This is a genomic window from Bacillus changyiensis (assembly GCF_027706145.1).
Classification (GTDB): Bacteria; Bacillota; Bacilli; order Bacillales; family Bacillaceae; genus Bacillus; species Bacillus changyiensis.
This window is the reverse complement of sequence record NZ_JAQFWW010000008.1, coordinates 1-53,764: the sequence shown is the minus strand read 5'-3', so window position 1 is coordinate 53,764 and position 53,764 is coordinate 1. Positions and strand designations below refer to the sequence as shown.

Genomic DNA, 53,764 nt, shown 5'->3' with positions numbered 1-53,764 from the left:
GTTCGCGCCCAAAAAATCAAGAATGGCCTTAAAGGGCTACAAGAAAAACATTATATCGATCGACCATAGTAGTCTTTTTTGAATGAATGATTAAAACATGAAATATCTGGGTATAATATTTTTAATTTTATTTTACTGACAGTTCTATTTATGAACTATTGAACATTAAAAAAGGAGGTGAAGGTATGTTAAAACGAATAGTTCAGGCGTTCTTTGCGATTTTGGGTGGCGTTATCGGTGTTTTTCTCGTACCGGAATTGTTTGTACTGTTGAACGTGAAGGACATACCTTTAGTAACAAATCCGTATGTATCTGCTTGTTTGGGGGCTATTATCTTTTTTCTTATTGGCATCTGGTGTGCGGATTATGTGATCAATTGGTTGAAAAGAATTGAGGACTCTTTAATAAAAGCCCCTGTTTCAGACTTGTTGTTTGGATCATTAGGACTGGTTTTCGGGCTTTTACTGGCATATCTTATTGTTAATCTTATCCCGTTGAAATATTTCCCATATCAGTTAATCGGCACTGTCATTCCCCTTGTATTAGCTGCACTTCTTGGTTATTTGGGATTCAGGGTAGGTTTTAAGAAAAAAGATGAGATTCTCACTCTTTTCACATCTCGAAAGAAAAAAGGTACTGTTGAAGAGGAGCATACTAGAGAAGATAAAAGGCTGAAAATATTAGACACAAGTGTTATTATAGACGGAAGAATCGCTGATATTTGTCAAACAGGTTTTCTTGAAGGTGTTATCGTGATTCCTCAATTCGTTCTTGGTGAACTTCAGCATATCGCTGACTCATCTGACGTTCTTAAACGGAACAGAGGTCGAAGAGGTCTTGATATTTTAAATAGAATTCAAAAAGAATTAAATATCAAGGTTGAAATTTATGAAGGCGATTTTGAAGATATTCAAGAAGTTGACAGTAAACTAGTCAAACTTGCAAAGTTAACTTCAGGTGTTGTTGTCACAAATGACTTTAATTTAAATAAAGTGTGTGAACTTCAAAAGGTGGCTGTTCTTAATATTAATGATTTGGCCAATGCTGTTAAGCCTGTCGTGCTTCCTGGTGAAGAGATGAAGGTACAGGTGATAAAAGACGGTAAAGAACATAATCAAGGTGTCGGTTATTTGGATGATGGCACAATGATCGTTGTTGAAGAAGGTCGAAACTATATTGGTAAACATATCGATGTGCTCGTGACCAGTGTACTGCAGACAGCTGCGGGAAGAATGATATTCGCGAAACCGAAACTGCTGGAGAAGGCGCTGTAAAAAGGGAGAAAGAAAGATGGATTATCAAGTCATTATTCCTGCTGCCGGACAAGGCAAACGAATGAAGGCCGGAAAAAATAAACTGTTTATTAAGGCAAAAGGAACATCTGTTATTATTCATACATTAAAGGTGTTTGAACACCACAATGCATGTAAAAGAATCATTCTTGTGATCAATGAGAACGAATACGATGAATTTAACAGTCTTTTAAATGAGTATCATTTTATCACACCTATCAAAATTGTAACTGGTGGAAGCGAACGCCAGCACAGTGTTATGCAAGGAATTCAAGCAGTCGGAAAAGAAGGAATAGTCCTTGTCCATGATGGGGCTAGACCGTTTATCAAACAGGAACATATCGAACAGCTTGTTAAAAAAGCAAATGAAACAGGTGCTGCAATTGTTGCTGTACCAGTCAAAGATACCATCAAACGCGTTCAAGACGATGAGATAACTGGAACAATTGAACGTTCAAGCTTGTGGGCCGCTCAAACCCCGCAAGCTTTTCGTCTTTCTATTTTGATGAACGCCCATCTTAAAGCTGAAGCAACAGGGTTTTTTGGAACAGATGATGCCAGTCTGGTTGAAGAAGCGGGTGGAAAGGTCGCTATCATTCAGGGAGATTATCAAAACATTAAGTTGACAACACCTGATGACCTGCTTGTTGCAGAGGCGATATTAGAAGCGGAAAGAAGGAATGAACATGTTTAGAATTGGACAAGGGTTTGACGTTCATCAGCTTGTAAAAGGAAGACCGCTTATTATTGGAGGAGTTACGATTCCATCTGAACAAGGTCTTTTAGGGCATTCTGATGCTGATGTGCTTTTGCACACCATTGCTGATGCTTGTCTTGGAGCGATTGGAGAAGGTGATATTGGCAAGCATTTTCCGGATACTGATCCAGAATTCAAAGATGCCGATTCCTTTAAACTTCTCCAGCATGTGTGGCAGTTAGTCAAGGGGAAAGGGTATACGCTTGGGAACCTTGATTGTACGATCATTGCCCAAAAACCAAAAATGGCTCCTTATATTGAAGACATGCGGGTCAGAATTGCGGAAGGGTTGGACGCTGATATTTCGCAAATTAATGTAAAGGCGACGACAACCGAAAAGCTTGGGTTTACAGGAAGAGCTGAAGGAATAGCGGCTCAGGCTGTCGTACTCATCCAAAAAAGTTGATTCACTTTGTAGGTCATTTCATTTAATGATAAAATAGAACTAAATGTGAACTATGACCTGATACGAAAGGAAGTTAGACAGATGGGAAATGAAGTTCGGGTTCGATATGCACCGAGTCCTACCGGGCATTTACATATTGGAAATGCAAGAACTGCCCTTTTTAATTATTTATTTGCTCGAAGCCAAGGTGGGAAATTCATCGTTCGGATAGAAGATACAGATCAAAAACGAAATATTGCGGGCGGAGAGCAAAGCCAGCTCAACTATTTAAAATGGCTGGGCATGGATTGGGATGAAAGTGTAGATGTCGGTGGTGAATATGGACCATACCGTCAATCTGAAAGAAATGAAATTTACAAAACATATTATGAAGAACTGCTTGAAAAAGGTCTGGCATATCATTGTTATTGCACAGAGGAAGAGCTTGAGAAAGAGCGAGAAGACCAATCAGCCCGCGGAGAAATGCCGCGTTATTCTGGAAAGTGTTGTAGCTTAACAAAAGAAGAAAAAGAAAAACTTCGCGCTGAAGGAAGGCAACCAAGCATCCGTTTTAAGGTTCCTAAGGGAGACGTCATTACTTTTCAAGACATTGTCAAAGACGAAATTTCTTTTGAAACAGATGGAATCGGTGATTTTGTCATCGTCAAAAAAGACGGAACACCAACATATAACTTTGCTGTCGCAGTCGATGATTATTTAATGAAAATGACACATGTTTTACGTGGAGAAGACCATATTTCTAATACACCGAAGCAAATCATGATCTATAATGCGTTTGGTTGGGACATTCCGGATTTTGGACATATGACGCTGATTGTCAATGAAAATCGTAAAAAACTAAGTAAACGCGATGAATCAATCATTCAATTTATTGAACAATATGAAGAACTTGGCTATTTACCAGAAGCGCTGTTTAACTTCATTGCTCTGCTTGGCTGGTCACCGGTCGGTGAAGAAGAACTGTTTACAAAAGAACAGTTTATTGAGATCTTTGATGTGAAGCGTTTATCAAAATCACCAGCTGTGTTTGATACGCATAAACTGAAATGGGTTAATAACCAATATGTGAAAAAACTTGATCTTGATCAGGTTATTCAATTGACGGTTCCACATTTGCAGAAAGCAGGGAAACTTTCACAAGAACTTTCTGAGAATGAACAAGAATGGGTTCGTAAGCTCGTCTCTCTTTATCAAGAACAGTTAAGTTATGGTGCAGAAATTGTCGAGCTAGCGGAGTTGTTCTTTAAAGACGAAATCCAGTATAATCATGAAGCAAGAACTGTTTTAGAGGAAGAACAGGTTCCGGAAGTGCTTCAAGTATTTGCTGAGAAACTCGAACAGTTGGAAGAGTTTACAGCGGAAAACATCAAAGCATCCATCAAAGCTGTTCAAAAGGAAACAGGACATAAAGGAAAAAAACTGTTTATGCCAATCCGTGTGGCAACAACAGGTCAGACTCATGGACCTGAATTGCCTCAGTCGATTGAGTTGATCGGAAAAGACACTGTTTTAAAACGGTTGAAAAGTAAATAAGCAAAAATCGTTGACAGAGAAAAGTATAAAGTAGATGGCCTTTAAAGAGAGAGTCTTCAGCGGCTGAGAGAGACTTAAGTGCCTTGCTTTAGAAATGCATCTCTTGAGACCTTTAAAGAACGTTTTTAAACTAGTATTTAAAGGCGGTGTCCACCGTTATGGATGAAAGTTGGGAAAACAGATGGGCTGTTTTCTAAACAGAGTGGAACCGCGTTTAATAAAACGTCTCTGTCATTATGGCAGAGGCGTTTTTTGTATGGTTTGGTTTAATGTCCGTTAAAAAAAGAGAAGCGGGAAAAGGGGGGAATCATGTGTTTTTGAAAATGCTTAAAGAAGATGTGGAAGTCGTATTTGATCAAGATCCGGCTGCCAGAAGTTATTTTGAAGTCATCCTAACTTATTCAGGTTTGCATGCGATATGGGCCCATCGAATTGCGCATGCTTTATATAAAAGAAAAAGATTTTTCATTGCCAGAGTCATCTCACAAATTTCTCGCTTCTTCACAGGAATCGAAATTCATCCAGGTGCGAAGATTGGCAGAAGGTTTTTTATAGATCATGGAATGGGCGTTGTTATTGGAGAGACATGTGAGATCGGCCATAATGTAACCGTTTTTCAAGGAGTGACTCTTGGAGGAACAGGAAAAGAAAAAGGCAAGCGGCATCCGACAATTGAAGATGATGCATTGATATCAACAGGGGCCAAGGTACTTGGTTCTATCACGATAGGGAGAGGTTCAAAAATCGGAGCGGGCTCTGTTGTCCTACATGATGTTCCAGAGTGCTCAACTGTCGTCGGAATCCCAGGACGTGTTGTTGTCCAAAATGGAAAGAAAATTAAACGGGATCTTAATCATCAAGATTTACCAGATCCAGTCGCTGACCGTTTCCGAGAATTAGAGCATGAAATCCAACGTCTTAAACAAGAACTAAAGGGAAAAGAAGGGAAGATGAGTCATGACGATTGTACTTTATAATACACTGACAAGAAAAAAAGAACAGTTTATCCCTCTTGAAGAGGGCAAAGTGAAAATGTATGTTTGCGGACCGACTGTTTATAACTACATTCACATTGGAAATGCAAGACCGGCTATCGTCTACGATACCGTTAGAAAATACTTGGAGTACAGAGGGTATGATGTTCACTATATCTCTAACTTTACAGATGTTGATGACAAATTGATTAAAGCAGCAGAGGAGCTCGGTGAAGAGGTGCCCGTGATCGCCGAACGGTTTATCAAGGCGTACTTCGAAGATGTTGGTTCACTTGGCTGCTCAAAAGCCGATTGCCATCCACGCGTGACTGAAAATATGGACGATATTATTGATTTTATTAAGACTTTGATTGAAAAGGGATACGCTTATGAAGCTGATGGAGATGTTTATTATAAAACAAGATCATTTGCTGGCTATGGAAAGCTTTCTCACCAATCGATTGATGAGTTAAGATCAGGTGCACGAATTCAGATCGGTGAGAAAAAAGAGGATGCTCTTGACTTTGCTTTATGGAAAGCGGCTAAAGAAAATGAAATCTCTTGGGATAGTCCATGGGGAAAAGGGCGACCAGGCTGGCATATTGAGTGCTCGGCAATGGCTAGAAAATACTTAGGAGATTCGATCGATATTCATGCAGGGGGACAGGATTTGACATTTCCTCACCATGAAAACGAAATTGCCCAATCTGAAGCTTTGACAGGAAAGACTTTTGCGAAATATTGGCTTCATAACGGTTATATTAATATTGATAATGAAAAAATGTCCAAATCTCTAGGGAATTTTGTTCTTGTTCACGAGATTATTAAAGAATATGATCCGAAAGTACTGAGATTTTTTATGTTGTCTGTTCATTACAGGCATCCAATTAACTATTCAGTTGATTTGTTGGAGAATACAAAAAATGCTTTTGATCGGTTAAAAACCGCTTATGGCAATTTGCAATATCGGCTAAAAAGCAGTACAAATTTAACAGAAGAGGATTCCAAGTGGCTTGAAAAAATTGCTGAGCAGCGAACCGCTTTTGAAACTGCAATGGATGATGACTTCAATACAGCGAATGCGATTTCTGTCCTGTTCGATCTAGCTAAGCATGCAAACTACTATTTACAAGAAAAAACCACTGCTGAACATGTCATTAAGGCCTTCCTTCATTTGTTTGATGAGATTTGTTCGGTTCTGGGGTTTTCACTTCAGGAACAAGAGCTTTTGAATCAAGACATTGAAGAGTTAATTGAAAAGAGAAACGAAGCCCGCAGAAATCGAGATTTTGCAACATCTGATAACATCCGTGATCAATTAAAAAGCATGAACATCATTTTAGAGGATACTCCTCAAGGGACACGCTGGAAAAGAGGAGAATCATAAACATGAAGTTAGAAACCATTAAACATGCTAAACAAATGAATGGGCTAGCACTTGCTTACATGGGTGATGCCGTTTTAGACATTTATGTCAGGCATCACCTGTTAAAGCAAGGAGTGTCAAAACCTCATGACTTACACAAACGGTCAAGTCGTTATGTTTCTGCAAAATCACAGGCATGCATGCTATTTGAACTGGAAAAGCAAGGTTTTTTCACTGATGAAGAACAAGCTGTGCTCAGAAGAGGACGAAATGCAAAGTCAGGAACGGTACCTAAAAATACTGATGTTCAAACGTATCGCTACAGTACAGCTTTTGAAGCGGTTATAGGGTATCTTTTTTTGGAAAACAGGGAAGAAAGGCTTGATGAATTGATTCAAAAAGCATTGGAAAAACGGGATGGAAGGGAGGAAATAAAATGACACAGCAACACGATTATGTTATTGGGAAAAACGCGGTAATTGAAACTTTAAAATCAGACCGAGAACTGTATAAATTGTGGATGGCGGAAAACACGGTAAAGGGACAAGCTCAGCAAGTCGTTGAACTCGCAGCTAAAAGAGGGATTACAATTCAGTATGTTCCGAGAAAAAAACTTGATCAGATGGTTTCTGGACAGCATCAGGGCGTGGTCGCCCAAGTTGCAGCATATGAGTATGCACAATTAGACGACCTTTTTCAAAAGGCAGAAGCGAAAAATGAACAGCTGTTTATCCTTGTATTAGATGAAATCGAAGATCCGCATAATTTAGGCTCAATCATGAGGACAGCTGATGCAGCTGGTGCCCACGGTATTATTATTCCAAAACGGCGTGCGGTCGGCCTTACCACTACTGTTGCAAAGGCTTCAACAGGTGCAATTGAACATATTCCGGTCGTTAGAGTAACCAATCTTTCACGAACATTAGAAGAACTGAAAGAACAGGGCGTCTGGGTTGTCGGTACCGATGCATCAGCGAATCAAGATTACAGGTCAATGGATGGAAACATGCCGCTGGCATTGGTGATCGGGAGTGAAGGAAAAGGAATGGGGAGACTTGTCAAAGAAAAATGCGATTTTCTCTATTCTCTGCCGATGGTAGGAAAAGTCACTTCTTTAAATGCGTCTGTTGCAGCCGGCTTGCTTATGTATGAAGTTCTTCGGAAGCGAAGCCCTTTAGGAGATTAAAGAGGGAATGGACATCCTTTTAGTAGACGGCTATAACATGATTGGATCCTGGCCTATGTTAAAGGATCTAAAAAAGAACAGCTTTGAAGAAGCAAGGGACCTGTTGATTCAAAAAATGGCGGAATATCAATCTTACACAGGTTTTCGTGTGATTGTTGTGTTTGATGCACACCTCGTCAAAGGAATTGAAAAGAAAAAAATTAATCATCGTGTAGAGGTGATTTTCACAAGAGAAAATGAAACAGCTGATGAACGAATTGAGAAACTAGCTTCAGATTTAAATGATATTCAAACGCAAATTCATGTTGCTACATCAGACTATACTGAGCAGTGGGCGATCTTTGGGCAGGGAGCGTTACGCAAGTCTGCCCGAGAATTGCTACGGGAAGTTGAAGCGATTGAGAGAAAAATTGAAAAAAGGGTAAAAAAAATTACTTCAGAACGCCCAATCAGCAAGATACCAATCTCAGAAGAAGTCCTAAAAAAATTTGAAAAATGGCGGCGGGGCGATTTGGAGTAGGTTGACGCATTTTTAGCTATTACTGTATAATATTTCTATCTACGTGCGGTCGGGGGGATCGGAGTGAACTTAAAAAACAACCAGGGAAAATTCAGCAAGGAGCAGTTCAACAAAGAACGGTTTTGCCAGTTGGAAGATGAGCAGGTTATTGAAATGGTTCATGTCGGAGACAGTGATGCGTTAGATTATTTAATTACAAAGTACCGTAACTTTGTGAGGGCAAAAGCAAGATCCTATTTTTTAATTGGAGCTGATCGAGAGGATATTGTTCAGGAAGGGATGATTGGTCTCTATAAATCTATCCGTGATTTTAAAGAGGACAAGCTGACTTCTTTTAAAGCTTTTGCAGAATTATGCATTACCCGCCAAATTATTACCGCGATTAAGACAGCAACTCGCCAAAAACATATTCCGTTAAATTCTTATGTGTCGCTGGACAAGCCGATTTATGATGAAGATTCAGACCGAACGCTTCTGGATGTTATTTCGGGAGCTAAAGTAATGAATCCTGAAGAGTTGATAATCAATCAGGAAGAGTTTGATGATATTGAACTTAAGATGGGAGAATTACTTAGCGATTTAGAAAGAAAAGTACTTGCACTTTATCTTGATGGAAGATCCTATCAGGAGATTTCTGAAGAGTTGAATCGTCATGTCAAATCAATCGATAACGCGCTTCAACGTGTCAAACGCAAATTGGAGAAATATTTGGAACTTCGTGAAATCAGTTTGTAACTGATGCTTCCGGCATATTGACAGTGATTTTAGTACTGTGGTATTTTACTAAAAGAAATGATTGTCCAGAAAAAAGGTGTAAACAAACATGAAGAAAAAAATAACATTAGCTTGTAAAAATTGTGGGAATCGCAATTATACGACAATGAAAAGCTCCGCAGCATTAGCTGAGCGGCTTGAAGTAAAGAAATACTGCAATAACTGCAACTCACATACAGTACATCTTGAAACAAAATAGTTTTTTGTTTTTAGATTGTGGAGGCGTAATATGAAATTTTTAAAAAATGTCGCAAAAGAAATGAAGAAAGTCAGTTGGCCAAAAGGCAAAGAATTAACGCGCTATACGATTACTGTTATTATTACTGTTGTTTTTTTCGCGGTCTTTTTTGCCTTAGTCGATTCGGGTTTTACACAATTAATTCGTTTAATAGTTGAATAATGATCAGAAAAACGTGTTATAATAGATCTAAATATGACTCGCAAAAAAACCCGTTCAACGGGTTTTTTCATTGTTTTAAAATATGAGGCTCGTATAAAAGAAGTGTCGGTTTCTCATTACGGCCTAAAATATTATGGTGTGGGGAGGGAAGGACTAGAGAGGTCCTGAATGAGAATGGAAAAGAAATGGTATGTTGTACACACGTACTCCGGCTATGAAAATAAGGTCAAAGCAAACTTAGAAAAACGGGTTGAATCGATGGGGATGCAGGATAAAATTTTCCGTGTCGTTGTACCTGAAGAAGAAGAAACGGATATCAAAAATGGGAAGAAAAAAGTAGTTAAGAAGAAAGTATTCCCTGGTTATGTTTTAGTTGAACTTGTGATGACAGATGACTCTTGGTATGTTGTCAGAAATACGCCTGGTGTGACAGGCTTTGTCGGTTCTGCTGGTTCAGGTTCTAAACCGACCGCTTTACTACCAGGTGAAGCAGAAAGAATTTTGAAACGGATGGGCCTTGAAGAACGAAAAACAGAAATTGATTTTGAACTGAAGGAAACTGTTAAAGTGATCGATGGTCCGTTTGCCGATTTTACAGGGACAATTGAAGAGATCGACCATGACAAAAACAAGGTGAAAGTGTTTGTTAATATGTTTGGAAGAGAAACCCCTGTTGAACTTGAATTTACTCAAGTTGACAAATTGTAATAGAATAAGCGCTTGAAATCACTATATAAAAGTGGTAATATACAAAGGTGCGTCTTGGCAGAAATGGCAAGGCAGCTAGCTTGATATTTTCATCATTCATATAAAGAATGAGACCTTGAGTGGGAGGGTTCACCCTATTACCACATCACGGACTTAAGGAGGTGTGTCTCGTGGCTAAAAAAGTAGTAAAAGTAGTAAAATTGCAAATTCCTGCTGGGAAAGCGAATCCAGCTCCACCAGTTGGTCCTGCGTTAGGTCAAGCCGGTGTTAACATCATGGGATTCTGTAAGGAGTTTAACGCTCGTACATCTGACCAAGCTGGTCTTATCATTCCTGTAGAAATTTCGGTTTACGAAGACCGTTCATTTACATTTATTACAAAAACTCCGCCAGCTGCTGTGTTACTTAAAAAAGCGGCTGGAATTGAGTCAGGTTCTGGTGAACCTAACCGTAATAAAGTAGCAACCGTCAAGCGCGATAAAGTACGTGAAATCGCTGAAACGAAAATGCCTGACTTGAATGCAGCAAGTGTTGAAGCGGCTATGCGCATGGTTGAAGGAACTGCCCGCAGTATGGGTATTGTGATTGAAGACTAATTTTTTGTTTCTTTGTTGGGTTGCGAGTTTGGATTAGACAAGTTCGCAACCCTTATTCGTGGGAGGTTATTCCGCTAAAACCACTAAGGAGGAAATTTTTAAATGGCAAAAAAAGGAAAGAAGTACGTAGAAGCGGCGAAGCTTGTTGAACGTACAAAAGCTTATGATGTAAATGAAGCAATTGAGCTTGTGAAAAAAACAAACACTGCTAAATTTGATGCTACTGTTGAAGCTGCATTTCGTTTAGGTGTTGACCCTCGTAAAAATGATCAGCAGATCCGCGGTGCGGTTGTTCTTCCAAATGGAACAGGTAAAACACAACGCGTCCTTGTTTTCGCTAAAGGAGAAAAAGCGAAAGAAGCAGAAGCTGCTGGTGCAGATTATGTAGGGGATACTGATTACATCAACAAAATTCAGCAAGGTTGGTTTGAGTTTGATGTGATCGTGGCGACTCCTGATATGATGGGTGAAGTCGGTAAAATCGGACGCGTGCTTGGACCAAAAGGTCTTATGCCAAACCCTAAAACAGGTACAGTTACGTTCGAAGTTGAAAAAGCAGTAAACGAAATCAAAGCTGGTAAAGTTGAATATCGTGTCGATAAAGCTGGAAACATTCATGTGCCAATCGGTAAAGTTTCTTTTGATGATGTGAAGCTTGCTGAAAACTTTGCAACAATTTACGACACAATTATGAAAGCGAAACCTGCAGCTGCTAAAGGTGTCTATGTGAAGAATGTATCTGTCACATCTACAATGGGACCTGGGATTAAAGTAGATCCTTCAACTTTTAACGTAAAATAGTATTGACTCATATCATTCGTTTTGATATAATTCAAAACGTTGTAAAATAAAATATGTCCATTTATACCGTAGACAGTAGGTGCCTGTGGCTTAATTCCCTACCGAGGTGTATATATATCACAGCTTTACGCAACGTATGCTTGTATATACAGCCTCCATGTCAAATGGAGGCTTTTTATATGGAATTCGTCGTTAAAGAACGTGACACCGAGCGGTATAAGTGTTACACGATTAAATCTATAGGAGGTGTAACCATGAGCAGTGTAATTGAAACAAAAAAAGCTGTTGTTCAAGAAATTACTTCTAAACTGAAAGAAAGTAAATCAACAATTATTGTTGATTATCGCGGTCTTAATGTTTCTGAAGTTACTGAACTTCGTAAGCAACTGCGCGAAGCGAACATTGAGTTCAAAGTTTACAAAAACACAATGACTCGTCGTGCGGTTGAACAAGCTGAACTTGATGGTTTGAATGATGTCTTAACGGGACCGAATGCGATTGCATTCAGTACTGAAGATGTTGTCGCTCCAGCAAAAGTAATTAACGAGTTTGCTAAAAAACACGAAGCTCTTGAAATCAAAGCTGGTGTTATCGAAGGTAAAGTTTCTACTGTTGAAGAAGTGAAAGCTCTTGCTGAACTTCCATCTCGCGAAGGCTTACTTTCTATGTTGCTTAGTGTACTTCAAGCTCCAGTTCGCAACCTTGCTCTTGCTACAAAAGCTGTGGCAGAACAAAAGGAAGAACAAGGCGCTTAATGTAGTCGGTTTATAAAAAATGAAAACAAATGGAGGAATTACAAATGGCTTTAAACATTGAAGAAATCATTGCTTCCGTTAAAGAAGCAACTGTGCTTGAATTAAACGAGTTAGTAAAAGCAATTGAAGAAGAATTTGGTGTAACTGCAGCTGCTCCTGTAGCTGTAGCTGGTGGAGCTGCTGCTGGCGGAGCTGCTGAAGAGCAAACTGAATTTGATCTTATTCTTGCTGGTGCAGGAGATCAAAAGATCAAAGTTATCAAAGTTGTGCGTGAAATCACTGGTCTTGGCTTGAAAGATGCTAAAGAACTTGTTGACAACACTCCAAAACCTCTTAAAGAAGGTATTGCCAAAGAAGAAGCTGAAGAGCTTAAAGCTAAACTTGAAGAAGTTGGCGCTTCTGTAGAAGTTAAGTAATCTTCGCCTAATCTTTAGGGGAAAGCTCGCTTTTAAAAGCGAGCTTTTTCTTTGCTGATTAACTATTTTTCTTCCGTATAATAAAAGCCATCTTGCTTCAAGATAGTGAAAAGGGTTCACAACTTTAGGAGGTTCTATCATGACTGACCATTATTATTCTGAAAAACCTTCAGTGAAGAGCAACAAAATAAAGTGGACATTTCTATTAAGGAACCGGACATTTACATTTGTAAGTGACAGTGGCGTATTTTCAAAAAAAGAGGTCGACTTTGGTTCTAGACTGTTGATTGAGGCTTTCCAAGAACCTGAGGTAGAAGGTGATTTTTTAGATGTAGGCTGTGGATACGGTCCTATCGGTCTTTCTCTTGCTGCAGATTTCAAAAATCGACTCGTTCACATGGTTGATGTCAATGAAAGGGCAGTTGAACTTTCAAAAGAAAATGCGTTACATAATCAGATCGAAAACATTGATATATACCAGAGTGATCTGTTTTCCAATGTCGATCCTGCTCAAACATTTGCTTCTATTATCACGAATCCCCCTATACGAGCTGGGAAAAAAATAGTGCATGCTATCTTTGAAAAAAGTGCTGAATATTTACGGTCTTCAGGTGACTTATGGGTCGTCATTCAAAAAAAACAAGGCGGGCCTTCTGCTATTGATAAATTAAAAGAGCTTTTTGCGGATGTTGAAATCGTCCAAAAAAAGAAAGGATACTATATTATCAGAGCAAAAAAAGTTTGACTCGGATTTTCAGCTATGTTAGTATTATAAAATGCCAATGTATATATTTTGCTTACCGTTTTTTTTTCTGAAACATATTGGTTTGTATAAAATATATATTTATGGGAAAACTAATAAAATCGGTATTTTGTTTTTGGATGTGGTTTTCTAATTAGAAACCCTTTTTTCTTTTGTCTTGTAAAGGTATTTCTTACATATATGAGAAAGAAATGCTTGTTACACATATATTACGCATGATTTGAGGGGTGAATCAGTTGACAGGTCAACTAGTTCAGTATGGACGACACCGCCAGCGCAGAAGCTATGCACGCATTAGCGAAGTGTTAGAATTACCAAATCTCATTGAAATTCAGACCTCTTCTTATCAGTGGTTTCTTGATGAGGGTCTTAGAGAGATGTTTCAAGACATATCACCAATTGAGGATTTCACTGGTAACCTCTCTCTGGAATTTATTGATTACAGCTTAGGTGATCCAAAGTATCCAGTAGAAGAATCAAAAGAACGTGATGTAACCTATTCAGCTCCGTTGCGGGTCAAAGTTCGCTTAATCAACAAAGAAACTGGCGAGGTAAAAGACCAGGATGTTTTCATGGGGGATTTCCCGATCATGACAGACACCGGAACCTTTATTATTAACGGTGCGGAACGCGTCATTGTATCTCAGCTTGTTCGTTCTCCAAGTGTATATTTCAGTGGTAAAGTTGACAAAAACGGTAAAAAAGGTTTTACCGCAACTGTCATTCCAAACCGTGGCGCATGGTTAGAATACGAGACAGATGCGAAAGATGTTGTTTATGTCCGCATTGATCGCACACGTAAGTTGCCGGTTACGGTTCTTTTGCGTGCTCTTGGCTTTGGATCTGATCAGGAGATTACTGATCTTGTCGGTGAAAACGAGTATTTGCGCAATACTCTTGATAAAGATAATACAGAAAACACTGATAAGGCACTTCTTGAAATTTACGAACGCCTCCGTCCTGGAGAGCCGCCAACAGTAGAAAATGCAAAGAGTTTGCTTGACTCAAGGTTCTTTGATCCAAAAAGATATGACCTTGCAAGTGTAGGACGTTATAAAATTAATAAAAAGCTTCACATTAAAAATCGTCTTTTCAATCAACGACTTGCGGAAACGCTTATCGATCCTGAAACAGGAGAGATTCTTGCGGAAAAAGGTACGATTTTGGACAGAAGAACACTTGATAAAGTACTGCCGTACTTGGAAAATGGGATTGGCTTTAAAAAGCTATATCCAAATGGCGGTGTAGTTGAAGATGAAGTGATCCTTCAATCTATTAAAATCTACGCTCCAACTGACCAAGAAGGGGAGCAAACGATCAATGTGATCGGAAATGCTTTTATTGAGGAAGGTGTTAAAAATATTACACCAGCCGATATTATCTCTTCAATCAGCTATTTCTTCAACTTGCTTCATGGAGTTGGAGACACTGATGATATTGACCATTTAGGAAACCGCAGACTCCGTTCTGTAGGTGAACTGTTACAAAACCAGTTCCGGATTGGTCTAAGCAGGATGGAACGTGTTGTTCGGGAAAGAATGTCCATTCAGGACACAAATACAATTACGCCTCAGCAACTGATTAATATACGTCCTGTTATTGCTTCAATTAAAGAATTTTTCGGAAGTTCACAGCTTTCTCAGTTCATGGATCAAACAAATCCTCTTGCTGAGTTAACGCATAAACGGCGCCTATCAGCGCTCGGACCTGGTGGTTTGACACGTGAACGCGCCGGAATGGAAGTGCGTGACGTTCACTATTCACACTATGGTCGGATGTGTCCGATTGAAACACCTGAGGGTCCGAACATCGGATTGATTAACTCTCTTTCTTCGTTTGCTAAAGTTAATCGTTTTGGCTTTATTGAAACACCGTATCGCAGGGTTGATCCTGAGACAGGAAAAGTCACGCCAAGGATCGATTATTTAACGGCTGATGAAGAAGATAACTATGTTGTGGCACAGGCAAACGCTCGACTTGCTGAAGACGGATCATTTATTGACGACCAAATTATTGCCCGCTTTAGAGGTGAGAACACAGTTGTTCCAAAAGACCGTGTTGATTACATGGACGTTTCACCAAAACAAGTTGTCTCTGCAGCCACTGCGTGTATTCCTTTCTTAGAAAACGATGACTCAAACCGTGCTTTGATGGGTGCGAACATGCAACGTCAAGCAGTTCCGCTTATGCAGCCTGAATCACCAGTTGTCGGAACGGGAATGGAGTATGTATCAGCGAAAGACTCTGGTGCTGCTGTCATCTGTCGCTATCCGGGAATCGTTGAACGGGTAGAAGCTAAAAATGTTTGGGTTCGCAGATATGAAGAAGTAGATGGTCAAAAGGTAAAAGGAAATCTTGATAAATACAGTATGCTGAAATTTGTTCGTTCCAACCAGGGAACTTGCTATAATCAGCGTCCAATTGTAAGCGTCGGAGATGAGGTTGTAAAAGGTGAAATTTTAGCTGATGGTCCGTCTATGGAAAAGGGTGAACTTGCCCTTGGACGCAATGTGATGGTCGGCTTCATGACATGGGACGGCTATAACTATGAGGATGCCATCATCATGAGTGAACGCCTTGTGAAAGACGACGTATATACATCGATTCATATTGAAGAATATGAATCAGAAGCAAGAGATACAAAACTTGGACCTGAAGAAATCACACGTGATATTCCAAACGTTGGAGAAGATGCTCTTCGTAACTTGGATGAGCGCGGCATTATTCGTGTCGGTGCTGAAGTAAAAGACGGAGATCTTCTTGTTGGAAAAGTAACGCCAAAAGGGGTTACTGAGCTTACTGCAGAAGAGCGCTTGCTTCATGCTATTTTCGGAGAAAAAGCACGTGAAGTTCGCGATACATCTCTCCGTGTTCCGCACGGCGGAGGCGGGATTATCCTTGATGTCAAAGTTTTCAATCGTGAAGATGGCGATGAACTGCCTCCTGGCGTCAATCAGCTTGTCCGTGTGTACATTGTTCAGAAACGTAAAATTTCTGAAGGAGACAAAATGGCAGGCCGACATGGTAATAAAGGGGTTATCTCGAAGATTTTGCCTGAAGAAGATATGCCTTATCTACCTGATGGAACACCAATTGATATTATGTTAAACCCACTCGGTGTTCCATCACGGATGAACATCGGGCAAGTATTGGAGCTCCACCTCGGTATGGCTGCACGCCGTCTTGGTCTTCATTTCGCATCACCGGTATTTGACGGTGCTCGTGAAGAAGATGTATGGGAAACGCTTGAAGAAGCTGGGATGTCAAGAGATGCAAAAACCGTACTATACGATGGTCGTACGGGAGAACCGTTTGATAACCGGGTTTCTGTTGGAATCATGTATATGATCAAACTTGCCCACATGGTTGATGACAAACTCCATGCTCGGTCAACAGGACCTTATTCACTCGTTACTCAACAACCTCTCGGAGGTAAAGCGCAGTTCGGTGGACAGCGTTTTGGTGAGATGGAGGTGTGGGCACTTGAAGCATATGGTGCTGCATACACACTTCAAGAAATTCTGACCGTTAAATCCGATGATGTCGTTGGTCGTGTGAAAACTTATGAAGCGATTGTAAAAGGTGACAACGTTCCAGAACCAGGTGTTCCAGAATCGTTCAAAGTATTAATTAAAGAACTTCAAAGTTTAGGTATGGACGTTAAAATTCTCTCAAGTGATGAAGAAGAAATTGAAATGAGAGATTTGGAAGATGATGAGGATGCAAAACAAAATGAAGGTCTTACTTTATCAAATGATGAAGATGAAGAAACAGCATCCCCTGATATAGAACATGATACCGTCACAAAGGAATAAACGAATTTTTTGTGCAAGTGACAGGGTATAACCCGAAGAAAAAAGGGAGGTAGGCCCCTTGCTAGATGTGAACAATTTTGAGTACATGAACATCGGTCTCGCTTCACCTGATAAAATCCGTTCATGGTCTTATGGAGAAGTGAAAAAGCCTGAAACAATCAACTATCGTACTTTGAAACCTGAAAAAGATGGTCTGTTCTGTGAGCGCATTTTCGGTCCTCAAAAGGACTGGGAATGCCATTGCGGAAAGTACAAGCGAGTTCGTTATAAAGGCGTAGTTTGTGACCGTTGTGGAGTTGAAGTAACGCGGGCTAAAGTCCGACGAGAAAGAATGGGACATATTGAGTTGGCGGCTCCAGTTTCTCATATTTGGTATTTTAAAGGAATACCAAGCCGTATGGGTCTTGTGCTAGATATGTCTCCTCGTGCTTTAGAAGAAGTGATCTATTTTGCTTCCTATGTGGTAACAGACCCGGCAAACACGCCGCTTGAAAAGAAGCAGCTGTTGTCTGAAAAGGAATACCGGGCATATCTTGATAAATACGGAAGCAAGTTTCAAGCTTCTATGGGTGCAGAAGCGATTCATAAACTTCTTCAAGATATCGATCTTGTAAAAGAAGTAGATGCACTTAAAGAAGAGCTTAAAACGTCTCAAGGACAGCGACGGACACGGGCGATCAAACGACTTGAAGTGTTGGAGGCTTTCCGTAATTCCGGAAACAAACCATCTTGGATGATCCTTGATGTTCTTCCGGTTATTCCTCCTGAACTGAGACCGATGGTACAGCTTGACGGTGGTCGTTTTGCAACATCTGATTTAAACGATCTTTACCGCCGTGTCATTAACCGTAACAATCGCTTAAAACGTCTTCTTGATCTTGGAGCTCCAAGTATCATTGTGCAAAACGAAAAACGTATGCTTCAAGAAGCAGTCGATGCATTAATTGATAATGGGCGCAGAGGTCGTCCTGTTACGGGACCAGGTAATAGACCGTTGAAATCACTTTCACATATGTTGAAAGGTAAACAAGGTCGTTTCCGTCAAAATCTACTCGGGAAACGTGTTGACTACTCAGGTCGTTCTGTTATCGTTGTTGGTCCGAACCTGAAAATGTACCAGTGTGGACTACCGAAAGAGATGGCTTTGGAACTTTTCAAGCCTTTCGTCATGAAAGAGTTGGTTGAAAAAGGTCTTGCCCATAACATAAAGAGCGCGAAGCGTAAAATCGAACGTGTTCAACCAGAGGTTTGGGATGTTCTTGAATCGGTTATTAAAGAGCATCCGGTACTTCTAAACCGTGCCCCTACGCTTCACAGATTGGGAATTCAGGCATTTGAGCCAACACTTGTTGAAGGCCGTGCCATCCGTCTTCACCCGCTTGTTTGTACAGCATACAATGCAGACTTTGACGGTGACCAAATGGCGGTACACGTTCCTTTATCAGCCGAAGCACAAGCGGAAGCGCGTATTCTTATGCTTGCTGCACAAAATATTCTCAATCCTAAAGATGGAAAACCGGTTGTTACGCCATCACAGGATATGGTACTTGGAAATTATTACTTAACATTAGAGCGCCCTGGTGCAGTCGGGGAAGGTATGATTTTCAAAGATACAGATGAAGCGTTGTTGGCCTATCAAAACGGGTATGTGCATTTGCATACGAGAGTCGCTGTTGCAGTTAATTCTTTGAAGAATGAAACATTCACTGAAGAACAGCGTTCTAAGTTGCTCATTACAACTGTAGGAAAGTTGATCTTCAATGAAATTCTTCCGCCATCATTCCCGTATATGAATGAGCCGACAAAGAGTAATATTGAGGAAAAAACACCTGATCGTTTCTTCGTAGACTATGGTGTAGATGTGAGAGCTGCAATTCAAGCACAAGAAGTTAATGCCCCATTTAAAAAAGGCATTTTAGGTAAAATTATTGCGGAGATATTCAAAAGATTCCACATCACTGAAACATCAAAAATGCTTGACCGCATGAAGAATCTTGGTTTTAAATTCTCTACAAAAGCTGGAATTACCGTCGGCGTTTCTGACATCGTGGTTCTGGATGATAAACAGAGAATTCTTGAAGAAGCCCAAGGGAAAGTTGATAACGTTCTGAAACAATTCAGACGTGGTCTGATTACAGAAGAAGAACGTTATGAACGTGTCATTTCCATTTGGAGTGCGGCGAAAGATACGATCCAAGGTAAGTTGATGAAATCGTTGGATGAAGTGAACCCGATCTACATGATGAGTGACTCTGGAGCACGGGGTAATGCATCAAACTTTACACAACTTGCAGGTATGCGTGGTCTAATGGCCAACCCGGCAGGTCGGATTATCGAACTTCCAATTAAATCGAGTTTCCGAGAAGGTTTAACAGTGCTAGAATACTTTATTTCAACGCACGGAGCTCGTAAAGGTCTTGCCGATACAGCGTTGAAGACTGCTGACTCAGGTTACTTGACTCGCCGTCTTGTTGACGTAGCTCAAGATGTTATTATCCGTGAGACAGATTGTGGTACGGATAGAGGTATTTTGGCAAAGGCTATTACAGAAGGCACAGAAGTGATCGAACGCCTTGAAGAGCGACTGATTGGTCGTTTTGCAAGAAAACCTATTAAACATCCTGAAACAGGGGAAATTCTTGTTAAAGAGAATGAACTGATTGATGAAGACAAAGCGCTGGAAATTGTTGAGGCAGGCATAGAAGAGGTCTGGATTCGCTCCGCATTTACATGTAATACATCACATGGTGTATGTAAACGATGCTATGGCCGCAATCTAGCGACTGGTACAGATGTTGAAGTTGGTGAAGCAGTCGGAATCATTGCAGCCCAATCAATTGGTGAACCTGGTACACAGTTAACGATGCGGACCTTCCATACAGGCGGGGTTGCTGGAGACGATATTACCCAAGGTTTACCGCGTATTCAGGAACTATTTGAAGCCCGTAATCCGAAAGGTCAGGCGACAATTTCTGAAATTGACGGTGTTATAGCTGAAATTAACGAAGTCCGTGACAAACAGCAGGAAGTCGTCGTTCAAGGGGAAGTAGAAAGTCGTTCATATACGGCTCCTTACAATTCCCGTCTTAAAGTATCTGAAGGTGACAAAATTTCCCGCGGACAGGTGCTAACTGAAGGTTCAGTTGATCCGAAAGAACTTTTGAAAGTAACGGATATCACCACAGTTCAAGAATATCTGCTACATGAAGTGCAAAAGGTTTACCGGATGCAAGGTGTTGAAATTGGTGATAAACACGTCGAGGTAATGGTTCGTCAGATGCTCCGCAAAGTACGGGTTATCGATGCCGGTGACACAGACGTGTTACCTGGAACACTCCTGGACATTCACCAGTTTACACAAGCAAACAAAAAAGTGTTGCTTGAAGGAAAAAGACCTGCGACAGGCCGTCCTGTAATACTTGGTATTACAAAAGCATCGCTTGAAACAGACTCCTTCTTGTCTGCTGCTTCATTCCAAGAGACAACGCGTGTCTTGACAGATGCAGCGATTAAAGGAAAACGCGATGAACTACTCGGTCTGAAAGAGAATGTTATTATCGGGAAACTTGTTCCAGCGGGAACGGGTATGCTGAATTACCGCAAAGTAAAGCCGATCAAACAAGCAAACCCTTCCGAGGAAATGGTTCCTACAGAATAAAAATTAAAATCTCCTAAAGAAGGATGTCTAAAAATGGTCACACTGTGTTGACATCCTTCTTTTAGGATGATAATATAATCAAGGTGCTCAAGTTAACCTGTTACTTTGGAGGATATCTGATGTCTTATGATAAAGTATCACAGGCACAATCTGTTATTATCGGTACGAAGCAGACAGTTAAAGCGCTCAAACGCGATTCAGTAAAGGAAGTTGTCGTAGCAAAAGATGCGGACCCTAGTCTGACAACTCAGGTCATTACTCTGGCAAATGAACATGGTGTTCCGGTTGCAATGGCAGAGTCTATGAAAAAGCTCGGCAAGGCCTGCGGAATTGAGGTAGGAGCAGCAACTGTTGCCATTATTCAATAACGTACTTGTTGTTTTTGCTTGTTTGCAAAGACATTGTTTTTTGCATTAAAATGAACCACCTGGGTATGTGGATTATAAAACGTAATGAAAGGAGGAGATTCAACATGCCTACAATTAATCAGTTAATACGCAAGGGACGCGTGAACAAAGTGGAAACTTCTAAGTCTCCTGCACTTAACAAAGGATACAACAGTTTCAAGAAAGAGCACACTAATGTATCTTCACCACAAAAACGCGGGGTATGTACACGTGTTGGTACAATGACACCTAAGAAGCCAAACTCAGCGCTTCGTAAATATGCCCGTGTGCGCCTAACAAATGGAATTGAGGTTACTGCCTACATTCCGGGTATCGGACACAACCTGCAAGAGCACAGTGTTGTACTAATCCGTGGCGGACGTGTTAAAGACTTACCAGGTGTACGCTACCACATTGTACGTGGTGCACTTGATACTGCCGGTGTTGAAAACCGTGCACAAGGTCGTTCTAAGTATGGTACAAAACGTCCTAAGAAAAAATAATGATTAAGCTTAAATAAAACCAAAAAGGGTTTTTAAAGCAAGAAATTCTGGCAAAGCTGTTTAAAGGCATCGGACTTCCGCGTCTTGCGGTTGTTCACCCTTTTGGCGGTTATAAGAGCGAGAAACTCATCTGCTTAAAGCCCGTATACAAAAGAAGGGAGGATAATCAGATGCCTCGTAAAGGTCCTGTAGCAAAAAGAGACGTTTTACCTGATCCACTTTATAATTCTAAGCTTGTAACTCGTTTGATCAACAAAATGATGATCGACGGTAAAAAAGGTAAAGCTCAAACAATCCTATACAAGTCATTCGATATCATTAAAGAACGTACCGGCAACGATGCAATGGAGGTTTTCGAACAAGCATTGAAAAACATCATGCCAGTACTTGAAGTTAAAGCACGTCGTGTAGGTGGTGCGAACTACCAAGTGCCTGTAGAAGTACGTCCTGATCGTCGTACGACTCTTGGACTTCGCTGGTTAGTGAATTACGCTCGTCTTCGTGGAGAAAAGACAATGGAAGAGCGTCTAGCTAACGAAATTCTTGATGCAGCTAACAATACTGGTGCTGCTGTTAAGAAACGTGAAGATACGCATAAGATGGCAGAAGCTAACAAAGCATTCGCTCACTATCGTTGGTAATCTTACGCGAAAAAAAATTATTCCCTAAGAAGGAAGGAGAAAAGACCCAATGGCAAGAGAGTTCTCCTTAGAAAAAACACGTAATATCGGAATCATGGCTCATATCGATGCCGGTAAAACGACTACAACCGAACGTATCTTGTTCTATACTGGCCGTATCCACAAAATTGGTGAAACTCATGAAGGGGCTTCCCAAATGGACTGGATGGAACAGGAGCAAGAACGTGGTATCACGATTACATCTGCTGCGACAACTGCACAATGGAAAGGATACCGAGTAAACATTATCGACACACCAGGACACGTAGACTTCACTGTTGAAGTTGAACGTTCACTTCGTGTGCTTGACGGTGCTGTTGCTGTCCTTGACGCACAGTCCGGTGTTGAACCGCAAACGGAAACCGTTTGGCGTCAGGCAACAACTTATGGAGTACCTCGTATCGTATTTGTCAACAAAATGGACAAAATCGGTGCTGATTTCCTTTACTCTGTAAGTACTTTAAGAGATCGCCTTCAAGCGAATGCACATGCAATCCAATTGCCGATTGGTGCTGAAGACCATTTTGAAGGGGTTATTGACCTTGTAGAAAATGTCGCTTATTTCTATGAAGATGATCTTGGTACTCGTTCAGAAGCGAAAGAAATTCCTGATGAGTATAAAGAAAAAGCTGAAGAGCTACGTAGCAGCTTAATTGAAGCCGTTGCTGAGCTTGATGAAGAGCTGATGGAAAAATATCTTGAAGGTGAAGAAATCACTGTTGATGAGCTGAAAGCTGGTATTCGTAAAGGTACATTGAATGTAGAGTTCTATCCAGTTCTTGCTGGTTCTGCATTCAAAAACAAAGGTGTTCAGCTGGTACTTGACGCAGTTCTTGATTACTTACCTGCGCCAACTGATGTACCTGCAATCAAAGGTATTGTTCCTGACTCTGATGAAGAACTCGTACGCGAATCTTCTGATGATGAGCCATTCTCAGCACTTGCATTTAAAGTAATGACAGACCCTTACGTTGGTAAGTTGACGTTCTTCCGTGTGTATTCTGGGACACTTGAGTCAGGTTCATATGTGAAAAACTCTTCTAAAGGCAAACGTGAGCGTGTCGGTCGTATTCTACAAATGCATGCCAACAGCCGACAAGAAATCTCTACAGTTTACGCTGGGGATATCGCGGCAGCTGTTGGTCTGAAGGATACATCTACTGGGGATACTCTTTGTGACGAAAAGAATCTTGTGATTCTTGAATCAATGGAATTCCCTGAACCGGTTATCGACGTTGCAATCGAACCAAAATCAAAAGCTGACCAAGATAAGATGGGTGTTGCTTTAGCTAAACTTGCTGAAGAAGATCCAACTTTCCGTGCCCAAACTGATCCAGAAACGGGTCAGACGATCATTTCTGGTATGGGTGAACTTCACCTTGATATCATTGTTGACCGGATGAAGCGCGAATTTAAGGTTGAAGCAAATGTTGGTGCACCTCAAGTTGCGTACCGTGAAACATTCCGTTCCGGTGCAAAAGTTGAAGGTAAATTTGTACGTCAATCAGGTGGACGCGGTCAGTTCGGACACGTTTGGATCGAATTTGAACCAAATGAAGAAGGCGCTGGCTTTGAATTTGAAAATGCGATTGTCGGAGGGGTTGTTCCACGCGAATACATTCCGGCTGTTCAAGCGGGTCTTGAAGACTCACTTCAAAACGGTGTTTTAGCTGGATTCCCGCTGATCGATATTAAAGCGAAACTTTTTGATGGATCTTACCATGATGTTGACTCTAACGAAATGGCGTTTAAAGTCGCTGCTTCTATGGCATTGAAAAATGCAGTCAGCAAATGTAATCCTGTTCTTCTTGAACCAATCATGAAAGTTGAAGTGGTTATTCCAGAAGAATATATGGGAGATATCATGGGTGACATCACATCTCGACGCGGCCGTGTCGAAGGTATGGAAGCTCGCGGTAATGCCCAAGTCGTTCGCGCGATGGTTCCTCTTTCTGAAATGTTTGGTTACGCTACTGCTCTTCGTTCTAACACACAAGGACGCGGTACGTTCACAATGCACATGGATCATTATGAAGAAGTGCCGAAGAGTATTTCAGAAGAAATCATCAAAAAAAATAAAGGCGAATAATTGATTTTGCCGCTGCATTAAAGTATAACTACTATTGTAAGATCAGAAAGTGGAATTACGATTTCACTTTCTATCACTCTATATTATAAAATAACCTTTTTAAGGAGGATTTTCAGAATGGCTAAAGAAAAATTTGACCGTTCCAAATCACATGCCAATATTGGTACAATTGGACACGTTGACCATGGTAAAACTACATTAACAGCTGCTATTACAACTGTTCTTTCTAAAACAGGTAAAGCAGAAGCTCGTGCATATGATCAAATCGATGGTGCACCAGAAGAACGTGAGCGCGGAATCACAATCTCAACTGCACACGTTGAATATGAAACTGACACTCGTCACTATGCACACGTTGACTGCCCAGGACACGCTGACTATGTTAAAAACATGATCACAGGTGCTGCGCAAATGGACGGAGCTATTCTTGTAGTTTCTGCTGCTGATGGCCCAATGCCACAAACTCGTGAGCACATTCTTCTTTCTCGTAACGTAGGTGTACCTTACATCGTTGTATTCTTAAACAAATGCGACATGGTAGACGATGAAGAGCTTCTTGAATTAGTAGAAATGGAAGTTCGCGATCTTCTTTCTGAGTATGAGTTCCCTGGTGATGATGTACCAGTTATCAAAGGTTCTGCTCTTAAAGCTCTTGAAGGTGACGCTCAATACGAAGAGAAAATTCTTGAATTGATGGCTGCAGTTGACGATTACATCCCAACTCCAGAACGCGAAACTGACAAACCATTCATGATGCCAGTTGAGGACGTATTCTCAATCACTGGTCGTGGAACAGTTGCTACAGGACGTGTAGAACGTGGCCAAGTTAAAGTCGGTGATGAAGTAGAAATCATCGGTCTTCAAGAAGAAAACAAGAAAACAACTGTTACAGGTGTTGAAATGTTCCGTAAGCTTCTTGATTATGCTGAAGCTGGAGACAACATCGGTGCACTTCTTCGCGGTGTAGCTCGTGAAGATATCCAACGTGGTCAAGTACTTGCTCAACCTGGTACAATCACTCCACACCAAAAATTCAAAGCTGAAGTTTATGTTCTTTCAAAAGAAGAAGGTGGACGTCATACTCCATTCTTCTCAAACTACCGTCCTCAGTTCTACTTCCGTACAACTGATGTAACTGGTATCATTCAGCTTCCTGAAGGTGTAGAAATGGTTATGCCTGGAGACAATATCGAAATGACTGTTGAATTGATCTCTACAATCGCGATCGAAGATGGTACTCGCTTCTCTATCCGTGAAGGCGGACGTACTGTTGGATCAGGCGTTGTTACGACTATCACTGAATAATACTTAATAAAAAACGAGATCCACTGGGTCTCGTTTTTTTAGTGATTTTTGTTTTTTTTGATATGGGTAGATTAATCCTTGATTAACTTCGTTTGAATCTGTATAATAAAAAAAGTGTGCAAATGACGTAATCTTTTATATTACCTTGCAACATGCCTAGAATTTTTGTATAATAGTGCATGTTGGTCTTTGACTGCGATGAAGTGAGAGGTTGCTGACACACCCGGCCGCTTTGCCATGGCAAGGTGATTCAGGTTTTTCTCACGGAGAATTGTCTAATGTAAGTAGGCGAAAAGGAGGGAAAATAATGGCAAAACAAAAAATTCGTATTCGTTTAAAAGCTTATGATCATAGAATCCTTGATCAATCTGCTGAGAAGATTGTTGAAACTGCAAAGCGTTCAGGTGCCAGTGTATCTGGTCCGATTCCATTGCCGACTGAAAAGTCTGTATACACGATTCTTCGTGCAGTTCATAAATACAAAGATTCTCGTGAGCAATTTGAAATGCGTACACATAAACGTTTAATCGACATTGTAAACCCAACACCGCAAACTGTCGATGCATTAATGCGTTTAGACTTACCATCTGGTGTCGATATCGAAATTAAACTTTAATGAAAAAAATATAGAGTGATCTTAATAGGAGGTGTGACGAATGACCAAAGGAATCTTAGGAAGAAAAATTGGTATGACGCAAGTTTTTGCAGAAAACGGTGATCTTATTCCGGTAACTGTTATTGAAGCTGCAGCTAACGTTGTACTTCAAAAGAAATCAGCTGAAAACGAAGGTTATGAAGCAATTCAGATCGGTTTTGACGACAAGCGTGAGAAGCTTGCCAATAAACCGGAAAAAGGCCACGTTGCTAAAGCGGAAACTGCACCTAAGCGCTTCGTTAAAGAAATACGCGGAGTGGATATGGCTGCGTATGAAGTTGGTCAGGAAGTCAAAGTTGATATTTTCTCAAATGGAGAAATTGTTGATGTAACAGGAACATCGAAAGGTAAAGGTTTCCAAGGTGCGATTAAACGCCACGGACAATCACGCGGACCTATGTCCCACGGTTCTCGCTACCATCGTCGTCCTGGTTCAATGGGTCCGGTAGATCCTAACCGTGTATTTAAAGGTAAACTACTTCCTGGACGTATGGGCGGAGAGCAAATCACTGTTCAAAACCTTGAAATTGTAAAAGTAGATGCTGAACGCAATCTTCTTTTAATTAAAGGAAACGTTCCTGGTGCAAGAAAATCACTAGTCACTATTAAAAGTGCTGTTAAATCTAAATAACTCTCTTAGGAAAGGAGGAAATGGATTATGCCAAAAGTAGCATTATATAACCAAAACGGTTCTACTACTGGTGACATCGAATTAAACGACTCTGTATTTGGAATTGAGCCAAATGAGAGTGTTGTATTCGACGCTATTCTAATGCAAAGAGCTTCCTTGCGACAAGGAACTCACAAGGTTAAAAATCGTTCTGAAGTTCGTGGCGGAGGTCGCAAACCTTGGCGTCAGAAGGGTACTGGACGTGCTCGTCAAGGATCAATCCGTTCACCGCAATGGCGCGGAGGTGGTATCGTATTCGGTCCTACACCACGCAGCTATTCTTATAAATTACCGAAAAAAGTTCGCCGCTTGGCAATCAAATCTGCATTGTCTTCTAAAGTAACTGAAAACAACTTGATCGTTCTAGAGGATTTAACTTTTGATGCAGTTAAAACAAAAGAAATGGTAGCTATCCTTAAAGGACTGTCTATCGAGAAAAAAGCTTTAATCGTAACTGCAGATGAAAATGAAACAGTTGCATTGTCAGCTCGTAACATTCCTGGAGTGACAGTTGTTGAAGCTAACGGAGTCAATGTGCTTGATGTTGTCGCTCACGATAAACTTGTGATGACAAAAGCAGCGGTTGAAAAAGTAGAGGAGGTGCTTGCATAATGAAAGATCCTCGTGATGTTCTTAAGCGCCCCGTCATTACTGAACGTTCTGCTGAGTTAATGACTGAAAAAAAGTATACGTTTGATGTAGACGTAAGAGCTAATAAAACAGAAGTGAAAGATGCAGTTGAACAGATCTTTGGAGTGAAGGTTGAAAAAGTCAACATTATGAACTACAAAGGAAAATTCAAACGTGTCGGCCGCTACTCTGGTATGACAAACAAACGCAGAAAAGCGATTGTTAAACTTACTGCAGACAGCAAAGAAATCGAAATTTTTGAAGCTTAATGATTTGTAACAAAAAGGAGGGAAATTACAATGGCGATTAAAAAGTACAAACCGACCTCTAACGGACGTCGAGGCATGACATCTTCTGATTTCGCTGAAATCACGACAGATCAGCCGGAAAAGTCACTGCTTGCCCCGCTTCATAAAAAAGGCGGACGCAACAACCAAGGTAAATTGACTGTACGTCATCAAGGCGGCGGACATAAACGCCAATACCGTATTATCGACTTCAAACGCGATAAAGATGGTATACCTGGACGCGTTGCTACAGTTGAGTACGATCCAAACCGTTCAGCTAACATTGCTTTAATTAACTATGTAGATGGAGAAAAACGCTACATCTTAGCTCCAAAAGAGCTTCAAGTAGGCACTGAAATTATGTCAGGACCAGAAGCTGACATTAAAGTAGGTAACGCACTTCCACTTATCAACATTCCAGTTGGTACAGTTGTGCACAACATTGAGTTGAAACCTGGAAAAGGTGGCCAGCTTGTACGTTCAGCTGGAACATCTGCGCAAGTTCTTGGTAAGGAAGGTAAATACGTTCTTGTGCGTCTTAACTCTGGTGAAGTTCGGATGATTCTTTCTGCTTGTCGCGCTACAATCGGTCAAGTAGGTAATGAACAACATGAACTGATCAATATTGGTAAAGCAGGACGCTCTCGCTGGAAAGGTATTCGCCCTACAGTTCGCGGTTCTGTTATGAACCCTAATGATCACCCTCACGGTGGTGGTGAAGGTCGCGCTCCAATCGGACGTAAATCACCGATGTCTCCATGGGGTAAACCAACTCTTGGATTCAAAACGCGTAAGAAAAACAACAAATCTGATAAATTCATTGTACGTCGTCGTAAAAATAAATAACGAGGTTGTCTACGGTTCAAATAGGACCGTAGTGCAATCGCGAAGGGAGGTTCCAAAATGGCTCGCAGCTTAAAAAAAGGACCATTTGTCGATGATCACTTGATGGTAAAAATCGAGAAATTAAATGAAACGGACAAAAAACAAGTTGTGAAAACTTGGTCACGCCGTTCTACTATTTTCCCACAATTTGTTGGACACACAATTGCGGTTTATGATGGACGCAAACATGTGCCGGTTTACATTTCTGAAGATATGGTAGGTCATAAGTTGGGTGAGTTTGCACCAACTCGTACTTACAAAGGTCATGCTAGTGATGACAAAAAAACAAGACGCTAATGAGAGGAGGCTTTTAAATGCAACAAGCTAAAGCTGTCGCAAGAACAGTCCGGATTGCTCCTCGTAAGGCACGTCTAGTAATGGACCTGATTCGAGGCAAGCAAGTAGGTGAAGCAGTTTCAATCTTAAACCACACGCCAAAAGCTGCTTCCCCGATTATTGAAAAAGTTTTAAAATCTGCTATCGCTAACGCTGAGCATAACTATGAAATGGATGCTAACAGCCTAGTGGTTACTCAAGCTTATGTGAACGAAGGCCCTACGTTAAAAAGATTCCGTCCGCGTGCTATGGGGCGTGCAAGCCAAATCAACAAACGTACGAGCCACATTACAATCGTTGTATCAGAAAAGAAGGAGGGATAACTCTTGGGTCAAAAGGTAAATCCAGTCGGTCTTCGTATTGGGATTATACGTGATTGGGAATCTAAGTGGTATGCTGGCAAAGACTACGCTAAATTCCTTCACGAAGATCTAAAAATTCGTGAATTCATTAATCAACGCCTGTCAGACGCTTCTGTTTCTAAAGTGGAAATTGAACGTGCGGCAAACCGTGTAAATATTACGGTCCATACAGCTAAGCCTGGTATGGTTATCGGAAAAGGCGGTTCTGAAGTAGAAGCGCTTCGTAAAGCTCTTAACAGCCTAACTGGCAAGCGTGTACACATTAACATTCTTGAAATTAAAAAAGCTGATCTTGACGCTCAGCTAGTTGCAGATAATATCGCTCGTCAATTGGAAAACCGTATTTCATTCCGTCGTGCGCAAAAACAACAAATTCAACGCACAATGCGCGCTGGAGCACAAGGTGTGAAAACAATGGTATCCGGTCGTCTTGGTGGAGCTGATATTGCTCGTTCTGAATACTACAGTGAAGGAACTGTTCCATTGCACACATTGCGTGCTGACATCGATTACGCTACATCTGAAGCTGATACGACTTACGGTAAGCTTGGCGTAAAAGTTTGGATCTATCGTGGAGAGGTTCTTCCTGCTAAGAAGAAAACTGAGGAAGGAGGAAAATAATATGTTATTGCCAAAACGCGTTAAATATCGCAGAGAGCATCGTGGTAAGATGCGTGGTCGTGCAAAGGGCGGCACTGAAGTACATTTTGGTGAATACGGTATCCAAGCACTAGAAGCTTCTTGGATTACAAACCGCCAAATTGAAGCAGCTCGTATTGCGATGACTCGTTACATGAAACGTGGCGGTAAAGTTTGGATTAAAATTTTCCCTTCTAAGCCATACACAGCTAAACCTTTGGAGGTACGGATGGGATCCGGTAAAGGTGCTCCAGAAGGATGGGTAGCTGTTGTCAAACCGGGCAAAGTTTTATTTGAAATTTCTGGTGTGTCTGAGGAAGTTGCTCGTGAAGCTCTTCGTCTTGCATCTCACAAATTACCAATTAAAACAAAGTTCGTAAAACGTGAAGAAATTGGTGGTGAATCAAATGAAAGCTAATGAAATTCGTGACCTTACCACTGCTGAAATTGAACAAAAAGTAAAGTCTCTTAAAGAAGAACTTTTCAATCTTCGCTTTCAATTAGCGACAGGACAACTTGAAAATACTGCTCGCATTCGTGAAGTGCGCAAGTCTATCGCGCGCATGAAAACTGTGATTCGGGAAAGAGAAATTGCTGCCAACAAATAATTCTGGAGGGAGGTTCTAGAAGAATATGAGCGAACGCAATCAGCGCAAAGTTTACCAAGGGCGTGTTGTTTCTGATAAAATGGATAAAACCATCACTGTTGTTGTTGAAACTTACAAAAAACACTCTCTTTACGGTAAACGCGTAAAGTATTCCAAAAAATTTAAAGCACATGATGAAAATAATCAAGCTAAAATCGGAGACATCGTAAAGATCATGGAGACTCGTCCATTATCTGCGACTAAACGTTTTCGTCTAGTTGAAGTTGTCGAAGAAGCTGTTATTATCTAATAAAGTTCGGAAACTTCTTTTCCGAAGGGAGGTAACAAATAATGATTCAACAAGAGACTCGTTTAAAAGTAGCTGACAACTCTGGAGCACGTGAAGTATTAACAATCAAAGTGCTTGGTGGTTCCGGACGTAAAACAGCTAACATTGGTGATGTCATTGTTTGCACGGTTAAACAAGCAACACCAGGAGGCGTTGTCAAAAAAGGTGAGGTCGTGAAGGCTGTCATCGTTCGTACAAAAAGCGGAGCGCGCAGAAGTGACGGATCTTATATCAGCTTCGATGAGAATGCATGTGTGATCATCCGTGATGATAAAAGTCCACGTGGAACTCGTATCTTCGGACCTGTAGCTCGTGAACTTCGCGATAACAACTTTATGAAAATTGTTTCTCTAGCTCCAGAAGTACTTTAATGATATCAATGCCGGACTTAAGGAGGTGCGATCAGGATGCATGTAAAAAAAGGCGATAAAGTAATGGTTATCTCTGGTAAAGATAAAGGGAAACAAGGAGTTATCCTTGCTGCTTTCCCTAAAAAAGACCGTGTCCTTGTTGAGGGTGTCAACATGGTTAAAAAACATGCTAAGCCAACACAAACGAATCCACAAGGTGGAATCTTAAACCAAGAGGCGCCAATTCATGTGTCAAACGTAATGCCGCTCGATCCTAAAACAGGTGAAGTGACTCGCGTAGGATACAAAGTAGAAAATGGAAAGAAAGTTCGTATTGCAAAAAAATCTGGGCAAGTTCTAGATAAATAGTATTAAAGGAAGGGAGGTCTATATCTCATGAACCGCCTTAAAGATAAGTACAATAAAGAAATTACACCTGCATTAATGTCTAAGTTTAACTACAAATCTGTAATGCAAGTGCCTAAAATTGAAAAAATCGTAATCAACATGGGTGTTGGTGACGCTGTTCAAAATGCTAAAGCGATTGATAGCGCTGTTGAAGAATTAACGTTTATCGCAGGTCAGAAACCTGTCGTTACTCGTGCGAAGAAGTCTATTGCTGGATTCCGTCTTCGTGAAGGAATGCCGATCGGTGCGAAAGTAACACTTCGTGGAGAACGCATGTATGATTTCCTTGATAAACTGATCTCTGTTTCTTTACCGCGTGTCCGTGACTTCCGCGGAATTTCTAAGAAGTCTTTTGATGGACGTGGAAACTACACACTAGGTATTAAAGAACAGCTCATCTTCCCTGAAATTGACTATGATAAAGTAAGTAAAGTTCGCGGTATGGATATCGTTATTGTTACGACTGCCAATACGGATGAAGAAGCTCGTGAACTACTGACTCAATTAGGTATGCCATTCCAGAAATAATCAATGAAAGGGAGGCGAAATCGTGGCTAAAAAGTCTATGATTGCGAAACAAAAACGCACACCGAAGTTTAAAGTACAAGAGTACACTCGTTGCGAACGCTGTGGACGTCCGCACTCTGTTATTCGTAAGTTTAAACTTTGCCGTATTTGTTTCCGTGAACTTGCATATAAAGGACAAATTCCTGGCGTTAAAAAAGCCAGCTGGTAATCCCCGTTAATGGGAAGGAGGTTAATAAATAATGGTTATGACAGATCCGATTGCAGATATGCTGACTCGTATTCGTAATGCAAATATGGTACGTCATGAGAAGCTTGAAATCCCTGCTTCTAAATTGAAAAGAGAAATTGCTGAAATCTTGAAACGTGAAGGTTTCATCCGTGACGTAGAATTCGTTGAAGATAACAAACAAGGCATCATCCGTGTTTTCTTGAAATACGGTCAAAACAACGAGCGTGTCATCACTGGCCTTAAAAGAATCAGCAAGCCTGGTCTGCGCGTTTATGCTAAGTCAAATGAAGTACCTCGCGTACTAAATGGACTTGGAATTGCAATTCTTTCTACATCACAAGGTGTGTTAACTGATAAAGAAGCTCGCGCTAAACAAGCTGGCGGAGAAGTATTAGCATACGTTTGGTAAGAAGTTTAACATGAATGGAGGTGTTTGGTATGTCTCGTGTAGGTAAGAAGCTACTTGAGATTCCTTCAGGTGTTACAGTCACATTGAATGACAGTACTGTAACCGTGAAAGGACCAAAAGGAGAATTAACTCGTACGTTTCATCCTGATATGAACATTAAAATTGAGGACAATGTACTAACTGTAGAACGTCCTTCTGATAATAAAGAACATCGTGCTCTACATGGCACAACTCGCAGTATCATCGGAAACATGGTTGAAGGTGTATCTAAAGGTTTTGAAAGAGGTTTGGAATTAGTTGGTGTCGGTTACCGTGCTTCTAAATCCGGAAACAAACTCGTTCTAAACGTTGGATACTCACATCCAGTAGAAATCGTTCCTGAACAAGGAATCGAAATCGAAGTTCCATCTCAAACAAAAGTGGTTGTGAAAGGTACAGATAAAGAACGTGTTGGAGCTACTGCTGCAAACATTCGCGCTGTACGTTCTCCAGAGCCTTATAAAGGTAAAGGAATCCGCTATGAAGGAGAAATGGTTCGTCGTAAAGAAGGTAAATCTGCTAAGTAAAACCGCTTAAAGTGAGAAAGGAGTGACCCAGATGATTACGAAAACAAGCAAGAATGCCGCTCGTCTTAAAAGACACGCTCGTGTTCGTGCGAAGCTTTCAGGAACCGCTGAAAGACCTCGTCTAAATGTTTTTCGTTCAAACAAACATATTTACGCACAAGTAATCGATGACGCAAACGGTGTTACACTTGTGAGTGCATCTACTCTTGATAAAGACTTTAACGCCGAGAACAGTGGCGATACGTCTGCGGCTGCAAAAGTTGGAGAACTTGTTGCAAAACGCGCTTCTGAAAAAGGTATTACAAATGTTGTTTTTGACCGCGGAGGATACCTTTACCATGGACGTGTAAAAGCATTAGCTGATGCAGCACGTGAGGCAGGATTAGAATTTTAATAAAAAAAGGAGGGACATATGAATATGCGTCGTATTGACCCAAGCAAATTAGAGTTAGAAGAACGCTTAGTTACCGTTAACCGCGTAGCGAAAGTTGTTAAAGGTGGTCGTCGTTTCCGTTTCGCAGCTCTTGTTGTTGTCGGTGACAAAAACGGTCACGTCGGATTTGGGACTGGTAAAGCTCAAGAAGTACCAGAAGCGATCCGTAAAGCTGTTGAAGATGCGAAAAAGAATTTGATTGAAGTACCAATGGTTGGAACTACAATTCCACATGAAATTATCGGACGTTTCGGTGCAGGTAACATCTTGTTAAAACCGGCTTCTGAAGGTACGGGAGTTATCGCCGGAGGCCCTGTACGTGCGGTACTTGAGCTTGCAGGTGTTTCTGATATCCTTTCTAAATCTTTAGGTTCTAACACACCGATCAACATGATCCGTGCAACAATTCAAGGATTAACCGAGCTTAAACGCGCTGAGGATGTTGCGAAGCTTCGTGGAAAATCTGTAGAAGAACTGTTAGGATAAGGAGGGAACATAATGGCTAAATTAGAAATTACCCTCAAGCGCAGTGTAATCGGTCGTCCGGAAGATCAGCGTATCACAGTGAGAACACTTGGTTTAAAGAAAACAAACCAAACTGTTGTCCATGAAGATAATGCTGCAATCCGTGGTATGATTAACAAAGTATCTCATTTAGTTTCTGTTAAAGAACAATAAAATAAACGATAGGCTAAGGAGGTGTCCTAATGAAACTTCATGAATTAAAGCCTGCAGAAGGTTCACGTAAAACGCGCAACCGCGTAGGTCGTGGTATTGGTTCTGGTAACGGCAAAACAGCTGGAAGAGGTCATAAAGGTCAAAACGCTCGTTCTGGTGGCGGCGTACGTCCTGGATTCGAGGGTGGACAAATGCCTTTATTCCAACGTCTTCCTAAACGCGGTTTTACAAACATTAACCGTAAGGATTTTGCTGTAGTCAACGTAGATAAACTCAACAGCTTTGCAGAGGGAACAGAAGTTACTCCTGAACTTCTATTAGAAACAGGTGTAATTAGCAAGTTGAAATCTGGAGTAAAAATTCTTGGCGATGGAAAGTTAGAAACAAAGTTAACTGTTAAAGCCAACAAATTCTCCGCTTCTGCTAAACAAGCAATTGAGGCTGCTGGCGGTACAGCTGAGGTGATCTAATTTTGTTTAAGACAATCTCCAATTTTATGCGTGTGAAGGATATTCGGAATAAGATTATCTTCACACTTCTAATGCTTATCGTCTTTCGTCTCGGTTCATTCATTCCTGTGCCCGGTGTAAATACAGATGTTTTAAAGGCACAGGATCAAATGAGTGTGTTTGGAGTTCTTAATACGTTTGGCGGCGGAGCATTATTTAACTTCTCAATTCTCGCAATGGGAATTATGCCTTACATTACGGCTTCAATCATTATCCAACTTTTACAGATGGATGTTGTGCCGAAGTTTACGGAATGGTCAAAGCAAGGGGAAGTTGGTCGTCGAAAACTGGCTCAGTTTACAAGGTACTTCACAATTGTACTTGGATTTATCCAAGCGTTAGCAATGTCATACGGTTTTAACAACATGGCTGGTGGCTCGTTAATCGAAGACACGGGGCTAGGGACTTACTTGACAATTGCAATTGTATTAACTGCTGGAACTGCTTTTCTAATGTGGCTTGGCGAACAAATTACCTCTCATGGAGTTGGCAACGGAATCTCCATCATCATTTTTGCTGGGATTGTTGCCGGCATTCCACAGACGGTTAACCAAATGTACGCGCAGCAGTTTGAAAATGTTGGAGACCAGCTGTTCCTACAAATCGTAAAAGTTATCATCATATTGGTTGTGATTTTGGCAATTGTCGTTGGAGTTATTTTTATCCAAGAAGCAGTAAGAAAAATTGCAATTCAATATGCAAAAGGCAATGCCCGTTCACCTGTTCCTGGTGCTCAATCAACACATTTACCACTCAAAGTTAATCCAGCGGGTGTTATTCCAGTTATCTTTGCTGTTGCATTTATTATGACCCCTCGGACAGTTGCAACGTTCTTTGGTCAAAATGATGTAACAAACTGGATTCAAAAAACGTTTGATTATACGCATCCAATCGGAATGTGCGTTTATGCGGCATTAATTATTGCCTTTACCTACTTCTATGCATTTGTCCAGGTAAACCCTGAACAAATGGCCGATAATCTTAAAAAACAAGGTGGCTATATTCCGGGAGTTCGTCCAGGGAAAATGACTCAAGAAAAAATTACGAGCATTTTGTATCGACTTACGTTTGTCGGCTCCATTTTCTTGGCTGTAATCGCCATTCTTCCTGTATTGTTCGTTAATTTTGCCGGACTGCCTGCTTCTGCAAAAATTGGAGGAACAAGTTTGCTAATCGTTGTCGGTGTTGCACTTGAAACGATGAAGCAGCTTGAAAGCCAGCTGGTGAAACGAAACTATCGTGGATTTATGAAGCATTAGGGGAACTGGGATGTGCCCATTCCCTCTAAAATAGAGAGGACGGGGAATCCGAAATGAACTTAGTCTTAATGGGACTGCCTGGAGCCGGTAAAGGAACACAGGCTGAACGGATTGTTGATGATTTTGAGATACCTCATATTTCAACAGGCGATATGTTCCGCACTGCGATGAAAGAAGAAACGGATTTGGGGCTTGAAGCGAAGTCATACATTGATAAAGGTGAGCTCGTTCCTGATAAAGTAACGATTGGTATTGTCAGGGAGAGACTTGGCAAGAATGATTGTGAACGAGGTTTTCTTCTGGACGGATTTCCGAGAACAGTTGCTCAAGCAGAAGCACTTGAGGAAATTCTGAAAGACCTAGGAAAGTCGATTGATCATGTTATTCACATTCAAGTCGATAAAGATGCATTGATGGAACGTTTGACTGGACGCAGAATTTGTAAAAATTGCGGTGCAACTTATCATTTGGTCTTCAATCCGCCTACAAAAGACAATGTATGCGATAAATGTGGAGGAGAACTTTATCAGCGTGAAGATGATAATGAGGCTACTGTATCCACAAGACTTGAGGTCAACATGAAGCAAACCCAACCTTTACTCGATTTTTACACTGATAAAGGCTATCTTGTAAATATTGATGGGCAAAAGCATATCAATGATGTTTACAGTGATATTAAGGAGCTTCTTGGAGGCCTGAACAAATGATTATTTGTAAAACTCCCAGAGAAATCGAAATTATGCGGGAAGCAGGTCGTATTGTTGCTTTAACTCATCGAGAGCTTAAAAAACATATTAAACCTGGTATCTCAACAAAAGAATTGGATCAAATTGCCGAACGCTTTATTAAAAAGCAAGGTGCAATCCCATCTTTTAAAGGATATAATGGTTTTCGTGGGAGCATTTGTGTCTCAGTCAATGAAGAGCTGGTTCATGGTATTCCAGGGAGCCGAAAGCTACTTGACGGAGACATCATCAGCATTGATATTGGTGCGAAGCTAAACGGTTATCATGGCGACTCTGCATGGACTTATCCGGTAGGGAAGATCAGTGATGATGATCAAAAACTGCTGGAAGTGACAGAAGAGTCTTTATATAGAGGCTTGCAGGAAGCAAAACCAGGAGAGCGTTTGTCGAATATTTCTCACGCTGTGCAAACGTATGTTGAAAGCCAGCATTTTTCAATTGTAAGGGAATATGTTGGTCATGGAGTCGGGCAAGATCTGCATGAAGATCCACAGATTCCTCATTATGGGCCCCCAAACAAAGGTCCCCGGTTAAAGCCTGGTATGGTTTTGGCCATTGAACCAATGGTTAACGCTGGTAGCCGCTATGTGAAAACATTGGCTGATAACTGGACGGTTGTCACAGTGGACGGGAAAAAGTGTGCTCATTTTGAACATACAATTGCGATAACGGAGACAGGTTTTGATATACTGACAAAAATCTAGGTGAATCAGATGAATCGAGACACTCCTCAAATTGGTCAGTTTGTACGTATCTTAAAAGGTCGTGAAATGGCTCAATATGCAGTTGTCATTGGAATATTCGATCATCATCATGTGCTGCTAGCAGACGGAGAAAAGCGAAAATTTCATTCTCCTAAGAAAAAGAATATCAATCATTTAACCTTTTATGATTGCGTTTCTCCGGAAGTTCAGAACAGTATAAACGAAACAGGGCGTGTGACAAACGGAAAATTGAGATTTTCTCTTTTGAAATTTGTCAGAGAGCAAGTTACTGATTTGAAGAAGGGAGAACACTTGAATGGCGAAAGACGATGTAATTGAAGTGGAAGGTACTGTAGTCGAAACACTGCCAAACGCAATGTTCAAAGTAGAACTTGAAAATGGTCATACCGTTTTGGCTCATGTATCTGGTAAAATCCGCATGCACTTCATTCGCATTTTACCTGGAGACAAGGTTACGGTAGAATTATCTCCATATGACTTAACTCGTGGTAGAATTACGTACCGTTACAAATAAAGCACTCCGGAATTGAAGGAGGTTGGAAACACATGAAAGTGAGACCATCAGTTAAACCGATCTGTGAAAAATGTAAAGTTATTCGCAGAAAAGGAAAAGTAATGGTGATCTGTGAAAATCCAAAGCATAAACAAAAACAAGGATAACATTTTAAGGAGGTGCGAGAAAGAATGGCTCGTATTGCTGGTGTAGATATTCCACGTGATAAGCGTGTTGTTATTTCATTAACATACATCTTTGGAATCGGTCGTCCAACGGCTCAGGAAATTTTAAAAGAAGCTGGTGTTTCTGAAGATACTCGCGTTCGTGATTTGACTGAAGAAGAACTCGGTAAAATCCGTGACGTAATCGACAAACTTAAAGTAGAAGGTGACCTTCGTCGTGAAGTGTCTCTTAACATTAAACGTTTGATCGAAATCGGAAGCTACCGCGGAATTCGTCATCGTCGCGGATTACCTGTTCGCGGTCAAAATACAAAAAATAATGCGCGTACTCGTAAAGGTCCGCGTCGTACTGTAGCTAACAAGAAAAAATAAAGTAAGGGAGGTTATTAAACAATGGCTGCTGTTCGTAAATCAAATACGCGTAAACGTCGCGTAAAAAAGAACATTGAATCTGGGATTGCCCATATTCGTTCGACTTTCAACAATACAATTGTAACGATTACTGATGTACACGGTAATGCGATTTCTTGGTCAAGTGCGGGAGCTTTAGGTTTTAGAGGATCTCGTAAATCTACTCCGTTCGCTGCCCAAATGGCTGCTGAAACTGCTGCTAAAGGTTCAATTGAACATGGATTGAAAACTTTAGAAGTAACTGTTAAAGGACCAGGTTCTGGTCGTGAAGCTGCAATTCGTGCACTTCAAGCTGCCGGACTTGAAGTGACTGCGATCAGAGACGTAACTCCAGTACCTCATAACGGATGCCGTCCACCAAAACGTCGCCGCGTGTAATTTGTTTGTATAGATTTTGTGTCCCTGTCAATAATGGGTTATGATACAGTTAATTTATAAAACGAATGCACACTCGTTGCCTGAGCACATACGGGACTAAACAATGGGGAATTTCGGATAGAATACGAGAAATTCTTTCCGGGGTTTCGACGTTTTGAAGGAGGGTTTTATGAAATGATTGAGATTGAAAAACCAAAAATCGAAACGGTTGAAATCAACGACGATACCAAGTATGGTAAATTTGTCGTAGAGCCACTTGAGCGTGGATATGGTACAACTTTGGGTAACTCCTTACGTCGTATCCTTTTATCCTCACTCCCTGGTGCCGCTGTAACATCGATCCAAATAGATGGTGTACTGCATGAGTTCTCTACAATTGAAGGTGTAGTTGAAGATGTTACAACGATTATCTTAAACATTAAAAAACTTGCACTGAAAATCTACTCTGAAGAAGAGAAGACGCTTGAGATTGATGTACAGCGTGAAGGAGTTGTAACAGCTGCTGATATTACCCATGATAGTGATGTAGAGATTTTAAACCATGATCTCCACATTGCAACTCTTGGTCAAAACGCGAGTTTCAAAGTTCGCTTAACTGCTCAAAGAGGTCGAGGGTATACACCAGCTGATGCGAATAAAAGAGACGATCAGCCGATTGGCGTCATCCCGATTGATTCCATCTTTACACCTGTTTCTCGTGTATCTTATCAAGTTGAAAACACTCGTGTGGGTCAGATTACAAACTATGACAAACTGACGCTTGATGTATGGACAGATGGAAGCACTGGACCAAAAGAAGCGATTGCTCTTGGTTCAAAGATTTTAACTGAACACCTTAATATTTTTGTCGGCTTGACTGACGAAGCCCAACATGCTGAAATTATGGTTGAAAAAGAAGAAGATCAGAAAGAAAAAGTTCTTGAAATGACAATTGAAGAGCTTGATCTCTCCGTTCGTTCTTACAACTGCTTAAAGCGTGCGGGTATCAATACAGTTCAAGAGCTTGCGAACAAGACAGAAGAAGATATGATGAAGGTTCGCAACCTAGGTCGCAAATCACTTGAAGAAGTAAAAGCGAAACTTGAAGAACTTGGACTGGGCCTTCGCAAAGACGATTGACTAGTTTCAATGTAAACTAGCCTTTTCGTTTGTTTTTTATTTCAGATAGAGTATTTCCATAAAGGAGGGGACATCACATGTCATACAGAAAACTAGGACGTACAAGTGCACAGCGTAAAGCAATGCTGCGTGACCTTACAACAGATTTGATCATCAACGAAAGAATCGAAACAACAGAAGCTCGCGCTAAAGAACTTCGTTCTGTAGTTGAAAAAATGATCACTCTTGGCAAACGTGGAGACTTACATGCACGCCGCCAAGCAGCTGCATACATTCGCAATGAGGTAGCGGATGCAGAGAACAACCAAGATGCACTTCAAAAACTTTTCTCTGATGTAGCACCTCGTTATGAAGAGCGCCAAGGCGGATACACACGTATTATGAAACTTGGTCCTCGCCGTGGTGACGGAGCACCAATGGCTATTATCGAATTGGTTTAATCACATATATTGTGTGTCTAAAGAAGGGCGGGACAGTTTTTAACTGGATCTATGCCCTTTTTTTAGATATGCGGTGTTTTAGTTCAGCAGAGTTTTAGAGGAGAGGAGGGCGGACGGGCAAAATGAGTCTTGAACGCTTAATCACAGTAGAGGATATGACGTTCTCATATCAAAAAGATGCAGACAGACCTACGCTTGACAACGTCTCTTTTCATGTCACAAAAGGTGAATGGTTGGCGATAGTCGGCCATAACGGTTCTGGGAAATCGACATTGGCCCGCACTTTAAATGGCTTGATCATACCTGATAAAGGGTCAATTAAAGTGGGCGGGATCACGTTGACGGAAGAGACAGCCTGGGATATTAGAACAAAAGTAGGCATGGTCTTTCAAAATCCCGATAATCAGTTTGTTGGGACAACCGTTCGCGATGATGTGGCTTTTGGTTTAGAAAACAATGGAGTTCCAAGAGAAGATATGGTGGAAAAGGTAGATTGGGCGATTAAACAGGTGAACATGCAGGATTTTCTCGATCAAGAGCCGCACCATCTCTCCGGAGGACAAAAGCAGCGGGTTGCGATTGCGGGAGTTCTAGCCGTTCAGCCCGATATCATCATTCTTGATGAAGCAACATCAATGCTTGACCCAATCGGAAGAGAAGAAGTGCTCGAGACGGTCAGAAGGTTAAAAAATCAAGGGATGGTGACAGTCATCTCGATAACACATGATTTAGATGAAGCAGCCAAGGCCGATCGGATCATTGTTATGAATGGTGGAAAAAAATATGCTGAAGGTTCACCTGAAGAAGTTTTTCATCTAGGACAAGATCTGGTTGATATCGGACTTGATTTACCTTTTTCCTTTCAGCTTAGTCAAATCTTAAAAGAAAGCGGTTTGGCCCTCAAAGGTAATCATCTGTCACAAAAAGGATTGGTGAATGAGCTATGGACATTACGATCAAAGATATAGAACACCGATACCAGATGAAAACACCTTTTGAACGTTTGGCGATTTATGATGTTAATGCTGTGATTAAGGAAGAAAGTTATGTAGCCATTATTGGACATACTGGCTCAGGAAAGTCGACGCTCCTTCAGCATCTGAACGGTCTTTTAAAGCCAACGAAAGGACAAATTCATTTAGGTGAAAATGTTCTTGAAGCAGGTAAAAAGACTAAAAATTTAAAAGCTTTACGAAAAAAAGTTGGAATTGTTTTTCAATTCCCAGAGCATCAACTGTTTGAGGAAACTGTACGAAGAGACATTGCTTTTGGTCCGATTAATTTTGGAGTCAGCCGGGTGAAAGCAGAAGCAAAAGCTCAGGAAATGTTGAAACTAGTTGGCTTGCCATTAGAATTGGCAGATCGGTCTCCATTTGAACTAAGTGGGGGGCAGATGCGCCGTGTTGCCATTGCAGGTGTTCTTGCAATGGAGCCTGAGGTCCTCGTTCTTGATGAACCGACCGCTGGACTTGATCCGAGAGGCCGGAAAGAGATTATGGATATGTTTTATCACCTTCACCAACATCGGAAACTGACAACAATTTTAGTTACCCACAGTATGGAGGATGCGGCAGTCTATGCAGATGAACTGATTGTCATGCACAAAGGTACGATTAAGGCTAAGGGGACACCGCGTGAACTATTTGCAAACAGAAGCGATATCACCGCTTTGGGACTTGATTTACCAGAAACAATAAAGTTTCAAAAACAACTTGAAGAAACACTCGGCATCACTTTTAAAGCTCCGTTCTTAACGATAAAAGAAGCAGCCTCTGAAATTAGAGCACTCTTTCAGGAGGAAAATGCTTTATGATAGATAGTATTATAATCGGAAAGTATGTGCCCGGCTCCTCGATCATTCACCGCCTTGATCCGCGCACAAAACTGTTAACTATATTTCTGTTTATCTTTATCGTCTTTTTTGCCAATAATACCGTAACATATGCTTTACTGGGCCTGTTTACGGTTCTTGCGGTCGGTCTATCAAGCGTACCTATTCGTTTCTTGTTAAAGGGTATGAAGCCGATCATCTGGATTGTGCTGTTTACTTTTCTGCTTCATATTTTGATGACTCGGGAAGGTCCTGTCCTCGTTGATCTTCGCTTATTTAGCATCTATGAGCAAGGGCTTGTTCAAGGAATTTTTATTTCTCTGCGGTTTATTTATTTAATCTTGATCACAACGCTTTTAACTTTAACGACAACCCCAATCGAAGTCACTGATGGGCTGGAGCGGTTACTTGGACCATTTAAAAAGCTGAAGCTGCCTGTTCATGAACTCGCTTTAATGATGTCCATCTCACTAAGATTTATACCCACTCTCTTGGAGGAGACGGATAAAATTATGAAGGCGCAAATGGCAAGAGGTGTTGACTTTACAAGCGGTCCAATCAAAGAGCGTGTGAAGGCAATCGTCCCCCTGCTAGTCCCCCTGTTTGTCAGTGCCTTTAAGAGAGCAGAAGAGCTAGCAACGGCAATGGAAGCACGTGGTTACCGCGGCGGAGAAGGTCGCACAAAATATCGACAATTGATATGGAAAGGGAAAGATACTTCCGTTCTCCTGATATTAATAGGATTAGCCAGTCTATTAATCCTGTTACGAAATTAGGTGAGATGTCATGAGAATAAAATGTACGATTTCATATGATGGCCATCTTTTTTTCGGCTACCAAGTTCAGCCTGGAAAAAGAACGGTTCAGGATGAACTAGAAAAGGCATTAAAAACCCTTCACAAAACACAGGAACGTATTCCTGTCGTGGCCTCTGGCAGAACTGACAGCGGTGTTCATGCTATCGGACAGACGATTCATTTTGATAGCCCGCTGCTTATTCCAGAGGAAAAGTGGCCCTATGCATTAAATGCCCTGCTCCCTGATGATATAGTAGTAAACAAAGCGGAAGTCGTCGATGAACAATTCCATGCCCGGTTTTCTGTGAAGAAAAAAGAATATCGTTATCTGATTGATAGAAGCAGACATCCGGATGTATTTAAACGATTTTATGCATACCATGTTCCATATCAACTCGATTTTGAAAAGATGAAAGAAGCTTCTCAGTATTTGGTTGGTACTTATGATTTTACAAGCTTTTGCACAGCCAAAACAGAGGTGCAAGATAAAGTCAGAACGGTTCATGAATTGGACTGGTCTGAAACAGCTGACGGTCTGCAAATGAGGATTGTCGGCGGCGGATTTTTGTATAATATGGTCAGAATTATCACCGGTACGATCCTTGAAGTTGGAACAGGAGCAATCTCTCCTGAGGCTATCGAGAAGATTATACAGGCAAAAAATCGGGATGCGGCAGGGCGTACTGCACCTGCTCATGGACTATATTTATGGAACGTCATCTATGACAACTAAACCTGGTGTAACATTTTCTTGACAGTAAGTACAGAAAGTTATATTATGTTATATGGTATGTATTTCAACCCCACGATAAGCCCCGGAACTTATTGTGTTTTGAAATAGAACGTAATCTAAGTTTATTGTAAAATGACAGATCATTTAGGAGGGAAATTCAATGCGTACAACACCTATGGCTAACGAAAGTACAATTGAACGCAAGTGGTTGGTTGTTGATGCTGCTGGCAAGACTCTAGGACGTCTTTCAACAGAAGTTGCATCTATCCTTCGTGGAAAACACAAACCAACTTACACACCACACGTTGACACTGGAGATCATGTGATCATCATCAACGCCGAAAAAATCGAGTTAACAGGTAAGAAGTTAACTGATAAAATTTACTACCGTCACACTCAACATCCAGGCGGTTTAAAATCAAGAACTGCTCTTGAAATGCGCACAAACTACCCTGAGAAAATGCTTGAGCTTGCGATTAAAGGCATGCTTCCAAAAGGTTCTCTAGGTCGTCAAATGTTCAAAAAATTGAACGTATACCGTGGTTCTGAGCATCCACATGCAGCACAAAAACCTGAAGTTTACGAACTTCGCGGATAATTAAAGGGAGGTTACTAATTTGGCACAGGTTCAATATTACGGTACTGGACGTCGTAAAAGCTCTGTAGCTCGCGTACGCCTAGTTCCTGGAGAAGGCCGTATCATCGTGAATAAACGTGATATCAACGAATACATTCCATCTGAAGCGTTAATCGAAGATATTAAACAACCATTAACTTTAACTGAAACAACTGGAAGCTACGATGTTTTAGTCAATGTTCATGGAGGCGGATATGCTGGACAATCAGGCGCAATCCGTCACGGTATCGCTCGCGCTCTACTTGAAGCGGACCCAGAATACCGTTCAACACTAAAACGTGCTGGACTTCTAACTCGTGACGCTCGCATGAAAGAACGTAAGAAATACGGTCTTAAAGGCGCTCGTCGTGCACCTCAGTTCTCAAAACGTTAATTATCAACGTTTCAAAGGCTCTTTTCACTTCGGTGGAAAGGGTCTTTTTTATATTGGATAACTATGAACACCCACAAAACACCCACAAATTTTTATGAATCGATATAGGATTGAAAAAGGTCCGCTGTCTTTTCTTTAACAGTGGAGGTAACGTGGGTGTAGATATTCATTGTAGTTTTAATATCCCGATGTCCCAAACGAGCTTGCACTTCTTTAACTGTTGCGCCAGCTTCAAATAAAATTGAAGCATGGGTGTGCCTTAATCCATGAATGGTTATGGAATGGAATTTATTATTTTTAATAAAGCTTTTTAGTTTGTCATTAGGATAAGCAAGTCGTAGAGGACGATTGTCAGTCCTTGTGAGTACATTTATAATTGGACAGTCATTATCTTTTAAAACCAAATTATGTTGTTGTATATGCCACTTTTCTAAGATTTCCATCGTTTTTGGATCAATATAGATAGTCCTGGCTTGGTAAGTCTTCACTTTTTGAATAATCTCCTGATTGTCTTTGAAAAATAAGGTTTTAGATATGATTATAGTTCCATCATCGAAATTTATATCGTCCCACTCTAGGGATAAAAGTTCTCCTTTCCTCATCCCTGTATAGATAAGTAAATGAAACATTATATAATCTTGATGATCCAAAGACTCCTTTGCTATCCTAAAGAATTTTTTTACCTCTTGTTTAGTCCAAAAATTTCTCGTCTCTTCCTCTGCCAAAAAATCAGTTTCTTTTTTTGGTATAATTGCATGTTCCATAGGGTTTTTTGTGAGATAATCCATACGTACTGCATATCTAAATACACGGTTTGCTTGAATTTTTACGTCATTAACTGAATTAATTTGTTCTGCAATCTCATCAATCATTTTTTGACAATATTCTTTAGAAATGTCCCTGATCTTTAAATGTCCAAAACGTGGAATTATGTGGTTATTAAATTTTGATTCAATGGAGTATCGTGTACTTGGTTTTAACGTTTTGGAGTGAGAAGCCCACCAACGGTTATAAATAGCTTTAAATGTGATAGCATTATTCGGTTTAAATGTGGAACTATCTATTTCTTGTTCAACCTTAGCTGCTTCAAGTTGAGCAACTTTTTTGGTGGGAAATCCGCGTTTCGATGTCTCTTTGAATTTTTTTGAAATAGGATCTTTATACCTTATGCGGTATTCCCAACCGTTAGAGTGCTTTCTAAAACTAGCCATGTTTTCACCTCTTATAAAACGTATGTTTGGTTTTTGTTTTAAAAATTTTTCAACATATTAAATAAAACTAGCTTCTCAGACACCACCTCCTTTAATTAAAGAACGTATGTTTGGTTTTTGGGTTAAAAAGTTTTGTCGAACCACTCTATTACACCAAGTGGTTCAAAACAAATGGTGTGTCCTTCATATTTAACCGTATCACCGTATTTTTCTTTATAGTGTTTAATGGCGTTATTTAAAAATTCTTCTGTTATTTCAAGATATCGAGCCAATTCATATCTATTTCTTATAGCTTCTTTGTGGGCTTGAATGATCTTAGACAATGGAACTAACCTTTCATAAGCCCATGATCTAGCTACTTTTTCTTGTTTTTGGTTTTGGATTGTATTTTGATTAATAATATCTCCACTTGATGTATGATAATGACCAAGCTCTTCAGCAAGTATGCATGCTTTATCATAAGAGGTTTCCATATTTTTGTTAATCCAAATAATATCATTAGCGTATAATCCCTTAATTCGATGAGGCATTTGTTTTTCGTAGGTGTCTATACCAAGATGAGTTGCCTCCATAAGTAACGTTTCGTACATCCACAACTACTCCTGTTGTTTTCTTTTTAAGCGAACAAATTCTTTAAATCGTTCGATTTCCTCCAATTCTTCTTTTGTCCAATCTTCGCCATCATGATGAGCCGCTATGGTGTCTATATCTTGTTCAGGCAATTTTTTTTCATCAGTACGACCAAGAAGATAATCGACAGAAACTTGGAAATAATCAGCAACTTTTTGCAATTTATCAACTGCAGGTTTTTGGGTTTTCCATTTATATAATGAATTTACTCCCATGTCTACCCGTTTAGCTAATTCAGTTAATGATATTTTCCGATCATCAGCGAGTTTTTTTACCCTATCGAACGTTGTCAAAATAATCACCCTTAATAAAGCTCAAGGATTTTTATCCATTTAGATAAAAATATGTTGACATTTATCTGTTTGGATAATATACTATATCCATAAGCTACTTATTCAGCTTTTATAGCACTACAAAACAAAGCCGCAGATCACGTCTCCAAACGTAAAGGCTATTTGTTGTAGGCTTGTTCAGCTATGGTTTTATTTTATCCGTTTGGATAAAAAAAGTCAACAAAAAGCTAAATAATTAGCAAAAAAGATAAAGGAGGTTATTTCTATGGAATTAGATTTCGGCAAAAAGGTTAAGACTTGGCTCATTCTAAACGACATGCAACAAAAAGACTTAGCCGAAATGCTAAACATTTCAGGACCTTATCTTTCCGACATTTTACTCGGTAAAAGACAAGGCAAGAAAGTCAGAGAAAAAATTATTAAAATCCTTGAGATGAAGGAGGTTTCATAATAGGTATGCTAACAGTTCAGATTGATAAAAACGAGGTTAGGCAGATCTATTTAAATAAAATTGAGGAACAATTAAAAGCTGTTGAAAGTGAAAAGGTTTTTTGGAACACGAAAACACTTCAAGAAAAAACGGATATGAGTTGGACAGAGATTTTAGATAAATTCTTTTACGATCCACGTTGTCCAAAATATAAGGTTGGTTCTCGTTGGCGATTCCCAGCAGCTGAGATGAAAAAATTTCTACTGACTTGGTTGTCCGAACAACCAAAATATTAAGAAGTTTTTTAGGAGGTAAGTTGAATGACAAAAGAATTAGTTTTTATTAAAAAAAACAATGCTGTCACAGACAGTCTGACCATTGCGGAGATGTTTGGAAAGAATCACGATGATGTACTGAAAGATGTACGCAAGCAAGTGGAGTATGCGGGTAAAGAATTCTCACTCGGGAATTTTTCCGAGTCAAAATATACAAATAGTAGAGGTCGCACTTACCCAAAATACGACCTAACCGAAGAAGCCTTCACATTAGTTGTGTTCGGATACAACACAAAGGAAGCTGTTCAAACCAAAATCAAATTTATTAAAGAGTTCAAACGAATGAAAGAGTACATCCAGAATCAGCAACAACCAAAAACACAGCTTGAAGCCTTGCAATGTACAGTTAATCAAATGGTAGAACAAGAGCGCCGGTTAACTGTTATAGAAAATAGATTGGTAGAAACCGAGAAAAACCAGGATAGAATAACGGAAATTCTCAGTCTTAATCCCACAGAATGGAGAAAGAAAGTAAACAATCTTATTAACAAAATCGCTCAAGCTCGTGGAGGATTCCAAGCTTATCAAGACGTTCGCAATGAAAGCTATGAAGCCCTTGAAGATCGTGCGAATGCAAAGCTATCAGTCAGACTTACTAACAAAAAAGGCAAGATGGCACTTGAAGGTGTTGCAAAGTCGAGAATAGACAAAGTCAATAAGATGGATGTTATTGCAGATGATACAAGGTTAACTGAAATCTATCTTGCTGTGGTGAAAGAAATGGCAATTAAATATGGTGTGAAATTAAACAACTCTAGCAAGGAAATTTCATAAAACTCTGTTATTAAGATTGATCAATTCAAAGGAGGTGGGAAAAGTGAAGATCAAAACAAAAGAATGGCTTGCTCTAAGCGAAGCAGAACGTTTTATAAAGATTTATCAAGCTTTTGTGAAGCAGCATATAGGCTAGAAAAAAGTGAGGTGATTATGTGGACAGCAGCAAGTTTCATTTAATTGGGATTATCGTCAGTGGCGTTTGCGTCATTCTGTCTGTTGTTGCGTTGATTATGTCTCTTGAATAAAAAAGGAAAAGGGGAGAAGAAAATGAGCCATCGTGCTAGTCGAATAGACATGGATATTGCTTTGAAAAATTGTCGGGAGTTTTTGGTCTGGTCATTTGAACAAGGATGGAGCGAAGAACAAATCTACTATGTTGCTAGACTTATTCTTTCACTCCAGAAAGTTGATTAAAAGCTGAAATCATCAGATTTATAGTACTGATCAAGTGCTTTTTGTTCTAACTTATCAGCTTTCTCTTTTATAGCAGTTGCTTGAAGTATTGCCTTTTCGTATAACTCTAATTTCTTCTGAACGATGGATTCTGGGGAGTCTCCTTCTACAGAGGTTGAGTTTACAACAGCAATAGCAAAATCATGAATCTTTTTTTCATCTAGTTTCATAGTTTCACCCCCTATCAGGAACATTATACCAAAGAGGAGGATAAGCATGAATTTAAATAGATTTCTAAAGTCTGATCGTGAAAGGGCGGAAAGACTGATCAAATCAATGGATTTTCTAATCACTGAACTGTTACCAGATGCTATTGAGGACGGAGATTATGAAGGGTGTATTGAAATAGCAGGGTCGATGATTGCCCATTGTAAGGATCTTAAACGGATGGAACATCCAGAACAAGTTGTTCAGCTGCATGAAATAGCGTCAAAGCTGTTAAGTAAAGGGATAGACGTTTCAACCATAAGGAGGGCGTATCAATGAATATAGAACATCCAATCATTACAGAAATCAACCGTTACGGTTATCCGTTGGAGTATTTGAAGTATGAAAAAGAGAAAGACAACGAAGAGGAAGACAAATAAAAAAAGTTCACTTGGCAGAGTGAACTTTAGGAAAGTGATTTTTAAGAAAGAATATTAAAAGCATATCGAATATTTTTTAAAAAATCAAGGGAGAGGAACAAACCAATGAATGGATTATCTCATATTGATTATTCACAGTACATGCCGGAAAGCCAGCAGACCACAAGCGTCACTACAGAAGCAATAGTAAGCCGTCAAGCACAGGAAGTTCAAGCGGCTATGGTTATTGCAAAAAAGTTTCCTCGTGATGTTTATGCAGCTTTTGAACGCATTAAGAAAGCTTGTGAAAGAAGATTGTTAGCAGAAAATGCAGTTTATGAATATCCGCGAGGGGGTTCAAAAGTATCTGGTCCTTCTATTCGACTGGCTGAGGCTTTGGCACAGAACTGGGGAAACATTGATTATGGCATCATGGAATTAGAACAAAAGGCCGGGGAATCCTCTGTAATGGCTTACGCTTGGGACCTTGAAACAAACACTCGACAAACAAAGATTTTCACTGTTAAACACGAACGGAAAGCACGGGGGAAAATTACAAAACTTGATGATCCACGGGATATTTATGAAATGGTAGCAAACCAAGGAGCGCGCCGTGTTCGCGCCTGCATCCTTGGTGTTATCCCAGGGGATATAGTGGACGCTGCGGTCGATATGTGTCAAAAAACCTTAATTAGTGGACATAAAGAACCTTTGGAAGACCGGTTGCGAAATGCTATGACGCTCTTTAAAAAAGAGTTTGGTGTGACAAAAGAAATGATTCAACAGTATATCGGTAGCAACTTAGATGCATTTACAGAACAAGACTTTTTGAAAATAGGCCGCATCTACACCGCCCTACGTGATGGTATGGCTAAAAAAGAAGATTACTTTAACACCAAAGCAACAGGTGCAACCAAATCTAAGGCAGAGGAAGAATTCAAAAAGCAGAAAGAGAAAACAGGACACGATCATAAGGCGGGTGATCCTGCTAATGCGGACGGTTCCGATGCTGACCAAGGAGAATTATTACTCTGATGAGATTGATAAATATTACATGTCAAATTCACAATATAAAAACTTTCTAAAGTGCGAGGCTGCAACTATGGCTGAGATTAACGGAGAATGGAACCCTCCAACTTCGGAGGCCCTTCTCTTCGGCCAGTACGTTCATGCTTGGTTGGAAGGAGAACAGGCTTTTGATGAATTCAAGAAAAACACGCCTTCTTTATTCACTCAAAAAGGCCAACTATACAAGCAGTATCAATTGGCGGATTTAATGATTGAATCTATGCACAATGACGACCTTTGTATGTTCGTTCTTTCAGGAGAAAAAGAAGTGATGATTACAGCAGAGTTGTTCGGTGTTCCTTGGAAAGGCAAGATTGACGTTTATAATCCTGATGGCGGACATTTCGCGGACTTAAAAACGGCCCGATCCTTACGTGAAAAAGTATGGGATTCAGAAATAGGTTATTGCTCTTTTGTAGAGGCAAACGGCTATATTACGCAAATGGCATTATATGCCGAAATCGAAAAACGGATGACAGACCGTTCAGAATGGCTTGAACCGTTGATCGTTGGAGTTTCAAAAGAAGATCCACCTGATAAAGCTGTAATCAATATAGATGAAGCTCGAATGGAAATTGAACTTGAGGACGTTGAAAAGCATATGGATCGCATTATCAAGGTGAAATACGGTGGAGAAAAGCCAAGACGTTGCGGGAAATGTAAGTATTGTCGAACAACAAACTGTTTAAACAGCATCATTCATTTTTCAGAATTGGTCATATAGCAAGTGAAAGGGGGCCAGGGCTTTGAAAGGTTGGGTTTCGCTTCATAGGAAAATCAAAGAAAATCCTATCTTTACAAATTCAGATATGTTCAAGCTGTGGGTTCTCTGTTTGATAAAAGCAACCCACAAAGAACATGATCAATTGGTAGGTAATAAGATGGTTCACCTGATTCCAGGCGAATTTATAACAGGCCGTTTTGAACTGGCCTCCGAGTTTAATGAAGGTGTCAAACCATCAAAAAAAGTTTCAGATGCAACACTTTGGCGGTACATGAAGAACTTCGAAAAGTGGCAAATGTTGAACATCAAATCAAGGAGTAAATATAGCGTCATATCAATAACCAACTGGTCAGAGTACCAACAAAGTGAACAGCAAGTGAACAGCAATTGCACAGCAAATGAACAGCAAGTGAACACAAACAATAATGGTAATAATGATAATAATGAAAATAAGAATAATAAACGTTTGGTTTTTGATGAAAAACAAATGCAGCTGGCTGAATTACTTTGGAAACATGTCCATATAAACGCCCCTGATATGAAACAACCAAACCTTGATCAATGGGCTAATACAATTCGACTGATGATGGAACGTGATGAACGCACAGGAAAAGATATTCAAGAAGTGATCTTGTGGTCTACTAAACACGAATTTTGGTACAAGAATATTTTAAGTGCTGATAAATTGCGAAAACAATATGCCAGATTAGTAGTTCAGAAGAATGAAGAAGAAAGAAGGGGAACGAGAAATGGCAACCAACAACCGTACGGACAAAGCTATGGAGAAAATACTGAAGAAGCTTCAGGAAAAGTCAGCCCAATCTTTGGCGGAAGAGTCGGACGCCTCAGAAAAAAAGGGTGAATATGACTGTCCTACTTGTAAGGATGAACTGGGTTATCTAGAAAACAGGGACGGCATTGAGGTGTGGGTACGCTGTAAATGTGTTGAGTGGCGCCGAATTAGGAAATTAATGAATTCAAGCGACATAACTGTAGAGTTTGAGAAATTACAATTTAAGAATTTTGTTACTGAAGGGAAACACGATCTGATCGTTGATGCTTACGAGTGCGCTGTTGATTATTATAACAATTTCGACAGTATCAAGGATAAACGTAAAAACAGCATCGCCCTTTTGGGACAGCCAGGATCAGGAAAGACACATTTACTTACAGCCATATCAAATAAATTAATCAAATCGAAAAACGTGCCAGTGCAATACTTCCCGTATGTCGAAGGCTTCAATGATCTGAAAGATGATTTTGAAAAATTGGAAGAGAAGCTACGGCGAATGAAAGAGGTTGATGTCCTTTTTATAGACGATCTATTTAAGCCTTTAAAGGGTAAACCTAGGGCAACTGATTGGCAGGTGGAACAGACATATTCAGTCATCAATTATCGTTATCTCAATCATAAGCCGATTCTCATTTCAAGTGAATTGGATATTGAGCAGCTTGTACAAATAGACGAAGCACTCGGCACACGGATTTATGAAATGTGTGAGAACTATATAGTCATCATCAAGGGTGACCGGATGAAATTAAATCATAGATTAGGAGCTTGGAAATGAAAAACTATCACATCATTCCATTGATGCCAGGAGTATACGAATTGTCGCCAAGGAAGTCAGGGAAAGGCAAAGACCTGACACCAGTTATTAAAATGCTAGAAGCGAAAATGCGCGAAATGGAAAAAACAATAAAGGAGAGCGCCTAATGGGTGTTTATATCATGCTTGATCACTGTAATTTTGATTGGCAGCCCGAGGAAGTGAAAGAAGTTGAATCGTGTTGGCAGGGCGGTTTACCCATTGAAAGAATCGCAAAGATCGTTAAACGACCAGTGAAAGAAGTCTTTCTCTTACTCTATGATCGTGCGGAATTGGGGCATATCAGGGAAAGAGAAGGCGGGATATTCGGTGCTTGAGCAAATAAAAGCTGCATTTGAGATCTTATTTCTG

General features: G+C 40.4%; 78 protein-coding genes and 2 other annotated features (1 of these 80 cut by a window edge). Of the genes, 74 read left to right on the top strand and 4 right to left on the bottom strand.

Annotation, left to right across the window (positions count from 1 at the left end; translation table 11 throughout):
- From disA to rpsI, 63 genes are all read left to right on the top strand, one after another.
- A protein-coding gene (gene disA / locus PDT38_RS17895) for a DNA integrity scanning diadenylate cyclase DisA (RefSeq protein ID WP_270803437.1) crosses the window boundary here: on the top strand, positions 1-69 show its 3' portion. Its footprint begins 1,005 nt before the window's first position; 69 of the gene's 1,074 nt are visible here — the last part of the coding sequence; its start codon lies beyond the left edge, outside the window; the stop codon is at positions 67-69.
- Positions 70-185: 116 nt separating this feature from the next.
- Complete coding sequence (locus PDT38_RS17890) at positions 186-1,274, top strand: PIN/TRAM domain-containing protein (protein ID WP_270803436.1); 1,089 nt, start codon at positions 186-188, stop codon at positions 1,272-1,274.
- A gap of 16 nt (positions 1,275-1,290) precedes the next feature.
- Positions 1,291-1,986, top strand: a complete 696-nt coding sequence (gene ispD, locus PDT38_RS17885; protein WP_270803435.1) for a 2-C-methyl-D-erythritol 4-phosphate cytidylyltransferase — start codon at positions 1,291-1,293, stop codon at positions 1,984-1,986.
- Entirely contained in the window at positions 1,979-2,455 is a 477-nt protein-coding gene (gene ispF, locus PDT38_RS17880) for a 2-C-methyl-D-erythritol 2,4-cyclodiphosphate synthase (protein WP_270803434.1), read from the top strand. The genes ispD and ispF overlap by 8 nt, the downstream gene beginning before the upstream one ends.
- Before the next feature lie 81 nt (positions 2,456-2,536).
- On the top strand, positions 2,537-3,988 hold the full coding sequence (gltX, locus tag PDT38_RS17875) for a glutamate--tRNA ligase (RefSeq protein ID WP_270803433.1): 1,452 nt from the start codon (positions 2,537-2,539) through the stop codon (positions 3,986-3,988).
- A 1-nt stretch (position 3,989) separates the two neighbouring features.
- Positions 3,990-4,221: a binding site (T-box leader), on the top strand.
- A gap of 78 nt (positions 4,222-4,299) precedes the next feature.
- A complete protein-coding gene (cysE, locus tag PDT38_RS17870; protein ID WP_270803432.1) occupies positions 4,300-4,965 on the top strand; it encodes a serine O-acetyltransferase in 666 nt (221 codons plus the stop codon).
- Positions 4,946-6,349 carry a cysteine--tRNA ligase gene (cysS, locus tag PDT38_RS17865; protein ID WP_270803431.1) on the top strand — a complete coding sequence of 468 codons (1,404 nt, stop codon included), beginning with the start codon at positions 4,946-4,948 and terminating at the stop codon, positions 6,347-6,349. Before cysE ends, cysS begins: the two co-directional genes overlap by 20 nt.
- A gap of 2 nt (positions 6,350-6,351) precedes the next feature.
- A complete protein-coding gene (locus PDT38_RS17860) occupies positions 6,352-6,768 on the top strand; it encodes a Mini-ribonuclease 3 (protein ID WP_270803430.1) in 417 nt (138 codons plus the stop codon).
- Complete coding sequence (rlmB, locus tag PDT38_RS17855) at positions 6,765-7,514, top strand: 23S rRNA (guanosine(2251)-2'-O)-methyltransferase RlmB (protein WP_270803429.1); 750 nt, start codon at positions 6,765-6,767, stop codon at positions 7,512-7,514. Before PDT38_RS17860 ends, rlmB begins: the two co-directional genes overlap by 4 nt.
- 7 nt (positions 7,515-7,521) lie before the next feature.
- Positions 7,522-8,034: a ribosome-dependent mRNA decay endonuclease Rae1/YacP gene (gene rae1, locus PDT38_RS17850; RefSeq protein ID WP_270803428.1), complete on the top strand. Its 513-nt coding sequence runs from the start codon at positions 7,522-7,524 to the stop codon at positions 8,032-8,034.
- A 63-nt stretch (positions 8,035-8,097) separates the two neighbouring features.
- Positions 8,098-8,769 carry an RNA polymerase sporulation sigma factor SigH gene (sigH, locus tag PDT38_RS17845; protein WP_270803427.1) on the top strand — a complete coding sequence of 224 codons (672 nt, stop codon included), beginning with the start codon at positions 8,098-8,100 and terminating at the stop codon, positions 8,767-8,769.
- A gap of 88 nt (positions 8,770-8,857) precedes the next feature.
- The gene (rpmG, locus tag PDT38_RS17840; RefSeq protein WP_006640304.1) at positions 8,858-9,007 is read left to right on the top strand and encodes a 50S ribosomal protein L33; all 150 of its coding nucleotides are present in this window, start codon (positions 8,858-8,860) and stop codon (positions 9,005-9,007) included.
- Positions 9,008-9,037: 30 nt separating this feature from the next.
- Positions 9,038-9,208, top strand: coding sequence for a preprotein translocase subunit SecE (secE, locus tag PDT38_RS17835; RefSeq protein WP_270803426.1), 171 nt, complete (start codon positions 9,038-9,040; stop codon positions 9,206-9,208).
- A 174-nt stretch (positions 9,209-9,382) separates the two neighbouring features.
- Positions 9,383-9,916 carry a transcription termination/antitermination protein NusG gene (gene nusG, locus PDT38_RS17830; RefSeq protein WP_148959271.1) on the top strand — a complete coding sequence of 178 codons (534 nt, stop codon included), beginning with the start codon at positions 9,383-9,385 and terminating at the stop codon, positions 9,914-9,916.
- Positions 9,917-10,086: 170 nt separating this feature from the next.
- Positions 10,087-10,512: a 50S ribosomal protein L11 gene (gene rplK / locus PDT38_RS17825; protein WP_172292056.1), complete on the top strand. Its 426-nt coding sequence runs from the start codon at positions 10,087-10,089 to the stop codon at positions 10,510-10,512.
- A 102-nt stretch (positions 10,513-10,614) separates the two neighbouring features.
- The gene (gene rplA, locus PDT38_RS17820) at positions 10,615-11,313 is read left to right on the top strand and encodes a 50S ribosomal protein L1 (protein ID WP_270803425.1); all 699 of its coding nucleotides are present in this window, start codon (positions 10,615-10,617) and stop codon (positions 11,311-11,313) included.
- A 48-nt stretch (positions 11,314-11,361) separates the two neighbouring features.
- Positions 11,362-11,500, top strand: a sequence feature (ribosomal protein L10 leader region).
- A gap of 67 nt (positions 11,501-11,567) precedes the next feature.
- Positions 11,568-12,068: a 50S ribosomal protein L10 gene (gene rplJ / locus PDT38_RS17815; RefSeq protein ID WP_270803446.1), complete on the top strand. Its 501-nt coding sequence runs from the start codon at positions 11,568-11,570 to the stop codon at positions 12,066-12,068.
- 44 nt (positions 12,069-12,112) lie between these two features.
- The gene (rplL, locus tag PDT38_RS17810) at positions 12,113-12,484 is read left to right on the top strand and encodes a 50S ribosomal protein L7/L12 (RefSeq protein WP_270803424.1); all 372 of its coding nucleotides are present in this window, start codon (positions 12,113-12,115) and stop codon (positions 12,482-12,484) included.
- A gap of 139 nt (positions 12,485-12,623) precedes the next feature.
- Entirely contained in the window at positions 12,624-13,229 is a 606-nt protein-coding gene (locus PDT38_RS17805) for a class I SAM-dependent methyltransferase (protein ID WP_270803423.1), read from the top strand.
- Positions 13,230-13,483: 254 nt separating this feature from the next.
- Positions 13,484-17,062: a DNA-directed RNA polymerase subunit beta gene (gene rpoB / locus PDT38_RS17800; protein WP_270803422.1), complete on the top strand. Its 3,579-nt coding sequence runs from the start codon at positions 13,484-13,486 to the stop codon at positions 17,060-17,062.
- A gap of 58 nt (positions 17,063-17,120) precedes the next feature.
- On the top strand, positions 17,121-20,720 hold the full coding sequence (gene rpoC, locus PDT38_RS17795) for a DNA-directed RNA polymerase subunit beta' (RefSeq protein ID WP_270803421.1): 3,600 nt from the start codon (positions 17,121-17,123) through the stop codon (positions 20,718-20,720).
- A 119-nt stretch (positions 20,721-20,839) separates the two neighbouring features.
- A complete protein-coding gene (locus tag PDT38_RS17790; protein ID WP_270803420.1) occupies positions 20,840-21,088 on the top strand; it encodes a 50S ribosomal protein L7ae-like protein in 249 nt (82 codons plus the stop codon).
- Between the two features lie 104 nt (positions 21,089-21,192).
- Positions 21,193-21,609, top strand: a complete 417-nt coding sequence (gene rpsL / locus PDT38_RS17785) for a 30S ribosomal protein S12 (RefSeq protein ID WP_270803419.1) — start codon at positions 21,193-21,195, stop codon at positions 21,607-21,609.
- Between the two features lie 170 nt (positions 21,610-21,779).
- Complete coding sequence (gene rpsG / locus PDT38_RS17780) at positions 21,780-22,250, top strand: 30S ribosomal protein S7 (RefSeq protein WP_172292321.1); 471 nt, start codon at positions 21,780-21,782, stop codon at positions 22,248-22,250.
- Positions 22,251-22,299: 49 nt separating this feature from the next.
- Positions 22,300-24,378: an elongation factor G gene (gene fusA / locus PDT38_RS17775; RefSeq protein WP_270803418.1), complete on the top strand. Its 2,079-nt coding sequence runs from the start codon at positions 22,300-22,302 to the stop codon at positions 24,376-24,378.
- A 117-nt stretch (positions 24,379-24,495) separates the two neighbouring features.
- The gene (tuf, locus tag PDT38_RS17770) at positions 24,496-25,683 is read left to right on the top strand and encodes an elongation factor Tu (RefSeq protein ID WP_172292325.1); all 1,188 of its coding nucleotides are present in this window, start codon (positions 24,496-24,498) and stop codon (positions 25,681-25,683) included.
- 307 nt (positions 25,684-25,990) lie between these two features.
- The gene (gene rpsJ / locus PDT38_RS17765) at positions 25,991-26,299 is read left to right on the top strand and encodes a 30S ribosomal protein S10 (RefSeq protein WP_003156464.1); all 309 of its coding nucleotides are present in this window, start codon (positions 25,991-25,993) and stop codon (positions 26,297-26,299) included.
- 40 nt (positions 26,300-26,339) lie between these two features.
- Positions 26,340-26,969, top strand: coding sequence for a 50S ribosomal protein L3 (gene rplC, locus PDT38_RS17760; protein WP_270803417.1), 630 nt, complete (start codon positions 26,340-26,342; stop codon positions 26,967-26,969).
- A gap of 27 nt (positions 26,970-26,996) precedes the next feature.
- On the top strand, positions 26,997-27,620 hold the full coding sequence (gene rplD / locus PDT38_RS17755) for a 50S ribosomal protein L4 (RefSeq protein WP_270803416.1): 624 nt from the start codon (positions 26,997-26,999) through the stop codon (positions 27,618-27,620).
- Positions 27,620-27,907 (top strand): 50S ribosomal protein L23, encoded by a 288-nt coding sequence (gene rplW / locus PDT38_RS17750; protein ID WP_172292331.1) that lies wholly within the window; start codon positions 27,620-27,622, stop codon positions 27,905-27,907. The genes rplD and rplW overlap by 1 nt, the downstream gene beginning before the upstream one ends.
- Positions 27,908-27,937: 30 nt before the next feature.
- On the top strand, positions 27,938-28,771 hold the full coding sequence (gene rplB, locus PDT38_RS17745) for a 50S ribosomal protein L2 (protein WP_270803415.1): 834 nt from the start codon (positions 27,938-27,940) through the stop codon (positions 28,769-28,771).
- Positions 28,772-28,828: 57 nt separating this feature from the next.
- Positions 28,829-29,107 (top strand): 30S ribosomal protein S19, encoded by a 279-nt coding sequence (gene rpsS, locus PDT38_RS17740; protein WP_270803414.1) that lies wholly within the window; start codon positions 28,829-28,831, stop codon positions 29,105-29,107.
- 17 nt (positions 29,108-29,124) lie between these two features.
- A complete protein-coding gene (gene rplV / locus PDT38_RS17735) occupies positions 29,125-29,469 on the top strand; it encodes a 50S ribosomal protein L22 (RefSeq protein ID WP_026586064.1) in 345 nt (114 codons plus the stop codon).
- 3 nt (positions 29,470-29,472) lie between these two features.
- Positions 29,473-30,129 (top strand): 30S ribosomal protein S3, encoded by a 657-nt coding sequence (gene rpsC, locus PDT38_RS17730; protein ID WP_270803413.1) that lies wholly within the window; start codon positions 29,473-29,475, stop codon positions 30,127-30,129.
- Position 30,130: 1 nt separating this feature from the next.
- Positions 30,131-30,565, top strand: coding sequence for a 50S ribosomal protein L16 (gene rplP, locus PDT38_RS17725; protein ID WP_003156478.1), 435 nt, complete (start codon positions 30,131-30,133; stop codon positions 30,563-30,565).
- Positions 30,555-30,755, top strand: a complete 201-nt coding sequence (rpmC, locus tag PDT38_RS17720; RefSeq protein ID WP_003178343.1) for a 50S ribosomal protein L29 — start codon at positions 30,555-30,557, stop codon at positions 30,753-30,755. Before rplP ends, rpmC begins: the two co-directional genes overlap by 11 nt.
- A gap of 25 nt (positions 30,756-30,780) precedes the next feature.
- Positions 30,781-31,044, top strand: coding sequence for a 30S ribosomal protein S17 (rpsQ, locus tag PDT38_RS17715; RefSeq protein ID WP_003178345.1), 264 nt, complete (start codon positions 30,781-30,783; stop codon positions 31,042-31,044).
- 41 nt (positions 31,045-31,085) lie between these two features.
- Positions 31,086-31,454 carry a 50S ribosomal protein L14 gene (gene rplN / locus PDT38_RS17710; protein ID WP_172292343.1) on the top strand — a complete coding sequence of 123 codons (369 nt, stop codon included), beginning with the start codon at positions 31,086-31,088 and terminating at the stop codon, positions 31,452-31,454.
- A gap of 36 nt (positions 31,455-31,490) precedes the next feature.
- Positions 31,491-31,802 carry a 50S ribosomal protein L24 gene (gene rplX / locus PDT38_RS17705; RefSeq protein ID WP_270803412.1) on the top strand — a complete coding sequence of 104 codons (312 nt, stop codon included), beginning with the start codon at positions 31,491-31,493 and terminating at the stop codon, positions 31,800-31,802.
- 27 nt (positions 31,803-31,829) lie between these two features.
- A complete protein-coding gene (rplE, locus tag PDT38_RS17700) occupies positions 31,830-32,369 on the top strand; it encodes a 50S ribosomal protein L5 (RefSeq protein ID WP_270803411.1) in 540 nt (179 codons plus the stop codon).
- Between the two features lie 22 nt (positions 32,370-32,391).
- The gene (gene rpsN, locus PDT38_RS17695; protein ID WP_003178353.1) at positions 32,392-32,577 is read left to right on the top strand and encodes a 30S ribosomal protein S14; all 186 of its coding nucleotides are present in this window, start codon (positions 32,392-32,394) and stop codon (positions 32,575-32,577) included.
- A 31-nt stretch (positions 32,578-32,608) separates the two neighbouring features.
- Complete coding sequence (gene rpsH, locus PDT38_RS17690; protein WP_172292349.1) at positions 32,609-33,007, top strand: 30S ribosomal protein S8; 399 nt, start codon at positions 32,609-32,611, stop codon at positions 33,005-33,007.
- 29 nt (positions 33,008-33,036) lie between these two features.
- The gene (gene rplF / locus PDT38_RS17685; protein ID WP_270803410.1) at positions 33,037-33,573 is read left to right on the top strand and encodes a 50S ribosomal protein L6; all 537 of its coding nucleotides are present in this window, start codon (positions 33,037-33,039) and stop codon (positions 33,571-33,573) included.
- 31 nt (positions 33,574-33,604) lie between these two features.
- A complete protein-coding gene (gene rplR, locus PDT38_RS17680; protein ID WP_270803409.1) occupies positions 33,605-33,967 on the top strand; it encodes a 50S ribosomal protein L18 in 363 nt (120 codons plus the stop codon).
- 24 nt (positions 33,968-33,991) lie between these two features.
- Positions 33,992-34,492 carry a 30S ribosomal protein S5 gene (rpsE, locus tag PDT38_RS17675; RefSeq protein WP_270803445.1) on the top strand — a complete coding sequence of 167 codons (501 nt, stop codon included), beginning with the start codon at positions 33,992-33,994 and terminating at the stop codon, positions 34,490-34,492.
- A 12-nt stretch (positions 34,493-34,504) separates the two neighbouring features.
- A complete protein-coding gene (gene rpmD / locus PDT38_RS17670; protein ID WP_006640333.1) occupies positions 34,505-34,684 on the top strand; it encodes a 50S ribosomal protein L30 in 180 nt (59 codons plus the stop codon).
- A gap of 29 nt (positions 34,685-34,713) precedes the next feature.
- A complete protein-coding gene (gene rplO / locus PDT38_RS17665) occupies positions 34,714-35,154 on the top strand; it encodes a 50S ribosomal protein L15 (protein ID WP_172292357.1) in 441 nt (146 codons plus the stop codon).
- Positions 35,155-35,156: 2 nt separating this feature from the next.
- The gene (gene secY / locus PDT38_RS17660) at positions 35,157-36,452 is read left to right on the top strand and encodes a preprotein translocase subunit SecY (RefSeq protein ID WP_270803408.1); all 1,296 of its coding nucleotides are present in this window, start codon (positions 35,157-35,159) and stop codon (positions 36,450-36,452) included.
- Between the two features lie 53 nt (positions 36,453-36,505).
- Positions 36,506-37,159, top strand: coding sequence for an adenylate kinase (locus PDT38_RS17655; protein ID WP_270803407.1), 654 nt, complete (start codon positions 36,506-36,508; stop codon positions 37,157-37,159).
- Positions 37,156-37,902 (top strand): type I methionyl aminopeptidase, encoded by a 747-nt coding sequence (gene map, locus PDT38_RS17650; protein WP_270803406.1) that lies wholly within the window; start codon positions 37,156-37,158, stop codon positions 37,900-37,902. Before PDT38_RS17655 ends, map begins: the two co-directional genes overlap by 4 nt.
- Positions 37,903-37,911: 9 nt before the next feature.
- Positions 37,912-38,241 carry a KOW domain-containing RNA-binding protein gene (locus PDT38_RS17645; RefSeq protein WP_270803405.1) on the top strand — a complete coding sequence of 110 codons (330 nt, stop codon included), beginning with the start codon at positions 37,912-37,914 and terminating at the stop codon, positions 38,239-38,241.
- Positions 38,219-38,437, top strand: coding sequence for a translation initiation factor IF-1 (infA, locus tag PDT38_RS17640; RefSeq protein WP_003178377.1), 219 nt, complete (start codon positions 38,219-38,221; stop codon positions 38,435-38,437). Before PDT38_RS17645 ends, infA begins: the two co-directional genes overlap by 23 nt.
- Before the next feature lie 32 nt (positions 38,438-38,469).
- On the top strand, positions 38,470-38,583 hold the full coding sequence (gene rpmJ, locus PDT38_RS17635) for a 50S ribosomal protein L36 (RefSeq protein ID WP_003156543.1): 114 nt from the start codon (positions 38,470-38,472) through the stop codon (positions 38,581-38,583).
- A 24-nt stretch (positions 38,584-38,607) separates the two neighbouring features.
- Complete coding sequence (gene rpsM, locus PDT38_RS17630; protein ID WP_270803404.1) at positions 38,608-38,973, top strand: 30S ribosomal protein S13; 366 nt, start codon at positions 38,608-38,610, stop codon at positions 38,971-38,973.
- A gap of 21 nt (positions 38,974-38,994) precedes the next feature.
- A complete protein-coding gene (rpsK, locus tag PDT38_RS17625; protein WP_270803403.1) occupies positions 38,995-39,390 on the top strand; it encodes a 30S ribosomal protein S11 in 396 nt (131 codons plus the stop codon).
- Between the two features lie 174 nt (positions 39,391-39,564).
- Positions 39,565-40,509: a DNA-directed RNA polymerase subunit alpha gene (locus tag PDT38_RS17620; protein WP_172292371.1), complete on the top strand. Its 945-nt coding sequence runs from the start codon at positions 39,565-39,567 to the stop codon at positions 40,507-40,509.
- A gap of 77 nt (positions 40,510-40,586) precedes the next feature.
- Positions 40,587-40,949 (top strand): 50S ribosomal protein L17, encoded by a 363-nt coding sequence (gene rplQ, locus PDT38_RS17615; protein ID WP_172292373.1) that lies wholly within the window; start codon positions 40,587-40,589, stop codon positions 40,947-40,949.
- A gap of 122 nt (positions 40,950-41,071) precedes the next feature.
- Entirely contained in the window at positions 41,072-41,917 is an 846-nt protein-coding gene (locus PDT38_RS17610) for an energy-coupling factor ABC transporter ATP-binding protein (protein ID WP_270803402.1), read from the top strand.
- Positions 41,893-42,762 carry an energy-coupling factor ABC transporter ATP-binding protein gene (locus PDT38_RS17605; protein WP_270803401.1) on the top strand — a complete coding sequence of 290 codons (870 nt, stop codon included), beginning with the start codon at positions 41,893-41,895 and terminating at the stop codon, positions 42,760-42,762. The genes PDT38_RS17610 and PDT38_RS17605 overlap by 25 nt, the downstream gene beginning before the upstream one ends.
- The gene (locus PDT38_RS17600; protein WP_270803400.1) at positions 42,759-43,556 is read left to right on the top strand and encodes an energy-coupling factor transporter transmembrane component T family protein; all 798 of its coding nucleotides are present in this window, start codon (positions 42,759-42,761) and stop codon (positions 43,554-43,556) included. The genes PDT38_RS17605 and PDT38_RS17600 overlap by 4 nt, the downstream gene beginning before the upstream one ends.
- 10 nt (positions 43,557-43,566) lie before the next feature.
- The gene (gene truA / locus PDT38_RS17595; RefSeq protein ID WP_270803399.1) at positions 43,567-44,310 is read left to right on the top strand and encodes a tRNA pseudouridine(38-40) synthase TruA; all 744 of its coding nucleotides are present in this window, start codon (positions 43,567-43,569) and stop codon (positions 44,308-44,310) included.
- 160 nt (positions 44,311-44,470) lie between these two features.
- Positions 44,471-44,908, top strand: coding sequence for a 50S ribosomal protein L13 (gene rplM / locus PDT38_RS17590; RefSeq protein WP_270803398.1), 438 nt, complete (start codon positions 44,471-44,473; stop codon positions 44,906-44,908).
- A 19-nt stretch (positions 44,909-44,927) separates the two neighbouring features.
- Positions 44,928-45,320, top strand: a complete 393-nt coding sequence (gene rpsI, locus PDT38_RS17585; RefSeq protein ID WP_172292385.1) for a 30S ribosomal protein S9 — start codon at positions 44,928-44,930, stop codon at positions 45,318-45,320.
- Positions 45,321-45,412: 92 nt separating this feature from the next.
- Here the strand turns inward: rpsI and PDT38_RS17580 are convergent, their stop codons facing one another.
- The 3 genes from PDT38_RS17580 to PDT38_RS17570 form a co-directional block, all read right to left on the bottom strand.
- Positions 45,413-46,531 (bottom strand): site-specific integrase, encoded by a 1,119-nt coding sequence (locus PDT38_RS17580; RefSeq protein WP_270803397.1) that lies wholly within the window; start codon positions 46,529-46,531, stop codon positions 45,413-45,415.
- 122 nt (positions 46,532-46,653) lie between these two features.
- Positions 46,654-47,121, bottom strand: a complete 468-nt coding sequence (locus PDT38_RS17575; protein ID WP_270803396.1) for an ImmA/IrrE family metallo-endopeptidase — start codon at positions 47,119-47,121, stop codon at positions 46,654-46,656.
- A 6-nt stretch (positions 47,122-47,127) separates the two neighbouring features.
- Complete coding sequence (locus PDT38_RS17570) at positions 47,128-47,463, bottom strand: helix-turn-helix domain-containing protein (protein WP_394356310.1); 336 nt, start codon at positions 47,461-47,463, stop codon at positions 47,128-47,130.
- 256 nt (positions 47,464-47,719) lie between these two features.
- On the opposite strand from PDT38_RS17570, the gene PDT38_RS17565 reads away from it, so the two are divergent.
- The 4 genes from PDT38_RS17565 to PDT38_RS17550 all read left to right on the top strand — a co-directional run bounded on the left by PDT38_RS17565 (position 47,720) and on the right by PDT38_RS17550 (position 49,410).
- Positions 47,720-47,905 (top strand): helix-turn-helix domain-containing protein, encoded by a 186-nt coding sequence (locus tag PDT38_RS17565; protein WP_172299094.1) that lies wholly within the window; start codon positions 47,720-47,722, stop codon positions 47,903-47,905.
- A gap of 5 nt (positions 47,906-47,910) precedes the next feature.
- Complete coding sequence (locus PDT38_RS17560; RefSeq protein WP_270803394.1) at positions 47,911-48,180, top strand: group-specific protein; 270 nt, start codon at positions 47,911-47,913, stop codon at positions 48,178-48,180.
- A 24-nt stretch (positions 48,181-48,204) separates the two neighbouring features.
- On the top strand, positions 48,205-48,993 hold the full coding sequence (locus PDT38_RS17555; protein ID WP_270803393.1) for a Rha family transcriptional regulator: 789 nt from the start codon (positions 48,205-48,207) through the stop codon (positions 48,991-48,993).
- A 270-nt stretch (positions 48,994-49,263) separates the two neighbouring features.
- Positions 49,264-49,410, top strand: a complete 147-nt coding sequence (locus PDT38_RS17550) for a hypothetical protein (protein ID WP_270803392.1) — start codon at positions 49,264-49,266, stop codon at positions 49,408-49,410.
- On the opposite strand, the gene PDT38_RS17545 is transcribed toward PDT38_RS17550, so the two are convergent.
- The gene (locus tag PDT38_RS17545; protein ID WP_270803391.1) at positions 49,407-49,619 is read right to left on the bottom strand and encodes a hypothetical protein; all 213 of its coding nucleotides are present in this window, start codon (positions 49,617-49,619) and stop codon (positions 49,407-49,409) included. The two genes, PDT38_RS17550 and PDT38_RS17545, sit on opposite strands and share 4 nt — an antisense overlap.
- Positions 49,620-49,665: 46 nt before the next feature.
- Between PDT38_RS17545 and PDT38_RS17540 the strand changes: the two genes are divergently transcribed.
- The 7 genes from PDT38_RS17540 to PDT38_RS17510 all read left to right on the top strand — a co-directional run bounded on the left by PDT38_RS17540 (position 49,666) and on the right by PDT38_RS17510 (position 53,730).
- Positions 49,666-49,935: a YqaH family protein gene (locus PDT38_RS17540; protein WP_270803390.1), complete on the top strand. Its 270-nt coding sequence runs from the start codon at positions 49,666-49,668 to the stop codon at positions 49,933-49,935.
- Between the two features lie 206 nt (positions 49,936-50,141).
- A complete protein-coding gene (locus PDT38_RS17535) occupies positions 50,142-51,050 on the top strand; it encodes a hypothetical protein (RefSeq protein ID WP_270803389.1) in 909 nt (302 codons plus the stop codon).
- Positions 51,007-51,807 (top strand): PD-(D/E)XK nuclease-like domain-containing protein, encoded by an 801-nt coding sequence (locus PDT38_RS17530; protein ID WP_317134969.1) that lies wholly within the window; start codon positions 51,007-51,009, stop codon positions 51,805-51,807. Before PDT38_RS17535 ends, PDT38_RS17530 begins: the two co-directional genes overlap by 44 nt.
- 22 nt (positions 51,808-51,829) lie before the next feature.
- Positions 51,830-52,669 (top strand): replication protein, encoded by an 840-nt coding sequence (locus PDT38_RS17525; protein WP_270803388.1) that lies wholly within the window; start codon positions 51,830-51,832, stop codon positions 52,667-52,669.
- Positions 52,587-53,375, top strand: a complete 789-nt coding sequence (locus PDT38_RS17520) for an ATP-binding protein (RefSeq protein WP_270803443.1) — start codon at positions 52,587-52,589, stop codon at positions 53,373-53,375. The genes PDT38_RS17525 and PDT38_RS17520 overlap by 83 nt, the downstream gene beginning before the upstream one ends.
- On the top strand, positions 53,372-53,521 hold the full coding sequence (locus PDT38_RS17515; RefSeq protein ID WP_270803387.1) for a hypothetical protein: 150 nt from the start codon (positions 53,372-53,374) through the stop codon (positions 53,519-53,521). Before PDT38_RS17520 ends, PDT38_RS17515 begins: the two co-directional genes overlap by 4 nt.
- The gene (locus tag PDT38_RS17510; RefSeq protein WP_270803386.1) at positions 53,521-53,730 is read left to right on the top strand and encodes a hypothetical protein; all 210 of its coding nucleotides are present in this window, start codon (positions 53,521-53,523) and stop codon (positions 53,728-53,730) included. The genes PDT38_RS17515 and PDT38_RS17510 overlap by 1 nt, the downstream gene beginning before the upstream one ends.
- Positions 53,731-53,764 lie beyond the last annotated feature (34 nt).

Excerpts from the sequence above, each read along its gene's own strand:
- PDT38_RS17890 (WP_270803436.1), top strand. The coding sequence starts at position 186 with ATGTTAAAACGAATAGTTCAGGCGTTCTTTGCGATTTTGGGTGGCGTT.
- ispD (WP_270803435.1), top strand. The coding sequence starts at position 1,291 with ATGGATTATCAAGTCATTATTCCTGCTGCCGGACAAGGCAAACGAATG.
- ispF (WP_270803434.1), top strand. The coding sequence starts at position 1,979 with ATGTTTAGAATTGGACAAGGGTTTGACGTTCATCAGCTTGTAAAAGGA.
- gltX (WP_270803433.1), top strand. The coding sequence starts at position 2,537 with ATGGGAAATGAAGTTCGGGTTCGATATGCACCGAGTCCTACCGGGCAT.
- cysS (WP_270803431.1), top strand. The coding sequence starts at position 4,946 with ATGACGATTGTACTTTATAATACACTGACAAGAAAAAAAGAACAGTTT.
- PDT38_RS17860 (WP_270803430.1), top strand. The coding sequence starts at position 6,352 with ATGAAGTTAGAAACCATTAAACATGCTAAACAAATGAATGGGCTAGCA.
- rlmB (WP_270803429.1), top strand. The coding sequence starts at position 6,765 with ATGACACAGCAACACGATTATGTTATTGGGAAAAACGCGGTAATTGAA.
- rae1 (WP_270803428.1), top strand. The coding sequence starts at position 7,522 with ATGGACATCCTTTTAGTAGACGGCTATAACATGATTGGATCCTGGCCT.
- rpmG (WP_006640304.1), top strand. The coding sequence starts at position 8,858 with ATGAAGAAAAAAATAACATTAGCTTGTAAAAATTGTGGGAATCGCAAT.
- secE (WP_270803426.1), top strand. The coding sequence starts at position 9,038 with ATGAAATTTTTAAAAAATGTCGCAAAAGAAATGAAGAAAGTCAGTTGG.
- nusG (WP_148959271.1), top strand. The coding sequence starts at position 9,383 with ATGGAAAAGAAATGGTATGTTGTACACACGTACTCCGGCTATGAAAAT.
- rplA (WP_270803425.1), top strand. The coding sequence starts at position 10,615 with ATGGCAAAAAAAGGAAAGAAGTACGTAGAAGCGGCGAAGCTTGTTGAA.
- rplJ (WP_270803446.1), top strand. The coding sequence starts at position 11,568 with ATGAGCAGTGTAATTGAAACAAAAAAAGCTGTTGTTCAAGAAATTACT.
- rplL (WP_270803424.1), top strand. The coding sequence starts at position 12,113 with ATGGCTTTAAACATTGAAGAAATCATTGCTTCCGTTAAAGAAGCAACT.
- PDT38_RS17805 (WP_270803423.1), top strand. The coding sequence starts at position 12,624 with ATGACTGACCATTATTATTCTGAAAAACCTTCAGTGAAGAGCAACAAA.
- PDT38_RS17790 (WP_270803420.1), top strand. The coding sequence starts at position 20,840 with ATGTCTTATGATAAAGTATCACAGGCACAATCTGTTATTATCGGTACG.
- rpsL (WP_270803419.1), top strand. The coding sequence starts at position 21,193 with ATGCCTACAATTAATCAGTTAATACGCAAGGGACGCGTGAACAAAGTG.
- rpsG (WP_172292321.1), top strand. The coding sequence starts at position 21,780 with ATGCCTCGTAAAGGTCCTGTAGCAAAAAGAGACGTTTTACCTGATCCA.
- fusA (WP_270803418.1), top strand. The coding sequence starts at position 22,300 with ATGGCAAGAGAGTTCTCCTTAGAAAAAACACGTAATATCGGAATCATG.
- tuf (WP_172292325.1), top strand. The coding sequence starts at position 24,496 with ATGGCTAAAGAAAAATTTGACCGTTCCAAATCACATGCCAATATTGGT.
- rpsJ (WP_003156464.1), top strand. The coding sequence starts at position 25,991 with ATGGCAAAACAAAAAATTCGTATTCGTTTAAAAGCTTATGATCATAGA.
- rplC (WP_270803417.1), top strand. The coding sequence starts at position 26,340 with ATGACCAAAGGAATCTTAGGAAGAAAAATTGGTATGACGCAAGTTTTT.
- rplD (WP_270803416.1), top strand. The coding sequence starts at position 26,997 with ATGCCAAAAGTAGCATTATATAACCAAAACGGTTCTACTACTGGTGAC.
- rplW (WP_172292331.1), top strand. The coding sequence starts at position 27,620 with ATGAAAGATCCTCGTGATGTTCTTAAGCGCCCCGTCATTACTGAACGT.
- rplB (WP_270803415.1), top strand. The coding sequence starts at position 27,938 with ATGGCGATTAAAAAGTACAAACCGACCTCTAACGGACGTCGAGGCATG.
- rpsS (WP_270803414.1), top strand. The coding sequence starts at position 28,829 with ATGGCTCGCAGCTTAAAAAAAGGACCATTTGTCGATGATCACTTGATG.
- rplV (WP_026586064.1), top strand. The coding sequence starts at position 29,125 with ATGCAACAAGCTAAAGCTGTCGCAAGAACAGTCCGGATTGCTCCTCGT.
- rplP (WP_003156478.1), top strand. The coding sequence starts at position 30,131 with ATGTTATTGCCAAAACGCGTTAAATATCGCAGAGAGCATCGTGGTAAG.
- rpmC (WP_003178343.1), top strand. The coding sequence starts at position 30,555 with ATGAAAGCTAATGAAATTCGTGACCTTACCACTGCTGAAATTGAACAA.
- rpsQ (WP_003178345.1), top strand. The coding sequence starts at position 30,781 with ATGAGCGAACGCAATCAGCGCAAAGTTTACCAAGGGCGTGTTGTTTCT.
- rplN (WP_172292343.1), top strand. The coding sequence starts at position 31,086 with ATGATTCAACAAGAGACTCGTTTAAAAGTAGCTGACAACTCTGGAGCA.
- rplX (WP_270803412.1), top strand. The coding sequence starts at position 31,491 with ATGCATGTAAAAAAAGGCGATAAAGTAATGGTTATCTCTGGTAAAGAT.
- rplE (WP_270803411.1), top strand. The coding sequence starts at position 31,830 with ATGAACCGCCTTAAAGATAAGTACAATAAAGAAATTACACCTGCATTA.
- rpsH (WP_172292349.1), top strand. The coding sequence starts at position 32,609 with ATGGTTATGACAGATCCGATTGCAGATATGCTGACTCGTATTCGTAAT.
- rplF (WP_270803410.1), top strand. The coding sequence starts at position 33,037 with ATGTCTCGTGTAGGTAAGAAGCTACTTGAGATTCCTTCAGGTGTTACA.
- rplR (WP_270803409.1), top strand. The coding sequence starts at position 33,605 with ATGATTACGAAAACAAGCAAGAATGCCGCTCGTCTTAAAAGACACGCT.
- rpsE (WP_270803445.1), top strand. The coding sequence starts at position 33,992 with ATGCGTCGTATTGACCCAAGCAAATTAGAGTTAGAAGAACGCTTAGTT.
- rpmD (WP_006640333.1), top strand. The coding sequence starts at position 34,505 with ATGGCTAAATTAGAAATTACCCTCAAGCGCAGTGTAATCGGTCGTCCG.
- rplO (WP_172292357.1), top strand. The coding sequence starts at position 34,714 with ATGAAACTTCATGAATTAAAGCCTGCAGAAGGTTCACGTAAAACGCGC.
- PDT38_RS17655 (WP_270803407.1), top strand. The coding sequence starts at position 36,506 with ATGAACTTAGTCTTAATGGGACTGCCTGGAGCCGGTAAAGGAACACAG.
- map (WP_270803406.1), top strand. The coding sequence starts at position 37,156 with ATGATTATTTGTAAAACTCCCAGAGAAATCGAAATTATGCGGGAAGCA.
- PDT38_RS17645 (WP_270803405.1), top strand. The coding sequence starts at position 37,912 with ATGAATCGAGACACTCCTCAAATTGGTCAGTTTGTACGTATCTTAAAA.
- infA (WP_003178377.1), top strand. The coding sequence starts at position 38,219 with ATGGCGAAAGACGATGTAATTGAAGTGGAAGGTACTGTAGTCGAAACA.
- rpmJ (WP_003156543.1), top strand. The coding sequence starts at position 38,470 with ATGAAAGTGAGACCATCAGTTAAACCGATCTGTGAAAAATGTAAAGTT.
- rpsM (WP_270803404.1), top strand. The coding sequence starts at position 38,608 with ATGGCTCGTATTGCTGGTGTAGATATTCCACGTGATAAGCGTGTTGTT.
- rpsK (WP_270803403.1), top strand. The coding sequence starts at position 38,995 with ATGGCTGCTGTTCGTAAATCAAATACGCGTAAACGTCGCGTAAAAAAG.
- PDT38_RS17620 (WP_172292371.1), top strand. The coding sequence starts at position 39,565 with ATGATTGAGATTGAAAAACCAAAAATCGAAACGGTTGAAATCAACGAC.
- rplQ (WP_172292373.1), top strand. The coding sequence starts at position 40,587 with ATGTCATACAGAAAACTAGGACGTACAAGTGCACAGCGTAAAGCAATG.
- PDT38_RS17610 (WP_270803402.1), top strand. The coding sequence starts at position 41,072 with ATGAGTCTTGAACGCTTAATCACAGTAGAGGATATGACGTTCTCATAT.
- PDT38_RS17605 (WP_270803401.1), top strand. The coding sequence starts at position 41,893 with ATGGACATTACGATCAAAGATATAGAACACCGATACCAGATGAAAACA.
- PDT38_RS17600 (WP_270803400.1), top strand. The coding sequence starts at position 42,759 with ATGATAGATAGTATTATAATCGGAAAGTATGTGCCCGGCTCCTCGATC.
- truA (WP_270803399.1), top strand. The coding sequence starts at position 43,567 with ATGAGAATAAAATGTACGATTTCATATGATGGCCATCTTTTTTTCGGC.
- rplM (WP_270803398.1), top strand. The coding sequence starts at position 44,471 with ATGCGTACAACACCTATGGCTAACGAAAGTACAATTGAACGCAAGTGG.
- PDT38_RS17580 (WP_270803397.1), bottom strand. The coding sequence starts at position 46,531 with ATGGCTAGTTTTAGAAAGCACTCTAACGGTTGGGAATACCGCATAAGG.
- PDT38_RS17575 (WP_270803396.1), bottom strand. The coding sequence starts at position 47,121 with ATGTACGAAACGTTACTTATGGAGGCAACTCATCTTGGTATAGACACC.
- PDT38_RS17565 (WP_172299094.1), top strand. The coding sequence starts at position 47,720 with ATGGAATTAGATTTCGGCAAAAAGGTTAAGACTTGGCTCATTCTAAAC.
- PDT38_RS17560 (WP_270803394.1), top strand. The coding sequence starts at position 47,911 with ATGCTAACAGTTCAGATTGATAAAAACGAGGTTAGGCAGATCTATTTA.
- PDT38_RS17555 (WP_270803393.1), top strand. The coding sequence starts at position 48,205 with ATGACAAAAGAATTAGTTTTTATTAAAAAAAACAATGCTGTCACAGAC.
- PDT38_RS17550 (WP_270803392.1), top strand. The coding sequence starts at position 49,264 with ATGAGCCATCGTGCTAGTCGAATAGACATGGATATTGCTTTGAAAAAT.
- PDT38_RS17545 (WP_270803391.1), bottom strand. The coding sequence starts at position 49,619 with ATGAAACTAGATGAAAAAAAGATTCATGATTTTGCTATTGCTGTTGTA.
- PDT38_RS17540 (WP_270803390.1), top strand. The coding sequence starts at position 49,666 with ATGAATTTAAATAGATTTCTAAAGTCTGATCGTGAAAGGGCGGAAAGA.
- PDT38_RS17535 (WP_270803389.1), top strand. The coding sequence starts at position 50,142 with ATGAATGGATTATCTCATATTGATTATTCACAGTACATGCCGGAAAGC.
- PDT38_RS17530 (WP_317134969.1), top strand. The coding sequence starts at position 51,007 with ATGCGGACGGTTCCGATGCTGACCAAGGAGAATTATTACTCTGATGAG.
- PDT38_RS17520 (WP_270803443.1), top strand. The coding sequence starts at position 52,587 with ATGGAGAAAATACTGAAGAAGCTTCAGGAAAAGTCAGCCCAATCTTTG.
- PDT38_RS17515 (WP_270803387.1), top strand. The coding sequence starts at position 53,372 with ATGAAAAACTATCACATCATTCCATTGATGCCAGGAGTATACGAATTG.
- PDT38_RS17510 (WP_270803386.1), top strand. The coding sequence starts at position 53,521 with ATGGGTGTTTATATCATGCTTGATCACTGTAATTTTGATTGGCAGCCC.